Annotated in this window: 49 protein-coding genes (2 of these 49 only partly in view); 28 read left to right on the forward strand and 21 right to left on the reverse strand. The window is 57.5% G+C overall.

Going from position 1 to position 57671, the window contains the following annotated elements:
* A protein-coding gene (locus PVA19_RS04580) for a deoxyguanosinetriphosphate triphosphohydrolase (protein ID WP_274101358.1) crosses the window boundary here: on the reverse strand, positions 1 to 904 show its 5' portion. 314 nt of this gene lie to the left of the window's left edge; 904 of the gene's 1218 nt are visible here — the first part of the coding sequence; it begins with the start codon at positions 902 to 904; its stop codon lies beyond the left edge, outside the window.
* A gap of 175 nt (positions 905 to 1079) precedes the next feature.
* Here PVA19_RS04580 and erpA point away from each other — a divergent pair, with 175 nt between their 5' ends.
* Positions 1080 to 1409, forward strand: coding sequence for an iron-sulfur cluster insertion protein ErpA (erpA, locus tag PVA19_RS04585; RefSeq protein ID WP_062424255.1), 330 nt, complete (start codon positions 1080 to 1082; stop codon positions 1407 to 1409).
* An 84-nt stretch (positions 1410 to 1493) separates the two neighbouring features.
* Positions 1494 to 2288, forward strand: coding sequence for an exodeoxyribonuclease III (xth, locus tag PVA19_RS04590; protein ID WP_113180485.1), 795 nt, complete (start codon positions 1494 to 1496; stop codon positions 2286 to 2288).
* Between the two features lie 87 nt (positions 2289 to 2375).
* Here xth and PVA19_RS04595 read toward each other — a convergent pair whose 3' ends face one another.
* The 6 genes from PVA19_RS04595 to PVA19_RS04620 form a co-directional block, all read right to left on the reverse strand.
* Entirely contained in the window at positions 2376 to 4361 is a 1986-nt protein-coding gene (locus tag PVA19_RS04595) for a methyl-accepting chemotaxis protein (protein ID WP_274101360.1), read from the reverse strand.
* A 301-nt stretch (positions 4362 to 4662) separates the two neighbouring features.
* A complete protein-coding gene (gene exoR / locus PVA19_RS04600; protein ID WP_062424253.1) occupies positions 4663 to 5457 on the reverse strand; it encodes an exopolysaccharide production regulator ExoR in 795 nt (264 codons plus the stop codon).
* Positions 5451 to 5786 carry a hypothetical protein gene (locus tag PVA19_RS04605; protein WP_162739562.1) on the reverse strand — a complete coding sequence of 112 codons (336 nt, stop codon included), beginning with the start codon at positions 5784 to 5786 and terminating at the stop codon, positions 5451 to 5453. Before PVA19_RS04605 ends, exoR begins: the two co-directional genes overlap by 7 nt.
* Before the next feature lie 181 nt (positions 5787 to 5967).
* Positions 5968 to 7206, reverse strand: coding sequence for an OmpP1/FadL family transporter (locus PVA19_RS04610; RefSeq protein WP_274101361.1), 1239 nt, complete (start codon positions 7204 to 7206; stop codon positions 5968 to 5970).
* A gap of 403 nt (positions 7207 to 7609) precedes the next feature.
* Positions 7610 to 10537: a valine--tRNA ligase gene (locus PVA19_RS04615; RefSeq protein ID WP_274101362.1), complete on the reverse strand. Its 2928-nt coding sequence runs from the start codon at positions 10535 to 10537 to the stop codon at positions 7610 to 7612.
* A gap of 105 nt (positions 10538 to 10642) precedes the next feature.
* The gene (locus tag PVA19_RS04620; protein ID WP_274101363.1) at positions 10643 to 14044 is read right to left on the reverse strand and encodes a YhdP family protein; all 3402 of its coding nucleotides are present in this window, start codon (positions 14042 to 14044) and stop codon (positions 10643 to 10645) included.
* Positions 14045 to 14219: 175 nt separating this feature from the next.
* Here PVA19_RS04620 and bcp point away from each other — a divergent pair, with 175 nt between their 5' ends.
* The 3 genes from bcp (at position 14220) to PVA19_RS04635 (ending at position 16868) form a co-directional block, all read left to right on the forward strand.
* The gene (gene bcp / locus PVA19_RS04625; protein WP_144620427.1) at positions 14220 to 14687 is read left to right on the forward strand and encodes a thioredoxin-dependent thiol peroxidase; all 468 of its coding nucleotides are present in this window, start codon (positions 14220 to 14222) and stop codon (positions 14685 to 14687) included.
* 24 nt (positions 14688 to 14711) lie between these two features.
* Positions 14712 to 15533, forward strand: a complete 822-nt coding sequence (locus PVA19_RS04630) for a ferritin-like domain-containing protein (protein WP_153311026.1) — start codon at positions 14712 to 14714, stop codon at positions 15531 to 15533.
* Between the two features lie 72 nt (positions 15534 to 15605).
* On the forward strand, positions 15606 to 16868 hold the full coding sequence (locus PVA19_RS04635; RefSeq protein WP_274101365.1) for a peptidoglycan DD-metalloendopeptidase family protein: 1263 nt from the start codon (positions 15606 to 15608) through the stop codon (positions 16866 to 16868).
* Here PVA19_RS04635 and PVA19_RS04640 read toward each other — a convergent pair.
* Positions 16848 to 17066, reverse strand: a complete 219-nt coding sequence (locus PVA19_RS04640) for a hypothetical protein (protein WP_274101367.1) — start codon at positions 17064 to 17066, stop codon at positions 16848 to 16850. The two genes, PVA19_RS04635 and PVA19_RS04640, sit on opposite strands and share 21 nt — an antisense overlap.
* On the opposite strand from PVA19_RS04640, the gene PVA19_RS04645 reads away from it, so the two are divergent.
* The 6 genes from PVA19_RS04645 (at position 17057) to PVA19_RS04670 (ending at position 23170) form a co-directional block, all read left to right on the forward strand.
* On the forward strand, positions 17057 to 18559 hold the full coding sequence (locus PVA19_RS04645; protein WP_274101368.1) for a DEAD/DEAH box helicase: 1503 nt from the start codon (positions 17057 to 17059) through the stop codon (positions 18557 to 18559). The two genes, PVA19_RS04640 and PVA19_RS04645, sit on opposite strands and share 10 nt — an antisense overlap.
* A complete protein-coding gene (locus PVA19_RS04650; RefSeq protein ID WP_111847119.1) occupies positions 18559 to 18969 on the forward strand; it encodes an NUDIX domain-containing protein in 411 nt (136 codons plus the stop codon). Before PVA19_RS04645 ends, PVA19_RS04650 begins: the two co-directional genes overlap by 1 nt.
* Before the next feature lie 149 nt (positions 18970 to 19118).
* Entirely contained in the window at positions 19119 to 20192 is a 1074-nt protein-coding gene (locus tag PVA19_RS04655; RefSeq protein ID WP_274101369.1) for an ABC transporter substrate-binding protein, read from the forward strand.
* A 138-nt stretch (positions 20193 to 20330) separates the two neighbouring features.
* Entirely contained in the window at positions 20331 to 21008 is a 678-nt protein-coding gene (gene rpe, locus PVA19_RS04660; RefSeq protein WP_274101370.1) for a ribulose-phosphate 3-epimerase, read from the forward strand.
* Between the two features lie 114 nt (positions 21009 to 21122).
* The gene (gene purB / locus PVA19_RS04665) at positions 21123 to 22430 is read left to right on the forward strand and encodes an adenylosuccinate lyase (RefSeq protein WP_062424242.1); all 1308 of its coding nucleotides are present in this window, start codon (positions 21123 to 21125) and stop codon (positions 22428 to 22430) included.
* A gap of 152 nt (positions 22431 to 22582) precedes the next feature.
* Positions 22583 to 23170 (forward strand): RBBP9/YdeN family alpha/beta hydrolase, encoded by a 588-nt coding sequence (locus PVA19_RS04670; RefSeq protein WP_274101371.1) that lies wholly within the window; start codon positions 22583 to 22585, stop codon positions 23168 to 23170.
* A gap of 194 nt (positions 23171 to 23364) precedes the next feature.
* On the opposite strand, the gene PVA19_RS04675 is transcribed toward PVA19_RS04670, so the two are convergent.
* Positions 23365 to 23706: an ATPase inhibitor subunit zeta gene (locus PVA19_RS04675; protein ID WP_112357926.1), complete on the reverse strand. Its 342-nt coding sequence runs from the start codon at positions 23704 to 23706 to the stop codon at positions 23365 to 23367.
* A 247-nt stretch (positions 23707 to 23953) separates the two neighbouring features.
* On the opposite strand from PVA19_RS04675, the gene purC reads away from it, so the two are divergent.
* The 5 genes from purC (at position 23954) to gpt (ending at position 26923) form a co-directional block, all read left to right on the forward strand.
* Positions 23954 to 24718 (forward strand): phosphoribosylaminoimidazolesuccinocarboxamide synthase, encoded by a 765-nt coding sequence (gene purC / locus PVA19_RS04680; protein WP_027673419.1) that lies wholly within the window; start codon positions 23954 to 23956, stop codon positions 24716 to 24718.
* Positions 24719 to 24735: 17 nt separating this feature from the next.
* Positions 24736 to 24978, forward strand: coding sequence for a phosphoribosylformylglycinamidine synthase subunit PurS (gene purS / locus PVA19_RS04685; RefSeq protein WP_062441600.1), 243 nt, complete (start codon positions 24736 to 24738; stop codon positions 24976 to 24978).
* A 119-nt stretch (positions 24979 to 25097) separates the two neighbouring features.
* On the forward strand, positions 25098 to 25769 hold the full coding sequence (gene purQ / locus PVA19_RS04690; protein WP_062424238.1) for a phosphoribosylformylglycinamidine synthase subunit PurQ: 672 nt from the start codon (positions 25098 to 25100) through the stop codon (positions 25767 to 25769).
* A 66-nt stretch (positions 25770 to 25835) separates the two neighbouring features.
* Positions 25836 to 26240, forward strand: coding sequence for a hypothetical protein (locus tag PVA19_RS04695; RefSeq protein ID WP_062424237.1), 405 nt, complete (start codon positions 25836 to 25838; stop codon positions 26238 to 26240).
* Between the two features lie 185 nt (positions 26241 to 26425).
* Positions 26426 to 26923, forward strand: a complete 498-nt coding sequence (gene gpt, locus PVA19_RS04700; RefSeq protein ID WP_062424236.1) for a xanthine phosphoribosyltransferase — start codon at positions 26426 to 26428, stop codon at positions 26921 to 26923.
* Between the two features lie 105 nt (positions 26924 to 27028).
* Here gpt and soxR read toward each other — a convergent pair whose 3' ends face one another.
* Together soxR and PVA19_RS04710 are read right to left on the reverse strand one after the other, a co-directional pair.
* Positions 27029 to 27493, reverse strand: coding sequence for a redox-sensitive transcriptional activator SoxR (gene soxR / locus PVA19_RS04705; RefSeq protein WP_274101838.1), 465 nt, complete (start codon positions 27491 to 27493; stop codon positions 27029 to 27031).
* Positions 27494 to 27684: 191 nt separating this feature from the next.
* On the reverse strand, positions 27685 to 28263 hold the full coding sequence (locus PVA19_RS04710; protein ID WP_274101373.1) for a histidine phosphatase family protein: 579 nt from the start codon (positions 28261 to 28263) through the stop codon (positions 27685 to 27687).
* A gap of 756 nt (positions 28264 to 29019) precedes the next feature.
* Here PVA19_RS04710 and PVA19_RS04715 point away from each other — a divergent pair.
* The gene (locus tag PVA19_RS04715) at positions 29020 to 32823 is read left to right on the forward strand and encodes a vitamin B12-dependent ribonucleotide reductase (protein ID WP_274101374.1); all 3804 of its coding nucleotides are present in this window, start codon (positions 29020 to 29022) and stop codon (positions 32821 to 32823) included.
* A gap of 1540 nt (positions 32824 to 34363) precedes the next feature.
* Here PVA19_RS04715 and PVA19_RS04720 read toward each other — a convergent pair.
* The 5 genes from PVA19_RS04720 to PVA19_RS04740 all read right to left on the reverse strand — a co-directional run bounded on the left by PVA19_RS04720 (position 34364) and on the right by PVA19_RS04740 (position 40209).
* Positions 34364 to 34711 (reverse strand): hypothetical protein, encoded by a 348-nt coding sequence (locus tag PVA19_RS04720; RefSeq protein WP_062441615.1) that lies wholly within the window; start codon positions 34709 to 34711, stop codon positions 34364 to 34366.
* Between the two features lie 183 nt (positions 34712 to 34894).
* Complete coding sequence (locus PVA19_RS04725) at positions 34895 to 36502, reverse strand: ABC transporter ATP-binding protein (RefSeq protein WP_113180238.1); 1608 nt, start codon at positions 36500 to 36502, stop codon at positions 34895 to 34897.
* Between the two features lies 1 nt (position 36503).
* Positions 36504 to 37634: an ABC transporter permease gene (locus PVA19_RS04730; protein WP_274101376.1), complete on the reverse strand. Its 1131-nt coding sequence runs from the start codon at positions 37632 to 37634 to the stop codon at positions 36504 to 36506.
* The gene (gene oppB, locus PVA19_RS04735) at positions 37627 to 38550 is read right to left on the reverse strand and encodes an oligopeptide ABC transporter permease OppB (protein ID WP_274101377.1); all 924 of its coding nucleotides are present in this window, start codon (positions 38548 to 38550) and stop codon (positions 37627 to 37629) included. The genes PVA19_RS04730 and oppB overlap by 8 nt, the downstream gene beginning before the upstream one ends.
* 60 nt (positions 38551 to 38610) lie before the next feature.
* Positions 38611 to 40209 carry a peptide ABC transporter substrate-binding protein gene (locus PVA19_RS04740; RefSeq protein WP_274101378.1) on the reverse strand — a complete coding sequence of 533 codons (1599 nt, stop codon included), beginning with the start codon at positions 40207 to 40209 and terminating at the stop codon, positions 38611 to 38613.
* Positions 40210 to 40590: 381 nt separating this feature from the next.
* On the opposite strand from PVA19_RS04740, the gene PVA19_RS04745 reads away from it, so the two are divergent.
* From PVA19_RS04745 to PVA19_RS04780, 8 genes are all read left to right on the forward strand, one after another.
* Positions 40591 to 41388 carry a DeoR/GlpR family DNA-binding transcription regulator gene (locus PVA19_RS04745; protein WP_274101379.1) on the forward strand — a complete coding sequence of 266 codons (798 nt, stop codon included), beginning with the start codon at positions 40591 to 40593 and terminating at the stop codon, positions 41386 to 41388.
* A gap of 82 nt (positions 41389 to 41470) precedes the next feature.
* Positions 41471 to 42979 carry a glycerol-3-phosphate dehydrogenase gene (gene glpD / locus PVA19_RS04750; RefSeq protein ID WP_274101380.1) on the forward strand — a complete coding sequence of 503 codons (1509 nt, stop codon included), beginning with the start codon at positions 41471 to 41473 and terminating at the stop codon, positions 42977 to 42979.
* An 87-nt stretch (positions 42980 to 43066) separates the two neighbouring features.
* Positions 43067 to 44149: an ABC transporter ATP-binding protein gene (locus tag PVA19_RS04755; RefSeq protein ID WP_274101381.1), complete on the forward strand. Its 1083-nt coding sequence runs from the start codon at positions 43067 to 43069 to the stop codon at positions 44147 to 44149.
* Positions 44150 to 44161: 12 nt separating this feature from the next.
* Positions 44162 to 45232: an ABC transporter ATP-binding protein gene (locus tag PVA19_RS04760; RefSeq protein ID WP_274101382.1), complete on the forward strand. Its 1071-nt coding sequence runs from the start codon at positions 44162 to 44164 to the stop codon at positions 45230 to 45232.
* 3 nt (positions 45233 to 45235) lie between these two features.
* Positions 45236 to 46102: a carbohydrate ABC transporter permease gene (locus PVA19_RS04765; protein WP_062424173.1), complete on the forward strand. Its 867-nt coding sequence runs from the start codon at positions 45236 to 45238 to the stop codon at positions 46100 to 46102.
* 14 nt (positions 46103 to 46116) lie between these two features.
* The gene (locus PVA19_RS04770; protein ID WP_062424172.1) at positions 46117 to 46932 is read left to right on the forward strand and encodes a carbohydrate ABC transporter permease; all 816 of its coding nucleotides are present in this window, start codon (positions 46117 to 46119) and stop codon (positions 46930 to 46932) included.
* A gap of 14 nt (positions 46933 to 46946) precedes the next feature.
* Entirely contained in the window at positions 46947 to 47228 is a 282-nt protein-coding gene (locus PVA19_RS04775) for a DUF2160 domain-containing protein (protein WP_113265306.1), read from the forward strand.
* Positions 47229 to 47308: 80 nt separating this feature from the next.
* Entirely contained in the window at positions 47309 to 49030 is a 1722-nt protein-coding gene (locus PVA19_RS04780) for an ABC transporter substrate-binding protein (RefSeq protein WP_274101383.1), read from the forward strand.
* 133 nt (positions 49031 to 49163) lie between these two features.
* Here the strand turns inward: PVA19_RS04780 and PVA19_RS04785 are convergent, their stop codons facing one another.
* The 4 genes from PVA19_RS04785 to PVA19_RS04800 all read right to left on the reverse strand — a co-directional run bounded on the left by PVA19_RS04785 (position 49164) and on the right by PVA19_RS04800 (position 53400).
* Complete coding sequence (locus tag PVA19_RS04785; RefSeq protein ID WP_274101384.1) at positions 49164 to 50186, reverse strand: LLM class flavin-dependent oxidoreductase; 1023 nt, start codon at positions 50184 to 50186, stop codon at positions 49164 to 49166.
* 91 nt (positions 50187 to 50277) lie between these two features.
* Positions 50278 to 51366: a quaternary amine ABC transporter ATP-binding protein gene (locus PVA19_RS04790; RefSeq protein ID WP_274101385.1), complete on the reverse strand. Its 1089-nt coding sequence runs from the start codon at positions 51364 to 51366 to the stop codon at positions 50278 to 50280.
* Positions 51359 to 52246 (reverse strand): ABC transporter permease, encoded by an 888-nt coding sequence (locus PVA19_RS04795; RefSeq protein ID WP_062441642.1) that lies wholly within the window; start codon positions 52244 to 52246, stop codon positions 51359 to 51361. Before PVA19_RS04795 ends, PVA19_RS04790 begins: the two co-directional genes overlap by 8 nt.
* Positions 52247 to 52398: 152 nt before the next feature.
* Positions 52399 to 53400 carry an ABC transporter substrate-binding protein gene (locus tag PVA19_RS04800; RefSeq protein WP_111847098.1) on the reverse strand — a complete coding sequence of 334 codons (1002 nt, stop codon included), beginning with the start codon at positions 53398 to 53400 and terminating at the stop codon, positions 52399 to 52401.
* A 413-nt stretch (positions 53401 to 53813) separates the two neighbouring features.
* Here PVA19_RS04800 and fba point away from each other — a divergent pair, with 413 nt between their 5' ends.
* From fba to PVA19_RS04815, 3 genes are all read left to right on the forward strand, one after another.
* The gene (gene fba, locus PVA19_RS04805; protein WP_274101386.1) at positions 53814 to 54878 is read left to right on the forward strand and encodes a class II fructose-bisphosphate aldolase; all 1065 of its coding nucleotides are present in this window, start codon (positions 53814 to 53816) and stop codon (positions 54876 to 54878) included.
* A 185-nt stretch (positions 54879 to 55063) separates the two neighbouring features.
* Positions 55064 to 55723 carry a peroxiredoxin gene (locus PVA19_RS04810; RefSeq protein WP_274101387.1) on the forward strand — a complete coding sequence of 220 codons (660 nt, stop codon included), beginning with the start codon at positions 55064 to 55066 and terminating at the stop codon, positions 55721 to 55723.
* 166 nt (positions 55724 to 55889) lie between these two features.
* Complete coding sequence (locus PVA19_RS04815; RefSeq protein WP_274101388.1) at positions 55890 to 57518, forward strand: ABC-F family ATP-binding cassette domain-containing protein; 1629 nt, start codon at positions 55890 to 55892, stop codon at positions 57516 to 57518.
* Positions 57519 to 57593: 75 nt separating this feature from the next.
* Here the strand turns inward: PVA19_RS04815 and PVA19_RS04820 are convergent, their stop codons facing one another.
* Positions 57594 to 57671 carry the 3' portion of a DUF2171 domain-containing protein gene (locus tag PVA19_RS04820; protein ID WP_274101390.1) on the reverse strand. 156 nt of this gene lie beyond the right edge of the window, so 78 of the gene's 234 nt are visible here — the last part of the coding sequence; the start codon falls outside the window, past its right edge; the stop codon is at positions 57594 to 57596.

Consider the following 57671-nt stretch of genomic DNA (forward strand, 5'->3'; position numbering starts at 1 on the left):
GGTCGGCGGCGCGAATGTCGGCCGCACTTTTCGGCTTTAGACTGCCAAGATTCTGTTGCGCAACGCCTATCACATCTTCAACCATCCTTGTGATCTGACGGCGCATGATCTCATGTGCGAAACGATCGTCGTCGAGCGACGGGTATTTTGCCCGAACTTGGGCCATCAGGCTTGAGAGAAACGGCACTTCCTCCAGCATATCGAAGGTCAGATAACCTGCACGCAGACCATCGTCGATGTCATGCGTATTATAGGCAATGTCATCGGCAATGGCTGCGACTTGCGCCTCCAGGCTGGCAAATGTGCCGATCTCCAGATCCTGCAGCTGGCAATATTCGAGGATCGGCAGCGGCACAGGACCATGCGTCCCCTCACCCGCCGCATTCAACAACGGGCCATTATGCTTGACCAGACCTTCAAGTGTTTCCCAGGTCAGGTTGATGCCGTCATATTCGGCGTAGCGCCGCTCGAGCTTGGTGACGATGCGCAGTGACTGGGCGTTGTGATCGAAGCCGCCATAGGGTTTCAACACCGCATCCAGCGCATCTTCACCGGTGTGACCGAAGGGCGTGTGGCCGAAGTCATGCACCAGCGCCACGCCTTCCGCCAGATCTTCATCCAGCTTCAGGGCACGGGCAAGGGCGCGGGCAATCTGTGCGACCTCGATCGTGTGGGTCAAACGCGTGCGGTAATGATCACCATCCGGGCTGATAAACACCTGCGTCTTGTGCTTAAGGCGCCGAAAGGCCGTCGTGTGGACGATGCGGTCGCGATCGCGCTGGAACTCGGAGCGAGTCAGGCTGGAGACCTCAGGAAACAGGCGCCCGCGCGTCGTCCATGGATCGGCGGCATAGACCGCTCTCTCTCCGCTACCAAAACCCAACGCACGTTGATCGATAATCATCTTTGTCCTGCCATCGGCCCATTGACCTTTTACACTGCCCTTCATACCTATCGCGAAGGTTGCCGCAAAGCGCGTTTGCTGGTGGTAACGCTATAGACGGTGAATTTGACTGGTTTATAATCGGTCTTACACAGAACTTTGCTCTCCGGTTCTTGACCCCGGTTGGAGAAATGACATGACCACAGACGTTACACTCTCTGAATCCGCTGCGAAACGAATCGCCCAGATCGTCTCCGCCGAGGCAGGCAAGCAGGCGCTCCGCGTATCCGTCGAAGGCGGCGGCTGTTCCGGCTTTTCCTATAAGTTCGACCTCGACGGCGCACCGACCGACGACGATATCGTCATATCGCGCGGCGAGGCAAAGGTGCTGATTGACAGCATGTCGATCGTCTACATGGCCGGTTCCGAAATCGATTTTGTCGATAACCTGCTCGGCCAGTCTTTCCAGATCAAGAACCCCAACGCGGTTGCCAGCTGCGGTTGCGGGACCAGCTTTTCGATCTAGAGCGCTTCCTGTTGAAAGAGTGAAAACCGGTGGCTTTCGCTGCCTCATCGGGTAAAACAGGGTCCAAACGGAATGGAACCTGCGATGAAGATTGCCACCTGGAACATCAACGGCGTCAAGGCGCGCATCGAAAACCTTTGCGAATGGCTGAAGGATTCGAGCCCGGATATCGCCTGCCTTCAGGAAATCAAATCCGTCGATGAAAACTTCCCGCGCCTCGAGATCGAAGCGCTGGGCTACCATGTGGAAACCCACGGCCAGAAAGGCTTCAATGGGGTCGCGCTTCTCTCCAAGATGCGCCCCGATGAGGTCAATCGCGGCCTGCCGGGTGATGACGCTGATGAACAGGCGCGCTTCATCGAAGGTGTGTTTTCCGTGCAGGGCGGTGTCATCCGCGTCTGCTCGCTCTATCTGCCGAACGGCAACCCGCCGGATGATCCGGTGAAGTATCCTTACAAGCTGGCCTGGATGGAGAGGCTGCGCCGCTTTGCCGAAGAGCGGATGCGACTGGAAGAGCCGTTGATTCTGGCCGGCGACTACAACGTCATTCCTGAGCCTTTCGACTGCCATGACCCAAGGGTGTGGGCCGGCGACGCCCTGTTCCTGCCGCAGACACGCGCGGCTTTCAGAAGGTTCGAAAATCTCGGCCTCACCGATGCCACCCGCGCCACCTCCGACGAGGCCGGGCTTTACACCTTCTGGGACTATCAGGCAGGCGCCTGGCAGAAGAACAACGGCATCCGCATTGACCACCTGATGCTGTCATCGGAAGCAGCAGACAGGCTGCATTCCGTCTCCATCGAGAAACATGTCCGCGCCTGGGAAAAGCCATCCGACCACGTGCCGGTCTCCGGCTACTTTGACTTCGAAGCAGCCTGACATCGCGGCGGATAAGATGGGATGAGGCCGGACGCGATCATCTCACGCCCGGCCCCGTGCCTCGTTGGTATCGGAAGAGACTGCAGGTCAGAACTCTTCCCACTCGCTCTTCATGGCCACCGCTGCATTGCCGCGATATGGCGATACGGTCGACCTCCTCACTGGCGCATGATGCTGGGAATTCGCTGCTGTCTGCGCGGGTGCGGCTGGACTGCTGCCCGTCTTAAAGCGGGCCACGAGATTGCTGAGATTGACTGCCTCGTCAGCAAGCTTGCTGGTCGCCGCTGTGGATTGCTCCACCATCGCCGCGTTCTGCTGGGTCGTCTGGTCCATCTGGTTGACGGCGCCGTTCACTTCACTGAGGCCGGTGGACTGTTCTTTCGAGGCAGTGGCAATCGAATGAACATGTTCATCGATTTTCCCGACATGGTCCCGGATCGCTTCCAGCGCCCCCCCGGTCTCTGTCACGAGCGATACGCCGGCAGTCACCTCATTGCGGGATCTGACGATCAGCGTCTTGATGTCCTTCGCCGCTGTTGCTGACCGTTGGGCAAGCTCCCGCACTTCCTGCGCCACGACTGCAAAGCCCTTACCAGCCTCGCCGGCACGAGCAGCTTCTACACCCGCATTCAATGCCAGAAGATTTGTCTGGAAGGCGATCTCGTCAATGACATTGATGATGTTGCCGATCTCATTGGACGCCTGCTCGATGCGCCCCATGGCCGAAACGGCGTTTCTGACGACATCGCTCGATTGTTCGGTACTCTGGCGGGCCTGCGCAACCATTTCAGAGGCTTCGGTCGAGCGGGCGGTGGAGTTCTTCACGGCCGACGTGATTTCCTCGAGTGCCGCTGCCGTTTCCTCAAGCGAAGCGGCCTGCTGTTCGGTGCGTTTCGACAAGTCGTCAGAGGCGATGCGCAGCTCGCCCGCCCCGCTCCTGATCATATCGATTGCGGAACGAACCTCCATCATCACCGAACGGAGGCTGTCCATCGTTGCGTTGACGTTGCGCTGCAGTTCGAGAAACACACCGCGGAAATCACCCTGCATCGATTCCGTCAGGTCGCCATCCGCAAGCGCCGCGACGACGCGATTGGTTTCTGCCACGCCGCGGTCGACCGATGTGACCAGTTCGTTGACGCTGAGCGCGAAGCGATTGAGGTCTGGGTTCTCATAACGCTTGCTGATGCGAGCGGAGAAATCACCCGCAACCGCAGAGGAAACGACCTGGGCGATATTGCTCTGTAGATCCGCGTTCTGCTCCTGCAACGCGGCCTCCTGAGCAGCAAGATCACGAACCCTCACTGCATTTTCTTTGAACACCAGAACAGCTCTGGCCATATCACCGACCTCGTCCCTATTGTCGGTGTAGGGGATCGCGACGGACAGATCGCCGTCCGCCAGCGCCTTCATGCAATCGGTGGTTCTCGTAATCGGCGTCGCAATGGCCCGGCGGCCAAAGAAGGCGGAGACGATCATCAGCAGAACCATGAGGCCTGAGAGAATGATGGTAATCGTGGAGGCAAGCGCCTGAAGCTGCCGGCGTTCTTCATTGGCTGCCTCCGATCTCGCTTTCGCGTCATTGACGATCTCATCAGCCAGCGATGCCAGTTCAGCGCTCGCATTTTTCAAGGGAGGAAGCTGCTGAGAGATATCGGCGTTTGCGGCACGATCGGTCGCGAGCTTATCGACGTCAGCGCTGTACTTTGCGAGCACGTCGGAAATTTTCTGAGCACGGTCCTTATTGCTGGAGGACACCATCGCGGCTGCTCCAAGCTCGAGATATTTGACCGCCGACTCATGGCGCTTCGTTGTGTAGGTCTGCGCCTCTTTCAGTTCAGTCGGCGTAGACGCTAACCTTATGTCACCCACACCGATTTCCATGCCTCGCAGCGAGGCCTTCATGTCCACCATGTTGCGGGCGAGGTCAGCCTGAACGCGCCCCTTTGAGACAGCGGCATCCACGGATTGAGAGAGAAACCAGCCCGCCACCGAAGCAGTCAGAACAAGGACAACGCCAGTACCTGACATGAGGGCGAGTTTGGTACGAATGCGGGAAAAATCCAACGCCATAGCAGCATCCCATTGACGAAAATTCACGATGAACAGGACATGCTTTGTGGAGCAACGCGGGCGCGATTCATTCAGCCCGCAAGAGTAGAAGGAGACACGAAAGCAACCTATGGTCGCTCTCTATGTTTAATATAACGTTATTGTGAAGGACTGAGAGTTCGCTAAAGCATGTTGCGCAAAAGTGTGCAGCGGTTTTGCGATAAAGACATGCGATAAAACAAGGGCCTAAAGCGAAGGAGCGAATCTGAAAGATCGCGACATGCTTTAGAACAGAACCTCCGGAAATTCCGCAGACATCTGCTTAATCCGCATCACCGGAGGAAATGTTGCGTGCGAGTTGAATTGCGACGCGACGGTCATCTTCAGCGGCGACAGAGAAAGCCTGCTCCTGAAGGTTTTGTATCCACACACAGTTCGCGGCTGCGCATTTGTCCAGCGCGGCGGTCATGAAGGCCAGTCCGCGAACCGTCTGTCCTTCCTGGAACAGGAGATTGCCGAAGATCGACATGGCGCCTGCATGACCGTGCTTGCGAGCCTGGTTCAGCCACTTCTTGGCCTGCTGTGCGTCCGCACGACCGCCCTCGCCTGCGAGGATCATCTGGGCCAGCTGAAACTGCGCCTCGGCCACACCGAAGGTCGATGCGACCTGGAAGTAAAGCTGGCGTGCCTGGCCAAGATCCATCTTCACAGGGCTGCCGGGAATGCCGTGCCGGTAATAATCGGCGAGAGACAGCAACGCATTGACGAAAAAGCCCGTGTCTTCCGAACCGGGCTCTACGCCCTGGCTGGCAATCTCGCTGTAAATCTTGAAGGCTTCGAAGTCGTTCTTGGCAACGCCATCACCATAGGCGTACATATTGGCAAGAGCCCAGCGAGAACCGGTGTGACCCTTTTCAGCCGCGTAGCGATACGCCTCGACAGCATCTTCCTTCTTGCCATTCTTGTAGGACTTGAAGCCGAACTTGAAGAGATCGAAAGGGCCCGATTCCTTGGTAACGCCTGAATTGATATCGAATGCCAGAACCGGCACTGAAAGCGATGCGAGCATCAGCCCCAGACATAGCGGTTTCAAAACGTTGATGTCACATCTCAGCATTTCAACGAACTTCTCTCACTCTTCCCGCACATGGCGAAGGCGAACCTTACGTCCATAGCCGGCCGCGATCTCTCAACACACTGCGTCGTTCCGGCAACAGCTTTCAATGTGCTGCCGGTGGTCCTGAGCGGTAATAAATCAGCAATCTCATGAGCACAGGTATAAGCACCGTTTCCGGCAACATCACGGCGTCTGTTTGCCGTCTGAACTCCACCAAACAAGCTTTGACGGGAACAACCCATCTTTACTTGCTTAAAGCCTGAATCCGCACCTGTTTTCACTTCCACCACTTCCGCAGCACCACTTTTGATGTCTGCATATTCTTCCATTCCCGCGCCGTCGAAAGCACTCAAGCACATGCTTTGTGGCGGGAAATGGACAAATACGACCACATTCTTACGCTACGTGAAGGTTGCAGAAATTTGTTGCCAAATCGTCACAATATTGCCGATCGGCAACAAAAAAACCCGGCCGCGAACGGCCGGGTTTCAATTGAGTGTTTTTAGAGAGTTAGAACTTCACTTTTACCGATGTATTAATCGCAGCAACAACGTCATTGCCGTAGTCGTACGTCGCGTCGGTACCGTACGTGACACCGCCGCGCGTGACCTGACCAGAACTACCGCTAGTCAGCACACCGACAGCCGCGCCCAGACGCCATTCAATATTATCTGTAACGGCATACTGAACGCCTGCACCAAGTGTCCATGTGTCAGACGATGCGCCAATGCCGGTGCTTGTACCCCGGTCCCAGGTCACGCTAACAGCACCTGAAAGCTTATCGTTGAACTTATGGCCGATGCCGCCGCTTACAGTCCAGCCGTCCCGGTAGAGCAGATCAAGCGACGTGACACCCGTAGTAGGGCAGCCAAACGCACCATTCTCTTCACAGAATCGAATAGACTGGATCAAGCTCCAGTTAGTCCACTTTACCGAACCAAATGCCAGCCAGTCCGGAGCGATGCCACTCTGGACTTTCAGTTCTAGGGAATCAGGCGCTTCCGCAGAGCCTAGAACGTTGAAGCGCCTACCAAGATAGGGGTTTAAGGGATTAACTGCCGACGCAATCTGCGTAAGGTCGAGAGTGCCCGTCAGATCGTACTTGACCCTGCTGTTGTAGACCAAGCTAGCCCGGAGTGCGTACTCAGGAATTTCATAGGCCACACCTGCGCGCCAGCCCCACGACTCATCACCAAGATCAAGCCTGCCGACACCAGTTCCTAGGCCAGCAGGAATCTGCGCCACGTTCCTGGTTTTAAAGCCTTCGATCTCTTGGTAGAAACCACCGCCTATGACTCGAAACTGACCGGGACCCATGTCGAACTTGTAGGAACAAGTCAGCCCGTAATTATCCGTTCGTAGCTTCGTCTCGATGTTGCTTTGGGCGCCAGCCCAATTAGCGCCTGGGTTGAGGTGAGCCCCGAATGGCTGAGAATAGTCAATCAAGCAATCTACATCGTTATAGCTGCCTTTAAAGCCTACGTATGGAATGGCGTAATTCTCAGTATCATCCGCCGTCGTCGTGCCGCCAACAAAGGCGCCACCAGCTGGCCCATCCTGAACGTTTTTGAGCTTTCTTTGAGGCGCAACAAAAGTGACGCCGGACTGAAACGTGAAGGGCGATGCGTCGAACAACTGGTCAATGTTATAACCGCCGCGCTCAAGGCCACCCGCAAATGCAGGCGTGACAGAAGTGATGCCGACAGCAAGGCATACCGCACCATGTATAATTGAAACTCGTTTTGCCATCTCTCTCCCCAATCAAAGGCAATGCAATGACTAGAAATTGAAATGCTTTGGAGAAAATGACAATGCACCCCAGGTCTCAGCATCCGAGGTGACTTTGATCAAAGCTTTACGTGAATAATCGAAGTCAGACGAAAATCAGCACCCAATCGAAATATTCTTCCAATCCGAGACCACCAAATGCCCAATTTAAGAAAATATTTGCCCTGCGGGTAACATGTGTGACCGCGACACAACATTCATAGTTTTCGCTCAAAAAAGTCCGATTTCTGTCACGTTCTGAGGAACTTGGTTGGGAGCCTATGACGTGAGCCGTTTCTCGACGACTCAACTAAGCTGGCCTACCACGAGAATAAAAAAAGCGCCCCCGTTGAGAAGGCGCCTTTTAGCTTGTGTCGACGTTAGATCAACCGGCTTCGTTGACCCGCTGCAATGCGATCTTCAAGCTCTTGATCTGAAGCTCGAGTTCAGCCTTGCGGTCACGGTCGGCTGCGACCACTTCCGGATCGGCATTTGCCACGAACTTCTCATTCGAGAGCTTCTTGTCGATACGCTCCAGTTCGGCCTCCGACTTGCCGATTGCCTTCTCGAGACGGCTCCGTTCGGCAGAGACATCGATGAGATTGCCGAGCGGGATGCACACGGTCGCCTCGCCGACGACGATCTGCGCCGAGCCCTTCGGTGCTGTGTCGGCAGCCAGGATCTCGTCGGCGCGGGCCAAACGACGAATCGCGGCGGAGTGGCGGTCGAGACGCATTTCGGTCGTCGGGTTGGCCGCAACGACGACCAGAGGTGCGGTGGCACCTGGCGGCACGTTCATTTCCGCGCGCGTCGAGCGAATGCCGGAGACGAGATCGATCAACCAGTTGATTTCAGCCGCAGCCGCCTCATCCGTGAACTCTGGTGCCGGCCAGTCGGCGTGGCAAAGCAGCTGGTCACGGCTTGCACCCTCACCGGCTGTATGGGCCCACAGTTCTTCTGTCATGAACGGCATGAAGGGATGCAGCAGCTTGTAGATTTCCTCCAGAACATAGGCCGCACAGGCCTGCGCTTCTGCCTTGGCTGCCTCGTCCTCTCCGTTGAAGACAGGCTTCAGGAGTTCGAGATACCAATCGCAGAACTGGTTCCAGACAAAGCGATAGAGCGTGCTGGACGCATCATTGAAGCGGTAGTTCTCGATGGATGTCGTGACTTCCTTTGCCGTGTTGGCGAGCTCGGTCAGGATCCAGCGGTTGATCGTCTGCGTTGCAGCTTCCGGCAGGAAGTGCGGATCACGCTTTACGCCGTTCATTTCGGCAAAACGCGTGGCATTCCACAGCTTGGTGCCGAAGTTACGGTAGCCGGCAATACGTGCCGGATCGAGCTTCACGTCACGCCCCTGCGCCGCCATGATGGCAAGCGTAAAGCGCAGCGCGTCAGCACCATACTGGTCGATGAGTTCCAGCGGATCGATGACGTTGCCCTTGGACTTCGACATCTTCTGGCCGTTCTTGTCGCGAACCAGCGCGTGGACATAGACGGTGTTGAACGGCTCGACGGCGTGACCGGCGTCGTCCTTCATGAAGTGAAGACCCATCATCATCATCCGCGCGACCCAGAAGAAGATGATATCGAAGCCGGTGACGAGAACGTTGGTCGGGTAATAGCGCGCAAGCTCCGGCGTCTTGTCCGGCCAGCCGAGAGTGGAGAACGGCCAGAGCGCGGAGGAGAACCATGTGTCGAGAACGTCTTCGTCACGCGTCAGGATTTCGCCCGGCTTGAAGTTCTCAAGCTTCTCCTGCACCCAGGCCTTCCAAGGGCCTTCATGGGCAAGATAATGCTGAACGGCAGCGTCAAGCGCTTCTTCCTCTGTCTTTTCGACGAAGACCTGGCCATCGGGGCCGTACCATGCGGGAATCTGATGGCCCCACCAGAGCTGGCGCGAGATGCACCATGGCTGAATGTTTTCCATCCATTCGAAGTAGGTCTTGTCCCAGTTCTTCGGTACGAAGTTCGTGCGTCCTTCGCGAACCGACTCCATGGCCGGTTCGGCAAGCGTCTTTGCATCGACGAACCACTGGTCGGTCAGCATCGGCTCGATAACGACGTTGGAACGGTCGCCGAAGGGCTGCATGATCTTCTTGTTTTCGACGTACGGGACGTCGTTGCCTTCAGCATCCTTCACCGTGACGGCTAGACCATCGGCGTTGATAGCCGCGACAACGCGCTTGCGCGCCTCGTAACGGTCAAGACCACGATACTCGTCGGGAACAAGGTTGATGGCGTCGACATCGGCTTCGGACGGCAGCTTGCCGGAGCGGGTGATTTCGCCAGCAAGTTCCGCGCAGCGCGCATAAGGCTCGCCATCATCGCGCATCTGCGCCTGCGTATCCATCAGGCGATAGAGCGGGATATTGTTGCGACGGGCGACTTGATAGTCGTTAAAGTCATGCGCGCCGGTGATCTTGACGGCACCGGAACCGAAGGTCGGATCAGGATACTCGTCGGTGATGATGGGGATCAGGCGGCGGCTTTCCTTCGGGCCGACAGGAATTTCGCACAGCTTGCCAATGATGGGCGCATAGCGTTCATCGGACGGATGAACCGCAACGGCGCCGTCCCCTAGCATGGTTTCCGGACGGGTGGTCGCGATCGCGATATAGTCGCGCTCTTCCTGGAAGACGATGTTGCCATCGGCATCCTTCTCGACATAGGTGTAGGTTTCGCCGCCCGCCAGCGGATATTTGAAGTGCCACATATGGCCGTCGGCTTCGCGGTTCTCGACCTCGATGTCGGAAATAGCCGTCTCGAAATGCGGGTCCCAGTTGACCAGACGCTTGCCGCGATAAATCAGGTCCTGCTTGTAAAGCGTAACAAAGACTTCGAGAACGGCCTTCGACAGACCTTCATCCATGGTGAAGCGTTCGCGCGACCAGTCGCAGGATGCACCAAGGCGCTTCAGCTGGTTGAAGATCAAACCGCCGGATTCGGCCTTCCACTCCCAGACCTTATCGATGAAGGCTTCGCGGCCCATGGCGCGACGACCGGGAAGCTGGTTCTCCATCAGCTTGCGCTCGACGACCATCTGCGTGGCAATGCCCGCATGGTCCATGCCCGGCTGCCACAAAACATCCTTGCCGCGCATCCGCTCGAAACGGACCAGAATGTCCTGAAGCGTGTTGTTCAGCGCATGGCCCATATGCAGCGAGCCGGTGACATTCGGCGGCGGAATGACGATTGTGAAGGTCTCGGCACCCGGCTTGGCATTCGCGCCAGCGCGAAATGCGTCGGCCTCGTCCCAGGCCTTGGCAATTTTGGGTTCTACGGAAGCGGAATCGTAGGTCTTATCGAGCATTTCCTGGCCTGAAATCTGGAGTTCTATTTTTGGTTTTTAAATAAGGATGGCAGGTTGAGAGTCAACAGCTGCCGACGCCGCATCAGGCGTATGCGTGACCGCTTATCATTGGAATTCGAATATCTGCCGGAAAACGCCAGGCGCAATCAGCGACAAGGGGTTGATCTGCAATCGCGGCGTGGCCGTCGGGCCCGTCAGTTTGAAGGTGATGCCGAGAAGACCACGGTCACGACCATTGCCCAAAAAGATGCCGATGAACGGCAACTCGCCGAAGAGACGGTTGAGGCCATAGGCAGGCATGAAGGTCCCGGTCATATCGATATTGCCGTTCTGGTCCTTCAAAACGCCCTGAAAGGTGGCGCCAATCTGCTCGCCACGGACCACGCCGTTCTCCAATGCCACGACGCCGTTGACAACGACGACGCGAGCAAAGCCACGCTGGAACTTCTCCGAACTGACATCGATGTTCCGCCGTACCGCCGCATTCAGACTGCGTCCATCCTGACCGGAAGGGGTCGCAACAATATCCTGCAGCTTGGCTTCATTGAGAACGGCGAAGTTACGTAGATCGAGCGAACCGCTCCACGACGTGCCATTGGACGTGGTCATGACCAGATTCAACAGGCCACCGCGGATGCGGGTGTAGAGATTGGTGAAGCGCGCAAAGGCGCCGGCATCGCTGCTGGTCAGATTGATCGTGCCGCCATCGCCCTGGTTCGTGGTCTGCGCCACCACGGCCTGACCGCGACCGGACACGCCCTTGAAATCCACCGACCGCACCTTGCCGTCCCTCACCCCAACGCTGGCGGTGACGTTGGAAAGCGCCTCGTCATTGAAGCCATAAACCCGGTCGAGATCTGCCTTGATGTTCAGCGAGCCGAGATCGCTACTTTGGGCCGTACCGGCGGACGCGCCAGAGGGTCCGCTATCGGAATTGCGCAGCTTGGCGATGATGGGCCTGAGATCAGCCGACTTGCCGTTGATATTCACCGTATAGCTTCTTTTTGCCGCGGAAACGGAGATCGCATAATCATCTTGAGGCGACAACTGGAACCGGGAGAAATTGGCGGAGATCAGACCGCTCTTATCAAAAGCAAGATCGCCAGCGGCGCCGAAGCCATCGCCCTTCAACGCCAGATCATGAATGCTGGTACGACCGTTGACGGTCTCCATGCTGAAGGACGCATTCGCCTTGACGCCCACACCCTTCGTCCAGCCAAGCCCCGGCAGAACCATGGAAGCATTGGAAAGATCGAGTTTCACATCCTGCCGGTCGGGATCGGTGCTGTCGATTTCGAGCAACGTCGTTCCGCCCAGCACGCTGGAGAGTTCCGGTGCCAGCTTGGCAATCTGGCCCGGCTCCAGCACCGCATTCAGCACCAGCTTTCGGCCTGCTGTGCTGGTCTTGCGAATGGGCTGGGTGAAATCGATATTCATCGACACATCGTCGATCCGCCCCTTGCCGAGAAGATGCAGCGTCTCATTGTTGAGCTTCAGGCTGCCATTGACCGAGGAAACCTTGCGGTTGGAGATTGGCCGCGCCAGCGAAACGTCGTTGAGCGCCAGATCGGCCGTCCATACCGGATCGGGCGGAGACTGGCTTTTCAACAGGCCGACCCTCAGCTTGGCATGGGCAGTCACATTTCCGGAGAAATCGCCGGGCTGAAATTCGGTGTCCCTCAACGCATTGATCGGCTGGAAGGATGCCAGTTCGGCAATACTGTCGGCCGATCCTTTGACGTTGAGATCGAGGTCGGCCATCAGCGGCTTGTCGTAAACATCGGCAATAGAGAAGCGGCTGTTTTCAAGTTCGAGACTGCGGTTCGATGGGAAGAAGGAGGTTGCTTTCGACACGGTGACGTCAATCTTTTCGCCCACAAGCTCGAAATGAGCGTAAGCATCGCGAAGCGGTGGAATGTCACCGGCGACATTCAAGCGGGTGTTCTCAACATCGAATTTGATCTGCAATTCGCTGGCGGATAGCTCCAGCGGGCAGTTCGGTCCGCACATTCGACCAGCCGGGATGAATACGGCAATGGAGCCGTTGCGCACCGTACCGCCAAACAGGTTGGCGATGACCCATGGGCGCGCCTTGTGCGCCATCCAGAACGGCCAAAGCTGCTTGACGGCCGTGGCCTCCATTTTCGGAATTTGTCCGCCAAAGCTGATTTCCGGAGACCCTTGCCCGAAATGGACTTTCAGCGAGCCCGCCATGTTGCCGAGCTGGCTTGAAACATAAAGGGACGGCACATTGATTTCGCGTGTCGTGCGGTCAAATGTGCCGTCCGCCTTCAGATCGAATGTCACAGGCTCCTCTCCACCTGCATCGGCAACGGCCGTCGCATTCGGCAGATGAACGGAAAGATCGAACCCCTTGTCGTTGTCGAGGATTTTGGCCTGGATGGGCAGCGTCGTGCGGCCAAATTGAAGGTTCGAATTGTCGACCAGAACGGCCTTGCCGTCGAAATCGTAGTGCGCGTTGACCACGCCACCGCTGACAGGCTGTGCTTCCCCGCCGATATAGAGCTCACCGTTTCCAAGCGCGAAAGATAAATCGAGGGCAGGCTTCTCATTCTCGGCACCGCGGGCCGCAGCGATGTTGATGCCGGTCTTGACGTTGAGCCCCTGGTGCATCAGCCCTTCGTTATCGAACTGTTCGAGAAGGGGACCGATATCGAACCCATCGAGCCGAGCGGAGAAATTGTTGATGCGGCCATCGACAGCGGTGGCGGCCAGCGCCAATTCCGCAACCTGGCCGTTGAATGCCACATCGCCATCAAGCGTATAGCCTCCCTCGCCATCGGGAACGAGAGACAACTCGCTGAGATTGATCGTGCGCGGCTTGCCGTCGTCGCGCGGCGGCAAGCGGATCGCGATATCGGAAAGATCGATTTCCTCCGTGCCGCTGCGCTGGAAGGTCTGCGACAGGCGATCGAGGTCGCCAAAGGCGTTTTCCAAAAGCGCAGGAATCGCATCGATGCGAAGCTGCGCGAGATCGAAGGCCTGCCCCTTCGGCAACAGCGCCGTGTCGAGTTCCATTCCGTTGGCTTCCAGCGTGGCAATCGACACACGTCCGGTCAGCAACGCGACAGGATCGAGTGCCATACCGATGGACCGCGCCCGGCTTAGATGCTGCCCCGATTCGCTATCGGTAATATCGACATCCTGGGCGACCAGCGAAAGCCGTAGGCCAGAGGAAAAGCGAATTGCCGTGGAGCCTATGCGCGCTTGGTAGCGGGGACCAAGTGCGCGCTCCAAAGCCTGCTGCGCCTGGCTTGAGAGAACACTGTCTACTGAACCGGTTTCGACGGACAGAATGATGCCGCCGATGGACAGGAAGGCGAGGATAAAGAGGGCGACAAAGACCTTTGCGAAGGCGCGCAGCATGGAGCGCGGCGCCGGGCAGTGAACGATGATCGGATCTTCCGCCTGCGCAGACGGTAAATCGTGCAGCGGCACGATGTCTCGCTTGCTGAAACTGACCTTCTCCCCGCGAATTTCCGCCATCCGTCCCCTGCCCGCTCCCGGAAATATCCTGAACCCCAAGCCAGGGCCTTTTCAGTTTGGCGGTTTCACCCTGCCATCCCGCTTGACTCGCCACAAGACTGGACGAAGCTGTTATTCGGTATATATCGAATACCTGCCCCCATGCTCAACAATCCGGGCAAAAGAAAGGTGAACCATGGCAGAACTGACGATTGGCGACGAAGCACCCGATTTCCGTCTTCCCAGAAACGGCGGTGGCGACATTTCTCTTTCCGATTTGAAGGGCAAAGCGGTCGTCCTCTATTTTTACCCCAAGGATGACACATCCGGCTGCACGGCAGAGGCAATTGACTTCAGCGCACTGGGCGCACAGTTCGAAGCGGCAAATACCGTCGTCATTGGGATTTCGCCCGATTCGGTAAAAAGCCACGACAAGTTCGCCGCCAAGCATTCGCTCACGGTGATGCTGGCTGCCGACGAGGACAAGAGCGCGCTGGAAGCCTATGGCGTCTGGAAGGAAAAAAGCATGTACGGCAAGAAGTACATGGGCGTAGAGCGCACCACCTTCCTTATTTCCCCGGACGGCAAGGTCGCAAAAATCTGGAGCAAAGTGAAGGTCCCAGGCCATGCACAGGCAGTTCTCGATGAGGCAAAGGCGCTTTGACCGGTCGAGTCTGATCCGGTGACCATGCCATTCACGATGACATCACTCCGCGGCGCGGCAACCGAGGCCATCGCCACAGCCGATCTCGACCGAAAGACGGCATTGGCGCAGGAAGCCGCAACCCGCTGGTTCGAGCGGCGTATCTCCTTGCGGTCACCGCTCGATCCCAAGCTGCCGGATCGCCCGGGACGACCTGAGAAGCCGGAACTTGTTCCACCAACCGCCGTCAAGCGACGGTCGCTTCACAGTGTGAAGGGCCGGATCGCTCTGTTGCATGCCATTGCCCATATCGAACTCAACGCGGTGGATCTCGCACTCGACATCGTTGCCCGCTACGCCAGCGAGCCTGTTCCGCATTCCTTTTTCGATGGCTGGATGCAGGTGGCCTTCGAAGAGGCGAAACACTTCCGGCTGGTGCGAGATCGCCTGCGGGCGATGGGCGCCGATTACGGAGATCTTCCGGCGCATGACGGTCTCTGGCAGGCCGCACACCAGACGCGCAATGACCTTACCGCCAGACTTGCAGTCGTGCCGCTCATTCTCGAAGCGCGCGGTCTGGATGTCACCCCCTCCCTCCAGGCCAAGATGCGGGAGACGGGCGATCTTGAGAGCGCTGCTGTTCTCGACGTCATCTATAATGACGAAAAGGGTCACGTCGCGATCGGCGCGAAATGGTTCCGCTTCCTGTGCGCGCGGGAAAAGAAGGACCCTGCGGAAACATTCAAGCAACTGGTCAGGATCAACTTCCGTGGACCACTGAAGCCGCCCTTCAACGATCTCGCCCGCGCCGAGGCGGGTTTGACACCGTCCTTCTATCGTTCGCTCACCGCCGTCAGCCAAAGCTGAGCGCGTTTGTAAAAGCTTCGTTAACCTTAACAAATTATCTTCCTCAGTGGACGACGAACCGCTGGAGCAGAAATGACGGAAGCGAGGACAAACCTGGCCTTTGGCAAGAAGCGCAAGCAGCACGTCCTCATTCTGGCGAGCGGCGAAAAGGTTCGCCATGTCACGATCAGACCCTTGCTCGTCATCCCCACACTGCTCATTATCCTCGTCATGAGCCTCGGCTTTATCGGTTCGACGGCTTATCTCGTCTTCCGGGACGATATGCTGGGCGCAATGATCGCGCGGCAATCGCGCATGCAAAAGGATTATGAAGACCGCATCGCAGCACTACGCTCGCAGGTGGATCAGATTACTTCGCGTCAGCTCCTTGACCAGCAAGCTGTTGAAAAGAAGGTTGAAACGCTTCTTGCCCAGCAGAATGCCCTTTCCTCCCGCCACGGACGCGCCAACGAACTCCTCAATGAGGAAGACACTCGATCGACGCAGGATGAACAGAGTGTCACGCCGTCGGCCAACGCTTTCGCTCCCCAGAAAAAGGCGAGCCTTTCCGGCGGAGCATCCGCCATCGACCGTGCACTGCGTGGTCCGGAAAAAGGATCGACGCTCAAAGGCAGCTTGACCTATAGCGACAACAGGGACGCCGTATCCGGTCGCGCGCTGACACGCATGCTCGTCTCGCTGAACCGCATCGAATCGGACCAGCTCGGGCGAATCGCTTCGCTGACGATCGGGGCAAAGAGCCGGGCCGATGCCATGGCCGATATTATTCGTAGCACCGGCCTGAAGATCGATGACAAGGCTGACGATGCCGTTGGCGGTCCCTTTGTGGAAGCCTCGACCAATCCGTTTCAGGCCTCGCTCGCAGATCTCGACAACGCCTTGGACCGTCTGGAAACCGTTCGTGGCACTGCAGAGCGCCTGCCGCTCGGCAATCCGGCACCCGGTCGCGACATTACCAGCCGCTTCGGCAATCGCATGGACCCGTTCCTCGGTCGGCCCGCATTGCATACCGGCATAGACTTCCGCGCCGAAACCGGCGCCGATGTGCGAGCCACCGGTGCCGGAACCGTGTCTTTTGCAGGCTATTCAGGCGGTTACGGCAACATGGTAGAGGTCGATCACGGCAAGGGTGTCACGACGCGCTATGGCCATCTGTCGCAAATCCTCGTTCGTACCGGCGAAAAGATCGAGCTGTCCGATGTCATCGGCAAGGCTGGCAGCACCGGGCGCTCCACAGGACCCCACGTCCACTACGAAGTGCGCTTAAATGACGAGGCGGTTGACCCTATGCGCTTCCTCGTTGCGGGCACCGAATTAAAGACCTATCTGCAGTAAAGACCCGTCACGCATCAGAATTCGAGCCGGATTTTCTTCCATCGGCCAGTTTTCATGTGCCATTTCGAGACAAATCCCTGTTTCCTTGACTTTTCGGCGATTTAGGCCTATGTCGCGGACCACGATCTGCGGCACTAACGCCACGACAGTCGTTTGTTCTTCGAACCAGAACGGAAACAGTTTTTCCTTTGACAACATTCTCTGATCTTGGCCTGAGCCAAAAAGTCCTTTCCGCTATTGCCGATGCTGGCTACAGCACGCCAACACCTATCCAGGCGGGCGCTATTCCTCCGGCGCTGGAAAGACGCGACATTTGCGGCATTGCACAGACGGGAACCGGCAAAACGGCCTCCTTCGTGCTGCCGATGCTCACCCTGCTTGAAAAGGGCAGAGCGCGCGCAAGAATGCCGCGGACGCTCATTCTGGAGCCGACGCGCGAACTGGCGGCGCAGGTTGCCGAGAACTTCGAAAAGTACGGCAAGAATCACAAGCTGAACGTTGCGCTTCTCATCGGCGGCGTTTCGTTTGAAGAGCAGGATCGCAAGCTGGAGCGTGGCGCGGATGTCCTGATCTGCACCCCCGGCCGCCTGCTTGACCACTGCGAACGCGGCAAGCTTCTGATGACGGGCGTGGAAATTCTCGTGATCGACGAAGCCGATCGCATGCTCGACATGGGCTTCATCCCCGACATCGAGCGCATTGCAAAGATGATTCCCTTTACGCGCCAGACGCTGTTCTTCTCGGCTACCATGCCGCCGGAGATCCAGAAGCTGGCCGATCGCTTCCTGCAAAATCCAGTCCGCATCGAAGTGGCCAAGCCCTCTTCGACGGCAAAGACCGTGACGCAGCGCATCGTTGCGACCCACGACAAGGATTACGAGAAGCGCGCCGTGCTTCGCGAACTCATCAAGGTGCAGACCGAGCTCAAGAACGCGATCATCTTCTGCAACCGCAAGAAGGACGTAGCCGATCTTTACCGTTCGCTTGAACGGCACGGTTTCTCCGTCGGTGCCCTGCATGGCGATATGGACCAGAACTCGCGCACGAAGATGCTGGCGGGTTTCAAGGACAACCAGATCACGCTGCTGGTTGCGTCCGACGTTGCCGCCCGTGGCCTCGACATTCCAGATGTCAGCCACGTCTTCAACTTCGACGTCCCGATCCATGCGGAAGACTATGTCCACCGCATCGGCCGTACCGGCCGCGCGGGTCGCTCCGGTGCTGCCTTCACGCTCGTCAATCGCCGTGACACCAAGTATCTCGACGCCATCGAAAAGCTGATCGGCGAAAAGATTGAGTGGCTAAGCGGAGATCTTTCGGAACTTCCGGCACCCTTGGAAAGTTTCGCCACCGATCGTCCGCGCCGCGGCAAGGACAAAGACAAGGAACGTGGTCGTGGCCGCGATCGGAACCGCCGCGAAACGCCTCAAGAGGTCGAAGCAGAAATCCCGAATGTGAAACCGGCTGACACCATCCAGGTTGCGGCAAATGGAGGCGACAAAGTGAAGGCAGAGCGCAGGCACGAAAAGGCACCGCGTAATTTCGAGCGGAGCCACGGTGCTTCCCATGCGAATGACGACAATCGTGATCGCCGCCGCCACTACCGCGACCATGATGATGGCCCGACACCCGTCGGCTTCGGCGACGACATCCCGGCCTTCATGTTGATCGTCGCAAACGCCAAAGGCTGATGGCACAGCCAGGCATCGATTTTCCCGGTGTCGGATGCGGTCTCGTCATCAGGCGGGACGGCAAGGTGCTGCTCTATAAGCGCGTGAAATCACCCGAAGCCGGCCACTGGAGCATTGTGGGCGGCAAGGTCGATCACATGGAGCAGGCCCTTGAGGCTGCCCGTCGCGAAGCTGAGGAAGAAAGCGGGCTGACCATCGGGGACGTCCGCTTCCTCTGTATTAGCGAGCAGATCATAGCAGCTGACAGGCAACACTGGCTGTCACTGATTTACGTGACTGACGACGTGACGGGAACGGCCCAATTGACGGAGCCGGACAAGCTATCCGATATGGGCTGGTTCGATGTCGACGACCTGCCCTCCCCTCTCTCTGTTTTCGCCCGGGATGCGTTTCGCCATCTCGCATCGTGACGGGATAACGCTTTGCCGGCGTCGGCATTTCGCCAATCACGCGACGAACGAGCATTCTTTGTCATAAAGCGCATTTTTCTAGGTATTGAACCTTTTGCATCCTGCTCAGCCTCGATAACATCGGACAATCGCACAGGATAATGCCATCCATGAATTCACTCCGCCTGCTCAGTTTTGCCTTTAGTCTCAGCATCGCTGGCGCTGCAAATGCTGCGACGATTGCAGTCGTTGCTCCGCAGAACGGCGCATATGAGATGCTGGGCTTGCAAATTCGGCAGGGTGTGAAGGCGGCAGCCGCAAAGGTCGGCCTCGATGTCATGGAAATTCATGAAAGCTGCGAGGACGGCAGCGGTGGTGCCATCGCCGACGGTCTTGTGGCGTCGAAAGTCTCCGTGGTCGTCGGCTTCCTGTGTACGGAAACTCTCGCGGATGCTCTGCCGACATTGAAGAATGCCGCCATCCCGGCCATCACTCTCTCGAGCCGCTCGCCCATTCTGATGGAAGATGCATTGAAGCGCGGCTGGCCGCTTTTCCGTATGGCACCCTCGGAAAACGATGAAACCTCGGCGGTTGCGGAGATCATGCTGCGCGATTGGAAGGGCTTGCCCTTTGCGCTTCTTGATGACGGGACGATCTATAGCCGTGAACTCGTGGATCGTGTACGTGCGCGGTTGGAAGAGGCAGGTTTGAAACCGACCTTCACCGACACGCTACGCCCTTCGCAGGAACAGCAGATTGCGCTCGTGCGTCGCCTGAGCCGCACCGGCGTGACACATGTCTTCGCGGCGACAGAACGCAACGACCTCTCGATCATTGCACGCGACGCTGCCGCAGAGAAAATTCCCCTCGTGCTTATGGGCAGCGATGCGTTGCGGGCGGCAAACGCGCCTGTTCCGCTGCAGCCTGGCACGCTTGCTGTCGCCTTGCCGGATTACGCAGCACTGCCCTCCGCGGCGGAGGCGGTGCAGCAGTTGCGCGCTGCCAATATCGAACCCGAAGGCTACGTGCTTCCGGCCTATGCCGCCGCCCAACTCTCAGCGCAGGCGCTGGAGAAGGCATCGGAACAATCGAAACCAACACCTGTCGTGATGGTTGGTACAACCTTCAATACGGTCATCGGTCCCGTCATCTTCAACGAACGCCACGAGTTGCAGGACAATCCCTACCGGCTTCAGCGCTGGACTGGAACCGAGTTCGTCGTCGTCGACAAGGCGTTGAATTAGGGCCTCCAGAAAAGTGGTACCGGAAGATCGGTTTCTATCTAATCGATTTGTCCCTTTTGAAGTTCTGATCGAAGCTTGTTGACCCATGCGTGCGGTGCTAAGGGCCAGCAACGCCTTGCCAATCAGGAGCATTTGCAGATGACCCTCCCCGTCCGGATCGCCCCCTCCATTCTTGCCGCCAACTTCGCCAAGCTCGGACAGGAAGTCGCCGATGTCACGGCCGCTGGCGCCGACTGGATTCATCTGGACGTGATGGACGGTCACTTCGTGCCGAATATTTCCTTCGGACCGGATGTCATCAAGGCACTGCGCCCCCACAGCAAGGCCTTCTTCGACTGCCATTTGATGATCGCGCCCGCCGATCCTTATCTTGAGGCCTTCGCCAAGGCCGGTTGCGACAGCATCACGGTCCATGCCGAAGCCGGTGCGCATTTGCACCGCTCGCTGCAAACCATCCGCGCGCTCGGCAAGAAGGTCGGCGTCACGCTCAATCCGGCAACCCCGCTCTCCGTGCTCGAAAACGTTCTCGACGATGTGGACCTCATCCTCATCATGAGCGTCAATCCCGGCTTTGGCGGCCAGAAGTTCATTCCGGCCATGCTCGACAAGATCCGCGCGGCGAAGTCGCTCATCGGCAATCGCCAGATCGAACTGGAAGTGGATGGCGGCATCACCACCGAGACGGCAGGCAGCGCCATTGCGGCGGGCGCCAATGTGCTGGTTGCCGGTTCTGCCGTCTTCAAGGGCGATGGTGTGGATGACTATACGAAAACCGTCTCCGCTCTCAGAGCATCGGCCGAAAGCGGCAGAGCTTGATCTCCAGGCAGACGTCCGTGTTGCCGGGTTTACCCTGACGCGCCGAATGCGTTGAGATTGCCGAAACACTTTGCTAAACGGGCACCAGATTTCTCAGTTCAAGAAGGCTTTGCCATGATCCCTCGTTATTCCCGGCCGGAAATGGTCGCTATCTGGTCGCCGGAAACCAAGTTCCGGATCTGGTTCGAAATCGAGGCGCATGCCTGCGACGCGCTGGCGGACATCGGCGTGATCCCAAAGGAAGCGGCAAAGACCATTTGGGAAAAGGGCGGTGCGGCCGAGTTTGACGTTGCCCGCATCGACGAAATCGAAGCCGTCACCAAGCATGACGTCATCGCGTTCCTCACCCATCTTGCAGAATTCGTTGGTCCGGATTCCCGCTTCGTCCACCAGGGCATGACCTCGTCCGACGTGCTCGACACGACGCTGAACATCCAATTGGTCCGCGCTGCCGACCTGCTGATCGCCGGCATGGACCGGGTTTTGACCGCGCTGAAGACCCGCGCCTTCGAACACAAGAACACCGTTCGTATCGGTCGGAGCCACGGCATTCATGCCGAGCCGACGACGATGGGTCTGACATTTGCGCGCTTCTATGCCGAGATGGACCGCAACCGCGCCCGCCTCGTCAACGCCCGCGCCGAAATCGCCACCGGCGCCATCTCCGGCGCTGTCGGCACCTTCGCCAATATTGATCCATCCGTCGAAGAACATGTGTGCAAGGCCCTTGGTCTGTCGCCGGAGCCTGTCTCCACGCAGGTGATCCCGCGCGATCGCCACGCCATGTTCTTTGCCACGCTCGGCGTCATCGCCTCGTCGATCGAGAACGTCGCCATCGAAATTCGCCACATGCAGCGCACCGAAGTCCTGGAAGCGGAGGAGTTCTTCTCGCCCGGCCAGAAGGGTTCGTCCGCCATGCCGCACAAGCGCAACCCGGTTCTGACCGAAAACCTGACGGGTCTGGCCCGTCTGGTGCGGATGTCTGTGGTTCCTGCTTTGGAAAACGTTGCCCTCTGGCACGAGCGCGATATCAGCCACTCGTCCGTCGAGCGCGGTATCGGTCCAGACACCACCATCACGCTGGATTTTGCCCTCAACCGTCTGGCAGGCGTCATCGAGAAGCTGGTGATCTACCCGGAAAACATGTTGAAGAACATGAACAAGTTCCGTGGCCTCGTCCATTCGCAGCGTGTGCTCCTGGCGCTGACACAGGCTGGCGTTTCGCGCGAGGACTCCTATCGCCTCGTTCAGCGCAATGCGATGAAGGTCTGGGAAGAAGGCAAGGACTTCCTCGAAGAACTGCTGTCGGATGAGGAAGTGCGCGCAGCCCTTCCGGAAGAAACAATCCGCGAGAAATTCGATCTTGGCTACCACACCAAGCATGTCGACACGATCTTCAAGCGCGTCTTTGGCGAGGCTTGATCCTTAGTTGCCGGCAAAGGTAGGAATTGCTCACCTCGGCCAGTACCGAGGTGAGCGCTACTATATTCTGATACCAAAGAATCCTGGAGCTTTGTGAGCGATCCTTTGCTTTGCACCTTGATAACGCCAGCCAACACACCAAGATAAGCGGCATGAAAGCATCAGAAGCAGATATCCTCATCGTCCCCGGCTACACCAATTCCGGCCCCGACCATTGGCAGACCCGTTGGCAAGAGAAGCTGTCGACAGCACGCCGCGTCGAGCAGGCGGAATGGTCGAAGCCCGTGCGTGAAGACTGGGTCGCTCGCCTTGTCGAGGAGGTGAACGCCTCGACGAAGCCTGTGGTCCTCGTCGCGCATTCGCTAGGGGTGCCGACGGTCTTGCACGCCTTGCCGGAGATCGCGCCCAGAGTGGCTGGTGCAATGCTTGTCGCGCCGCCTGATGTCGCCAATCCCGACATCCGGCCGAAGCATCTGATGACGTTCGGGCCTTATCCTCGCGATCCGCTGCCATTCCCGGCCATCACCATCGCCAGCCGTAACGACCCATTCGGAACGTATGAGCATGCCGATGACATTGCCGCCGCCTGGGGCTCGCTCCTGATCGATGCTGGCATGTCAGGGCACATCAACGCGGAATCGGGCCATGGCCCGTGGCCGGAAGGCACCATGGTCTTTGCTCAGTTCCTTAGCAAGCTCAAGCCTCCGTCGGGCTTTGCGATTGCTGAGAATAAAAGCTGAACAAGATCAGCCCTGTTCGCGGCTGCTTTGGCGAATAGAAAGTAAAACGGAAATGCCGCGCAAGTATACCCTGCGCGGCTCCGGCCTTTCGGCCCTGATGCTCAAACATCCGGCATCTCAGCTCGCGTGGAGAATGGACAATCTCCACGCACGACGCCCAGACCTGTCAGATGGTTGAAATACGGTATGAAAATTCAGGCGGCGCGCTTGTTGTCGAATTGCGCGATCCCATTGCGGAGCTCGTCGGCGGCACAGCGCAGCAGGTTGGTCATCTGATCATGAATGACATCATCGGTAACGCCGACGCCGGCGGCGACGAAATCGTCATGCAGCTTGTTGAACATCGCGTCGTCGCCTTCGCGGCCGATGGACGCGGCAACGATCTCGCTGGCATAGGAATTGGCGTCGTCCTTGTGCATCAGGGATGCAGCCCAAAGACCCATCAGCCTGCTGCGCATGCCGTGAAGACGGAAGCTCAGTTCTTCTTCGTGAAAATACAAATTCTCGAGCGCTTTACCGCGTTGTCTCAGACCCATGATTATACCCCGTTTTACTGTGTCGTTATTTGCGTCCTCTTGATCGGGACACCACTGTTCTAGAATACAACTATTGAAAAAGCGTAACTTTGAGATGTTGCCTTGGAACAGCCAAAAACAGGGTTGAAGAATTGCAAACAACCGTGTGCCGTCGCATTGTGAAATGGCTTCTTTTCCGCTATGGGACCGCTTCAAGAAACGAAACGACCGCCATCAGCACCGGCGCTAAAACAAGAGATATGTCACTATGAACCGTCGCCGCCGAATCTACGAAGGCAAGGCCAAGATCCTGTATGAAGGTCCGGAACCCGGAACGCTCATCCAGTTCTTCAAGGATGATGCGACTGCTTTCAATAAAAAGAAGCATGAAGTCATCGACGGCAAGGGCGTTCTGAATAACCGCATCTCGGAATACGTCTTCACGCACCTGAACAAGATCGGCATTCCAACCCACTTCATCCGCCGCCTGAACATGCGCGAGCAGTTGATCAAGGAAGTGGAGATGATCCCGCTCGAGGTTGTCGTGCGCAACGTTGCGGCAGGCTCGCTCTCCAAGCGCCTCGGCATTGATGAAGGCGTCGTGCTGCCGCGCTCGATCATCGAGTTCTATTACAAGTCGGATGCGCTGGAAGACCCGATGGTCTCCGAGGAGCACATCACTGCGTTTGGCTGGGCCAATCCCGCCGAACTCGACGACATCATGGCGCTTGCCATTCGCGTCAACGATTTCCTCTCCGGTCTTTTCCTCGGCGTCGGCATTCAGCTCGTCGATTTCAAGATCGAATGCGGTCGTCTGTTCGAAGGCGATATGATGCGCATTATCCTGGCGGATGAGATTTCGCCGGATAGCTGCCGCCTGTGGGATATCGAGACGCAGGAAAAGATGGACAAGGACCGTTTTCGCCGCGATATGGGTGGGCTTGTGGAAGCCTATTCGGAAGTCGCGCGCCGTCTCGGCATCATCAATGAAAACGAACCGATCCGCGGCACAGGCCCGGTTCTCGTCAAGTGAAATCAGGAGACCATCAGGTGATCAAGGCACGGGTGACTGTTACGCTGAAGAACGGCGTTCTCGATCCGCAGGGTAAGGCAATCGAAGGCGCGCTGGGCAGCCTCGGTTTTGATGGCGTGGGCCAGGTCCGTCAGGGCAAGGTCTTCGATCTTGAACTGAACACCACCGACAAGGCGAAAGCCGAAGAAAACCTCAAGGCGATGTGCGAGAAGCTGCTCGCCAACACCGTCATCGAAAACTACGCGATCGCCATCCTCTAGGGCAAGTGTGGTGGACGATGGTCCACCCCCATTGCTCTCAACTCTTTGTTTGACGCATTTTCCATGCAGAACCGCAGGCACTCTTGCTGGAAATGCTCTGAATTTCGGAGCCAAGGCCCATGAAATCCGCAGTCGTCCAGCTTCCTGGCCTCAATCGCGACCGTGACATGATCGCGGCCTTGACGAAGATTTCAGGTCAGGCGCCCGTCACCATTTGGCAGACGGAAACCCAAATTCCGGATGTCGATCTGATCGTCATCCCCGGCGGCTTCTCCTATGGCGATTACCTTCGCTGTGGTGCCATCGCCGCCCGCATGCCTGTCATGCAGGCGATCCGCGAAAAGGCTGAACAGGGCGTCAAGGTTCTGGGTGTCTGCAACGGCTTTCAGATTTTGGTCGAGGCCGGTATGTTGCCCGGCGCCTTGATGCGCAATGCCTCGCTCAAATTCGTCTGCCGTGAAGTCAAGCTCGAGGTCGTCAACAACGACACGGAGTTTACCCGCACCTACGACAAGGGCCAAATCATCCGCTCGCCCGTCGCCCATCACGATGGCAACTACTTCGTCGAAGCCGACGAGTTGAAGGCGATGGAAGACAATGGCCAAGTGGTGTTTCGTTATGCCGAAGGTACCAATCCGAATGGTTCGCTGAACGATATTGCCGGCGTCATTAACGACAAGGGCAATGTTCTCGGTATGATGCCGCATCCGGAAAACCTGATCGAAGCGGCACATGGCGGCAAGGATGGCCGAGGCATATTTGCCTCAGCGCTTGGCGTGATCGCTGCCTGATATCGGACACATCCAGCCGGGCGCATCCGCCCGGCTTTATTTTTGCAGCTCATGCTGGATTGAAGAATGAACCATATCCTTTCTGGACGTTCCATTGGCATTGCCGCTCTGGCCCTCGCTGCACTCGCACTTGCCGCATGCCAGCCAAAGCCTGAGCCCCCGAGGGCCGCGTCGCAGGCGGCTCTTCCGGTCATGGAGCGTATCGCGCTCGGCGCCAATGCCTGCTGGTTCAAGTCTGGCGATCCGGCCTTCAAGGCCTACCGCCTGGCACCGGAACTCAACTCCTTCTCCGGTCGCCCCCGTATTCTGCTCGTTCCACGTAACAGCCCGGAATCACGCCCGATGCTGGTGGTCCAGGCCGAAGGCAATCCGGCAAACCTCCAGGCGTTCGGTCCCGTCATGAACGACGGTCATGCACCGCGCATTTCCGCCGACATCAAGCGCTGGGCCAATGGCGGTAAGGGCTGCTGACAGCCAACCCAAGGGGCCACGACCGATTGTGGTCCCTCTGAAAGCCCCTCGAAAGCCCAGTGCGGCTCTGCATCGAGCGTCGTCAACAAGATCATGATCGCCGAAAGCGCACAGACTTGCTTTTTGCCGTTTCTTGCCGCTATTAGCCAAAGCCATCAGCAATTGAATGAGATGGCAGACCCACCATGTCCCTTCCCGATAAAGCCTTCCCAGTGTCCTGGGATCAGTTTCACCGCGATGCCCGCGCGCTGGCGTGGCGTCTTGCCGGCCTGAACCAGGAGTTCAGGGCCATCGTCTGCATCACCCGCGGCGGTCTCGTTCCGGCAGCGATCATTTCCCGCGAACTCAACATCCGCTTGATCGACACGGTATGCATTGCCACCCGCCACGATTACCTGAATCAGGGCGATACCGTTCTGCTGAAGGGCATCTCGCCTGAACTGTTGGAAAAGTCCGGTGAAGGCATTCTCGTCGTCGACGATCTGACCGATACCGGCAAGACCGCATTGGAAGTGCGCGAGATGTTGCCCAAGGCGCATTTTGCCTGCGTCTATGCCAAGCCGACCGGTGTTCCCACCATCGACACCTTCGTCACCGAAGTGAGCCAGGACACCTGGATCTATTTCCCGTGGGACATGGGCTTCACCTATCAGGAGCCGATTGCCAAGGGCGCACCCGGCTGATCACTACGCAAAAATTCGCGTCGCGCGGAATCCTGATGGGTTTTGCGCGACGTGCTCCGATCCTGTTTGCCAGATAATCGCCTTACAAGCCTGAGATTTCTTGGCTTACTCCCCAGGCTCCAACAGCACCGGTCCAGGGCCCTTGTCCCCCAATATATCTGCCGGATTGCGCAGCGGACATTCATCCGTCGAAAGACAACCACAGCCAATGCAACCGGTGAGCTGATTGCGCAGCCGCATAAGCCGCGCGATGCGGTCATCCAGTTGCGCTTGCCAGTAGGTCGCAAGCCTCGGCCAGTCCTTGCCGGTTGGCGTGCGGCCATCCGGCAGGGTGTTCAGAGCCTGTTGAATCTCCTTCAGCGGGATGCCTGCCCTCTGCGCCACCTTGATGATGGCGATGCGCCTCAGCACGTCGCGCCCATAGCGGCGGTGGTTGGAGATGGTGCGCCAGCCCTTGATCAGCCCTTCAGCCTCGTAAAAGTGGAGCGTCGAGACCGCCACGCCAGCGCGCTCGGCAACATCGCCGACCGAGAGGTCGCGTATCAAAGGTATCTGCTGAAGTTTTTTCATCATGCTCGTTCACCTCAACTTTACTTGAGGAACTACCACGTGGAGGTCAACGCTGAAAGGGGATATCCATCCATGACAGACACAACGCTCTCGCTCCGCATTATTCTGGGAAGCGACCGTGCCAAGGGCCACATGCGAATTGATCTGCAAAATATGGAGATCAATTCGCATGCCGCAATTATCGGGACTGATCACGTATTCCATGCTCGGATGACTGGTTCTTCCATATTGTGTTCGTAGCCCAATATGCTGACAGCTGCCGTATCGAGGACGAAGCTTCTCCCGTGTTCTGCCGGAAGCCCGAGCCACCTTGCTGCCAGCACGCGCAGGAAATGCGAACTTGAAAAGATCAGGATGGTCGTGCCGCTGGCCCTGATATCATGGATGATGCGATCTGCTCGCACACCCACCTGCTCAATGCTTTCACCACCGGGAGCGCCGTCACGGAAAAGCTGCCATCCGGGCGCCGTCTGATGGATGTCCTTTGTGGTGACGCCTTCATATTGGCCATAGTCCCACTCGTTGAGGTCCGACTTGACAGACATTGCGGATGCAAATCCGGCAAGCTCGCATGTTCTGCGCGCTCGCAAAGACGGGCTCGACCAGACCACATCAGTGTTTATCCCTTTCAGTCGCTCGGCGAGCAATCTTGCAGCATTTTCGCCGTTGGGCGTCAGATCGATATCCGACCGTCCGGTATGACGACCGGACACCGACCAGGCAGTCTCGCCGTGTCGAACCAGAAAAATCTGTGGCAGCGATGTTTGCATCGCGTATCCCTTCCATGAGTGTTGATCCGAGGTTAGATAAGCTCGCTCATCGTTTCAAGATTGTGGTGTTCTGTTCCGTTTCTGGCGTGAGAGCAGGAGCTGAAACCTGTCCGGGTACCGCTATATCTTGTAGCACACCGCTTCCACATGCCCCACGCATCGCAAACCTTGTGGATAGGCCGGCACTTGTTGCTTGTACGCAACAACGACACGTTCCCAGAATGCCGCCATATCGCCCTCTCCGCAGCGGCAGGCAAGCTTCACGCAAGGTAAGCGGCCAGCCATAATGCGCCGCAAGTGCCTGATATTTATGGAAGGTTTTTCTTTCCCCGTTTTCCACACCCTATCCACACCACATCTTGTGGTAAATGAACCCTTACAAACTAGGCCTTGACGGAATCAGCACGTTTTCTAAAAGTAGATCCATGTTGCGGCGGCAACGGAATCGGCAGGTTCATCTGCGGTTCTCTCCTGTATCAGTTCACGCGATGTCTTGCGTTCCAACCACGAGGGGTGAGGAACGCTAGGGCGTGTCCATGTTCGGGAGCTGCCAAAAACATAAGGCGGGGTCTGGCGACAAGAAACTGTTAATACTATATATAGTATGCTTGCAGCCATCATAACCACGACATAAGGGAACGACATCCAAGGATGATCGTTTCCATTCATCGGCAGACAACTGGTGGCGCATGGACCATGCGACGCCGGAACGATATTTTGCGCCCAATTAGGCGCCAACGGACAAGGACACCAACGATGCGCATCGAACGCCGCTTTACGAAGCCCGGCCAGTCGCCCTACGCGGAAATCGAATTCCGCAAGGCAATCAGCGAAATCAAGAATCCGGATGGTTCCGTCGTGTTCCGCCTCGCGGATATTGATGTGCCGGCGCAGTTCAGCCAGGTGGCGACCGACGTTCTGGCGCAGAAGTATTTCCGCAAGGCCGGCGTTCCGAAGGTTCTGAAGAAGGTCGAAGAGAACGACGTTCCGTCCTTCCTGTGGCGCTCCGTTGCCGATACGGCTGCCATGAAGGATCTGCCTGAGGCTGAGCGTTATGGCTCGGAAATCGACGCGCGTCAGGTTTTCGATCGCCTCGCTGGCACCTGGGCCTATTGGGGCTGGAAGGGCAAGTATTTCTCATCCGAAGAAGATGCTCTCGCCTTCCGCGACGAGCTCGCCTACATGCTCGCCACCCAGCGCGTTGCGCCGAACTCGCCGCAGTGGTTCAACACTGGCCTGCACTGGGCCTATGGCATCGATGGTCCGGGCCAGGGCCACTTCTATGTCGACCCCTTCACCGGCAAGCTGACCAAGTCCAAGTCTGCTTACGAGCATCCCCAGCCGCATGCCTGCTTCATCCAGTCCGTTGAAGACGATCTCGTCAACGAAGGCGGCATCATGGACCTTTGGGTTCGCGAGGCCCGTCTGTTCAAATACGGCTCCGGCACGGGCTCCAACTTCTCCTATCTGCGTGGCGAAGGCGAAAAGCTTTCCGGCGGCGGCAAGTCCTCCGGCCTGATGAGCTTCCTCAAGATCGGCGACCGCGCAGCTGGCGCCATCAAGTCCGGCGGCACCACCCGTCGTGCGGCCAAGATGGTCGTCGTCGATGCCGACCACCCGGATATCGAAGCCTATATCGACTGGAAGGTGAACGAAGAGCAGAAGGTTGCTGCCCTCGTCACCGGCTCCAAGATCGTCGCCAAGCACCTCAAGGCCATCATGAAGGCCTGCATCAACTGCGAAGGCGATAACGGCGATTGCTTCGATCCTGCCAAGAACCCTGCCCTGAAGCGCGAAATCCGCGCTGCCAAGAAGGATCAGGTTCCGGAAAACTACATCAAGCGCGTCATCCAGTTCGCTCAGCAGGGCTACAAGGATATCGAGTTCAAGACCTATGATACGGACTGGGATTCGGAAGCCTACCTGACTGTGTCTGGCCAGAACTCCAACAACTCCGTTTCGTTGAAGGACGATTTCCTGCGCGCTGTCGAAAGCGACGGCGACTGGAACCTCACCGCCCGCCGCGACGGCAAGGTGATGAAGACGCTGAAGGCACGCGACCTGTGGGAAAAGATCTCGCATGCCGCCTGGGCCTCTGCCGATCCGGGCCTGCACTTCAACACCACCATGAACGACTGGCACACCTCGCCTGCCGCCGGTTCCATCCGTGCATCCAACCCATGCTCGGAATACATGTTCCTGGACGATACGGCCTGCAACCTTGCTTCGCTGAACCTCCTTCAGTTCAAGGACGCCGCTACCAAGAAGATCAACATTGCCGATTACGAGCACGCCGTTCGCCTGTGGACCGTCGTTCTCGAAGTCTCGGTAATGATGGCGCAGTTCCCATCGCGTCAAATTGCCGAACGCTCTTACGAATACCGCACACTGGGCCTCGGCTACGCCAACATCGGCGGTCTGCTCATGTCGTCGGGCATTCCTTATGACAGCGATGAAGGCCGTGCGATTGCAGGCGCCCTGACCGCCATCATGACCGGCGTATCCTACGCAACGTCGGCTGAAATGGCAGGCGAGCTTGGCCCATTTCCAGGCTTTGCACCGAACCGCGACAACATGCTGCGCGTCATCCGCAACCACCGCCGTGCGGCTCAGGGCCTTGCCTATGGTTACGAAGGCCTGTCGGTAAACCCGGTTCCGCTGATCCATGCCGATTGCACTGATCAGGACCTGATCAAGCACGCCGTTGCTGCCTGGGACAAGGCGCTGGAACTTGGCGAGCAGAACGGTTACCGCAACGCCCAGACCACCGTTATCGCGCCGACCGGCACGATCGGCCTCGTCATGGATTGCGACACGACCGGTATCGAGCCTGACTTTGCGCTCGTAAAGTTCAAGAAGCTTGCCGGCGGCGGCTACTTCAAGATCATCAACCGTGCGGTTCCGGAATCGCTGCGTTCGCTCGGCTACTCCGAAAGCCAGATCGCCGAGATCGAAGCTTACGCTGTCGGCCACGGCAACCTCAACCAGGCGCCTGGCATCAACCCCGGCTCGCTGAAGGCCAAGGGCTTCACCGATGAGAAGATCGAAGCCGTCAATGGCGCGCTGAAGAGCGCCTTCGACATCAAGTTCGTCTTCAACCAGTGGACGCTCGGCGCGGACTTCCTGAAGGAGACGCTGAAGGTTTCCGACGAGCAGCTCACAGACATGAGCTTCAACCTGCTGGAGCATCTCGGCTTTGCGAAGAAGGACATCGAGGCAGCAAACGTACACGTTTGCGGTGCGATGACGCTGGAAGGCGCGCCGTTCCTCAAGGACGAGCATCTCTCGGTTTTCGATTGCGCCAATCCCTGCGGCAAGATCGGCAAGCGTTATCTCTCGGTCGAATCCCACATCCGCATGATGGCGGCGGCACAGCCCTTCATCTCAGGCGCGATCTCCAAGACCATCAACATGCCGAACGATGCGACGGTGGAAGATTGCGGCGCAGCCTATATGCTGTCCTGGAAGCTGGCGCTCAAGGCCAACGCCCTTTACCGCGATGGCTCCAAGCTTTCCCAGCCGCTCAACGCTTCGCTGGTGGAAGATGAGGATGACGAGGACGCCATGGAAGAGCTGCTGGCTCAGCCACAGGCAGCCCAGGCCGTCACCATCACCGAAAAGATCGTCGAGCGCATCATCGAGCGCGTCGTTCGCAGCCAGGAAAAGCTGCCGACCCGCCGCAAGGGCTACACCCAGAAGGCCAAGATCGGTGGTCACACCATCTTCCTTCGCACCGGCGAATATGACGATGGCCGTCTTGGCGAAATCTTCCTTGATATGAACAAGGAAGGCTCGGCTCTGCGCGCCTTCATCAACAACTTCGCAATTTCCGTGTCGCTCGGCCTGCAATATGGCGTGCCGCTCGAAGAGTATGTTGACGCGTTCACCTTTACCAAGTTCGAGCCGGCGGGCATGGTGACGGGCAACGACGCGATCAAGAACGCCACGTCGATCCTCGACTACGTGTTCCGCGAACTCGCCATCTCCTATCTCGGCCGCCACGATCTGGCGCATGTCGACACCTCGGACTTCTCCAACACCGCACTTGGTCGCGGCGTGTCCGAAGGCAAGGCAGATGTCGTTTCCAAGGGCCTGACCCGCGGCTACAAGCCAACGCTCGTCTCCAACAATGGAAGCGAACGCGGCTCGGCGGAAATCAAGGGTTCGGCAACCGCAGCCCCTGCCCGCGCCTCGGCTAACGTGACGGCGATTTCCGGCAACGCAGCCCGCAAGCTGGAGGCAACCGTTTCAGTCGCCACATCGGAAGTCGTCGCCTTCAAGCGTGACTATGAGGAACGCGCCCGCGAACTGGCCGAAGAGATTGCAGAAGAAGTGGTCGAAACCGAACAGAGCGCCACCGGCCTCTTCTCGGACAAGGCAGCTGCGGACGCAGCCTCTGCTAAGGCCGACGCCAAGAAGGTGGAAAACGAACGCCGCATGCGCTCGATTGCCCAGGGCTATACCGGCAATATGTGCTCCGAGTGCCAGAACTTCACGATGGTCCGGAATGGGACGTGCGAGAAGTGCGATACTTGTGGTGCGACGAGCGGTTGCTCATAAGTAAAAATCGCATTACTGCAGTAAAAAAATATGATTCTCAGAAGCAATCTCTCCAAGAAGGAGGGATTGCTTTATTTTTTTAGATAAAAATTTCTCAGCACTTCTAAAATTTGAAGTTGACACTTCATCTAAACGTGGGTAAAAGACACATAAATTTCAATTATCGAAGCTATATTAGATATTTACTTCGGCGCGACGCCTCTGTATTTATATTCTGGTGATTCGCAATTGTGCGATCGGTAACCAGATGAGGCTTCAATGGCAACAAATCCCCCGAAAGGTGACGGACACCGCAACGGAGCAGTCCGCGACAGAACCCAGGTACGCAATCCTAAGACAGACACTTGGACCAAGCGTGGACCAGATGGACGGTTTATGGATGGGAAAAAAGACGGAACACCATTCAAAGGCGTTCGAAAGGAACACTAATGTTCCGCTGTGTCGTGACCAAGCGCCAACTCAATCACGACACGCCGCGAAAGCCTAAGCGACGCGGGGCAGAGAGACTTAGTCCCTATACCAGCATCTCAAATTATAGGACTCTGAGTATCGAAGTCGAGTAGCTGGGCACCATTGTTTGATGGAGTGTCTAATTGGCATCAATACCAACTTTCGGGTTCTCTGCTTTCTTGCGAGTGATCTGCTTGAACGAGAAACCCCAAAAAACTGCGATTTTTAATCGACATTCGCCAGCTGAAGATGGCGGCTACGATTATCATCGGAAATTGAAGTCTTCAATCCAGAGCCTAGCTTCTGGTTCACGAAGTTTGAGAGAGGTGCTAAAGGAGATCGCGCTTATAAAAAGCCCTTCTGAACGGCGCTCAACTAAACAGGGAGTGGTAAAATTCCTGAGGTGGCTTAGCCGTAATGGCAGCACCGTAACTTTCTGCGAGCCTATAGTCTTCGATAGCCCACTCGGGCTCTTTAAAGTGCGCTTCGAAGCTAATTGTGTAGTTGAGATAAACGGTCGGCGAACTGCACTTCATGTTTGGAACACTCAGCAACCGAAACTCCGAGAGCGAGAAGTTATTGCTGCTCTCACAATGGTGCAGCGAGTTACTAGCCGCGAAGCTGACTTGGTCGATGACTTTGCGGTACTTTCTTTGAGAGACGGCCATCTCTATAAATGGTCCGACAACCCCTCCGCCTATAAGAAATTCGCGGACTCGATTCTAATTCAGTTAGACCGTTTGTGTTCTCTTGCGCGTGCGGAATATGGGCTCCCTCAGATTAAACAGGGTCCTGACCCAGCTCATCCTTATGCTTAATCTCGACAACTGTCCGTGCTGCCAGCTTTGAGAACTTTAGCTGCATCACATACTTCAAAGCATGATTCTCGAGCATTGCTCGATAGTCATGCTTTTATCTAGTGTCTTTGCTTTAGCCCGGCTACGCGACGTGCACGCCCCCCGCGTCCTCAAGAAATTTTCATAGATATGCCCACCTAAAGTTCTCGCCTGTCAGCGGCGACAGGAAGATGATTGGTACAAAAAAAGGCCCGCCTAAGCGGACCTTTCTCAACTCTTCCGAAAACCTACAATCAAATCTCCGGGCAACCGCGCTGGTTGGCGAAGGTGATGGTGTCGGGACCGCGGCGGGTGTCGCCTTCGACGACCACGCGGCGTGGCGTGATACGGACCACTTCGGGATCGCGCAGGCCGGATGCTCGTGCAGCGGCGCGGGCTTCGCGTTCGCTGCAGCCAGCCATACGTGGCGGGCCACGGCGGTCCATGTCGCGGCGGTCGCGGTCGCGATCGCGGATAACCGGGCGGACGCCATCGGGGCCGATCCGCAGCTCCACGTCCTGCGCCTGTGCCACGCCGGACACGGCGACGCTTGAAACTGCCATAGTAACAGCAAGTCCCGCAACTTGAATAATCTTCCGCATGTTGCCTCCTCAGTGCCATTACTTCGGCACACATAAATGTTCACCGCGCTATAACGTCGAGACGTCTCACTGGTTCCTTCATGGTTGTTTCACGATGATCTTGGGATGGCAGGCAGATCACAATAAAATGCCCCGCCGAAGCGGGGCATGAAGATTGATTGCGCATGTCGAGGGATCAACATATCAGGCTGCGACATCCGCCGTGAAGGCGGATTTGATCAGCGTCTTGGTGTAGTCGGCAGACGGCGCGTTGAAGATAGCGTCGGTCTCCCCCTCCTCCACGATTTTCCCATCCTTCATCACGATCACATAATCTGAGATCGCCTTGATCACCGAGAGATCGTGGCTGATGAAGATATAGGAGAGGCCATGCGTCTTCTGCAATTCGCGCAGCAGATCGATCACCTGGCCCTGCACCGAGCGGTCCAGAGCCGAGGTCGGCTCGTCGAGGATGACCACATCCGGTTTCAGGATGATGGCTCTGGCAATCGCGATACGCTGACGCTGGCCGCCGGAGAATTCGTGCGGATAGCGGTTGCGGGCCGCAGGATCGAGCCCGACCTCCTTCAGCGCTTCGATGGCGCGCTTGTCACGCTCCGCGCGGCTCAATTGCGGCTCATGGACGAAGAGGCCTTCGGTGATGATCTCGCCCACCGTCTGGCGCGGCGAGAGCGAACCGTAGGGGTCCTGGAACACGAGTTGCAACCGCCGGCGCAGCGGCCGCATGGCTTTGCGATCCAGCCCGGTGATCTCCTTCTTCTCAAAGGTGATCCGCCCCTTGGCATTGGTGAGCCGGAGCAGCGCCCGGCCGAGCGTCGACTTGCCAGAACCGGATTCGCCCACGATGCCGATGGTCTGGCCCTGGCGTAGATTGATATTCACGCCATCGACTGCGCGAAACACGCTCGCCTTGGAGAGGAAGCCGCCGGGAATGTCGTAATCGACGGTGACATTCTGGCCTGAGAGCACAACGGGCGTGCCGTCTGCCACTGGCGGCTTGTGGCCGCTCGGTTCGGCATCCAGCAGCATCTTGGTGTAGTCCGCCTGCGGGCGTTCGAAGATATCCTCCGTCGTGCCCGCCTCGACCACCTCGCCACGCCGCATCACCGTGACGCGATCAGCGAAATGACGCACCACGCCGAGATCATGGGTGATCAGCACCACAGCCATGCCGAAGCGTTGCTGCAGCGACTTCAACAGATCGAGGATCTGCGCCTGGATCGTGACATCCAGTGCTGTCGTAGGCTCGTCCGCAATCAGGATGTCCGGCTCGTTTGCCAGCGCCATGGCAATCATGACGCGCTGGCGCTGCCCGCCGGAAAGCTCATGCGGATAGCTGTCGATGCGGCGTTCCGGATCGGGAATACCCACGAGCTTCAGAAGTTCGAGAACACGGGCGCGCGCCTCGCTCTTGCTGCCACCGCGGTGATGCAGGATCGGCTCGGCGATCTGCGCACCGATCCGGTAGAGCGGATCGAGCGAGGTCATCGGCTCCTGGAAGATCATGGTGATCTTCGCGCCGCGGATGGTGTTGAGTTCATCGACCGGAAGGCCGATCAACTCGCGCCCGCGATATTTCGCAGAGCCATTGATGACGCCATTGGAGGCGAGAAGCCCCATGATGCCCATCATCGTCTGGCTCTTGCCGGAGCCGGATTCACCGACCACGGCAAGCGTCTCACCCTGGCGAACATCAAGATCGATGCCCTTGACGGCATTGACCATGCCGTCCGGCGTGGTGAAGTCCACCTTGAGATTGCGAACCGTCAATATGGTTTCAGATGTCGTCATGTCAGCGATCCTTTGGATCAAGTGCGTCACGCAACCCGTCGCCCACGAAGTTGAGGGAGAACAGGGTCAGCACGAAGAACAGAGCCGGGAAGATCAACAGCCAGGGTGCCGACTGCATGTTGTTGGCGCCTTCCGAAATCAGCGCGCCCCAACTCGTCAACGGCGCCTGCACGCCAAGGCCGAGGAAGGACAGGAAGCTTTCCAGAAGAATGACCTTCGGCACGACTACGGTAACAAAAACAACCACCGGGCCAATGGTATTGGGGATGATGTGACGGCGGATGATCTGCCAGTCGCTCAAGCCCAAAGCCTGTGCCGCCCCGACGAATTCCCGTCGTTTGAGCGCAAGCGTCTGGCCTCGGACGATACGCGCCATATCCAGCCACTCCACAGCCCCGATCACCAGAAAGATCAGGATGAAGCTTCGGCCGAAGAACACCACGAGGACGACGACGAGAAAGACGAAGGGCAGCGAGTAGAGGATTTCGACAAAGCGCATCATCACATTGTCGACGCGTCCGCCGATATAGCCGGCCGTTGCGCCATAGACCACGCCGATGCCGAGCGACACGAGGCTCGCCAGAACCCCGACCGCGATCGAAATCTGCCCGCCCAGCATGACACGGGCCAGCATATCACGCCCGTTGGTATCGGTGCCGAAGAAGAAGTACTCCCGGTTCACCTCGCCTTCCAGCTTCAGTGTCCGTCCCTCGTCTTCCGTTGCGACGACCTTGGTGTTTTCGAACTCGTTGGCACGGTCGAAATAGCGTGTCGTGCGCGGATCGATGGCGCTGCTGGATGTCACCGTTGCCGTGAAGGTCTGGCCGCTGACGGCGAATTCCTTCAGATCGACACGGGCACGGCTTGCAACACCTTCCATCACCTCCTGCAAATTGTTCACATCCGGACGTGGCTCTAGGCTCGGTGGCACGGAGACGTAGGAGGAGAACACCTGGTCATAGGTGTGGGTGAGGAAATGCGGACCGATAAAGGAGAAGAGCGTGATCAGCACCAGCATGACGGAGCCCGCCATCGCCGCCCTATTGCGGCGGAAGCGCATCGCTGCCAGCTGGAACAGGCTTCGGCTCCGCACCTCGGCTTGGGGTGGAAGATTGGTCGAAATATCAGTCATGTCGAACCCTCGGATCGAGAAGGCCGTAGAGAATATCGACCACGAGATTGAAGAGGATGACGAAGATGGCGACGAGAACGACAGTTCCCATGACCAGCGTGTAATCGCGATTGATGGCGCCGAGAACAAAGTAACGGCCCACACCTGGAATGGTGAAGATCGTTTCGATGACGGCAGAACCGGTCAAAAGCGCTGCAGCGCAAGGTGCCAGATAGGAGACGACCGGCAGCATGGCAGCGCGCATGGCGTGGAAGACGACCACGCTTCTCGCCGGAAGGCCATAGGCCTTGGCGGTGCGAATATGGTCCATGCGCAGAGCCTCGATCATCGCGCCACGCGTCAGACGCGCAATAACCGCAAGCTGCGGCAAAGCAAGCGCAATCATTGGCAGGATGAGATAACGCAGCGATCCGTCGCCCCAGCTGCCGGCAGGCAGAAGGCCAAGGAAAACCGCAAAAACAAGCGTGAGCACAGGTGCGACGACGAAATTTGGCACCGTTACACCCACCGTCGAAATCGACATGATGGAGAAATCGAAGGCGCTGTTTTGCCGAAGGGCCGCGAAGGTACCGGCAATGACGCCACCGATCACAGCCAGAAACAGCGCATAGCAGCCGAGCTCCAGCGAGTAAGGCAGGCCTTTGCCGATCAGCTGCGCGACGGTGTTATCCTTGTAAATATAGCTCGGACCAAAATCGCCTGTGACGGCATTACGCAGATAAATCAGATACTGACGCCACAATGGTTCATCCAGATGATAGGTTCTCATCAGGTTTTCCATCGTTTGTGGCGGCAGGGGCCGTTCAAGGTTGAACGGACCGCCCGGTGCAAAACGCATCAGGAAAAAGGAAATGGTGACGACGATAAACAGCGTCGGCACCGCGCTCGCCAGACGGCGCAGAACAAATGAAATCATGGCTTTTCAGGCTCCGGGGCATGGCACGGCGGGCTTATTCAGCCGCCGTGCCAGCGCAGCTTATTCGGAAACGCTCAGAAAGCGGCTCAAGTGTTCGTTGGCAGCATTGTCGTGCCAACCCTTGACGCGATTCGATACGAGCCAGAGATCGGCCTGGGTCAGAAGCGGTGCCACCGGCTGCTCCTTCATAAGGATCGTTTCAGCCTCATGCAGCAGCTGGGAGCGGGCAGCCGGGTCCTTCTCCTCGTAAGACTTCTTCATCAACGCGTCGTATTCCGCGTTGTTGAACTTCGCATAGTTGAAGGTCTTGTTGGAGGAAATGGAGAGTGCCAGGAAGTTTTCCGCGTCTGCGTAGTCGGCGACCCAGCCGGCACGCGCGACATTGTACTTGCCGCCTTCCTGCAGGTAACCATAGTGCGACGCCACGTCGAGGTTCACCAGCGACACATTGGCGCCAAACGTATTCTTCCACATATCGGCGATGGCGGTTGCCACGCGCTCATGGTTCGGGTTCGTGTTGTAGCGGATTTCGATGGAGAGCGGCTTGGCCCCCTCACCGTAACCGGCTTCCTTCATCAGCTTGACGGCTTCGTCTTCACGATCGAGCTGGGAGAGCGTTGCGAAATCGGCCTTGGCCGGCTCGCCGTAGGAGTCCATGCCGGGCGGCACCATGGAATAGGCCGGAACCTGCGATCCGCTATAGATTTCCTTGGCCAGGAAGTCGCGATCGACAGCCATGGAGAGCGCACGGCGAACGCGAACGTCGCTATAGGGCGCTTCGCGCGTATCGAAAGTGTAGTAGTAGGTCGCAAGTGTAGGCGACACATGGACCTGCTCGCCATAGGCCTTGCGCAGGCGATCGAGCTGATCGGCCGAGAAGTTGTAGGCGAGATCCATTTCCTTCGCCTCGAAGCGACGAACCGAGGCTGCCTGGTCGTCGATCGGGTAAAAGATCACCTTATCGATCTTGGTATTGGCAGCGTCCCAGAAGTTCGGGTTCTTCACCACAGTCAGGCTGTCATTGGGAACATGCGACTGCAGCGTATAGGCGCCGTTCGAGACCATGACGCCCGGCTTGACGAAGTCCTTGCCGTTCTTGTCAAAGCTTGCCTTGGAGACAGGCAGTGCCGTCTGGTGCGCGAGAAGCTCTAGGAAGAAGGGTGTCGGGCGCTCAAGGGTGATTTCGAGCGTCTTTTCGTCCACCGCCTTCACGCCAAGCTGATCGAGCGGCAACTCGCCCTTGTTGATCTTTTCGGCATTTTTGATGGGATAGAGAATATTGGCGTATTTGGCAGCCGTCTTCGGGTCCTGAACGCGCTGGTAGGAGAACACGAAGTCCTCTGCGGTGACCGGAGAGCCATCCGACCACTTCGCGTTGTCGCGCAGCTTGAACGTATAGACGGTGCCGTCATCCGACAGCTTCCAGCTTTCGGCTGTGCCGGGCACAATCTTGCCGGCAGAGTCATAAATCGTCAGACCTTCATAGAGGTCCTTCAGGATGAAGGCTTCGATATTGATCGAGGTCTGTGCCTGATCGAGAGTTTGGGGTTCCCCCGGATTACCGCGATGCAGAACGGTTTCAGCAAGAGCGGAACTGGCGCCAATCAGAAGTGAGCCAAGAAGAAGTGCGGCCCGCGTTGTCGTTTTAAACGAAATCATTTTTTTAATGCTCCCAGACAGTTTGAGAGGCCTAAAACAAGGGCATATTGGCTTGACGCGCAACCCCCAATATTTTCAGCCACATCAAACCTGCCCCTTGAACAGGCACAACCGTGACTGCGCAACAATGCGGCAGATGCAAAATATGCTGAAAAAATATCAGGATACGTCAAGCCGCAATCCGTCTAGCTGACTGACAAATTTACGCTGAATTTCGTGTCCAGCTGTGGAAAAAGATGACCACAAACCTGAAGGTGGCCGATCCCCCAGGAGAATCCCTGCGCTGAAGGGCTGATTGAGATAGAAAGTGAAGGACGCTTGAGCGGCTTTCGTTTTTGGCTAAACTGAAACAAAACGAAAAGGCTTTAGGGGGGCCATCCGATGTTTTTCAGCGCGCGTCAAACCGAGATCATAGAGCTTGCAAAATCTGAAGGACGCGTGCTCGTCGAAGACCTCGCAGCACGCTTTTCCGTCACCCCGCAAACGATCCGTAAGGACTTGAACGAGCTTTGCGAAAACCGGACGCTGAACCGCATTCATGGTGGCGCGATTTTCCCCAACGGCACCGAAAATATGCGCTACGAGGCGCGACGTTCGATTGCAGCGAGCGAGAAGCAGGCCATAGGCAAGGCGGCAGCGAACATTATTCCCAACAAGTCCTCCCTCTTCATCAATATCGGCACCACGACAGAGGCGGTCGGCGACGCACTTCTCGATCACCACGAACTGATGATCATTACCAACAATATCAATGTCGCAAACCGGCTGCGGATCTTCCCCTCCATTGAAGTTATCATAGCCGGTGGTGTGGTGCGCGGCACCGATGGTGGCATTGTCGGCGAGGCGGCAGTCGACTTTATTCGTCAGTTCAAGGTGGATTATGCGGTGATCGGCGTCTCGGCCATCGATCCGGATGGCGCCTTGCTCGATTACGATTTTCGCGAGGTGAAAGTGGCCCAGGCAATCATCGCCAATGCGCGTCATGTGATTCTCGCCAGTGACTCCAGCAAATTCGAGCGCACAGCACCGGTGAGGATCGGCCATCTCTCGCAGGTTCAGACCTTCATTACAGACCATTGCCCATCGGAGTCGATACGAGACATCTGCAGAGAAGCAGGCGTCCAACTGATCGAAACAGCCCCAGCGAATACAGATACTATAGACGATAGTTTCGTTTGACATTCGCTTTGAGTTCCTTTTATTTTCCCTTCAACAAAAAAATCGTTCGGCTTGCACGCGCAACAACAGGGAGTAGGGACAGGTGGCTCAAGAGGCGGTTCGCGACATCTTCGTCGTCGGCGGCGGCATCAATGGCTGCGGCATTGCGCGTGATGCGGCCGGGCGAGGCTATTCGGTTACGCTTGCTGAGATGAAGGACTTTGCCTCCGGCACGTCCTCTGGTGCCACCAAATTGATCCATGGCGGGCTGCGCTATCTGGAGCATTACGAATTCCGTCTCGTGCGCGAAGCCTTGATGGAACGCGAAGTTCTGTGGGCCATGGCGCCCCACATCATCTGGCCAATGCGCTTCGTTCTGCCCTTCCACAAGGGTGGCATTCGTCCCGCCTGGCTGATCCGGCTTGGTCTTTTCCTCTACGACCACCTTGGCGGCCGCAAATTGCTGCCTGCCACCAAGTCGCTCGACATGCGGCGTGACCCGGCCGGCAAGCCGTTGAAGCCGCTCTTCACCAAGGCCTTCGAATATTCCGATGGATGGGTGGATGATGCCCGCCTCGTGGTGCTGAACGCACGTGACGCGGCAGACCGCGGCGCCGACATCATGAACCGCTCGAAAGTCATCTCCGTTCGCCGGGAGAATGGTCTTTGGACCATCGACGTGCAGGACATCGAGAGCGGCTATGTGAAAACCGTGCAGGCGCGGATGCTGGTCAATGCAGCCGGTCCCTGGGTGGATCAGGTATTGTCCAACGCGGCGGGCAAGAACCAGGTCCATAATGTACGCCTCGTTCAAGGCAGCCACATCGTCGTGAAGAAGAAGTTCAACGATCCGCGCGCCTATTTCTTCCAGAACCCCGACAACCGCATCATCTTTGCCATCCCTTACGAAACCGACTTCACCCTGATCGGCACCACCGACCGGGACTATGACGGCGATCCATCGCAGGTGAGGATCAGCGAAGAGGAAACGGATTATCTCTGCAAGGCAGCCAGCGAGTATTTCGCCGAGCCCGTGACGAAGGACGATATCGTCTGGACCTATTCCGCCGTTCGCCCGCTCTATGATGACGGTGCATCCAAGGCCCAGGAAGCAACACGCGATTACGTGTTGAAGCTTGAACAGAACACCGGCGAGCCACCACTGCTCAACGTTTTCGGTGGCAAGCTCACCACCTATCGTCGTCTTGCCGAACATGCTCTGGAAAAGATCAACGAAGCGATCGGCACCAAGGGCTCGCCCTGGACCGCGAAGAGTTCGTTGCCCGGCGGCGATTTTGCACCGACCGGCTACGAGGCTGAAGTGGCGAAACTGAAGGCCCGCTACGGCTTTCTTTCGGATCGTCATGCCCGTCGGCTGGTCCGCCTTTACGGAACGAAGGCTGCCGTCTTCCTGGGAGATGCCACCGGCGTGGAGGCACTGGGCAGGCATTTCGGCGGGGATCTTTACGAGCGCGAAGTTGCCTGGCTGATGGAACAGGAATGGGCCAGAACCAGCGAGGACGTGCTCTGGCGCAGAACGAAGCAGGGCCTGCATTTTTCCCGGGAGGAAGTTGCAGCGCTCAACGATTACATGACGACAAGGGCTGCCTGAGACGACTGATTTGGACGCGCCGCGACGGCGCTGCATAAGACGTATTGATTGCAGACATCTTGCCGGTGGAGGAGGCCGCGGGACAGAATGCTTGAATTGCGCAACATCGCGAAGATGGTGGGCGGGGATTATCACATCTACCCCACCAATCTGACACTCAAGCGGGGCACGCTGAATGTCCTGCTTGGACCGACTTTGTCCGGCAAGACGTCGCTGATGCGACTGATGGCAGGCCTCGACAAACCGACCGAAGGCTCGCTGGTCTTTGATGGCACCGACGTCACCGGCAAACGCGTGCAGGATCGCAGCGTTGCCATGGTTTACCAGCAGTTCATCAATTATCCCTCGCTCTCCGTTTACGAAAACATCGCCTCCCCGATGCGGATTGCAAAAAAGGATAATGCGACGATCGACCGCGAGGTTCGAAAAGCGGCCGACCTGTTGAAATTGACGCCCTATCTGGAGCGGACGCCGCTTAATCTCTCCGGCGGCCAGCAGCAGCGCACCGCACTTGCGCGCGCCATCGTCAAGAATGCTAGCCTCGTTCTCCTGGATGAGCCGCTTGCCAACCTCGATTACAAGCTGCGTGAAGAACTGCGTGAGGAGCTGCCAAAGATATTCGCCTCGTCCGGCGCGATTTTCGTCTATGCGACGACGGAGCCCTCGGAGGCACTTCTTCTAGGCGGCAACACTGCGACGATGAACCAGGGTCAGATTACCCAATACGGTCCGACCATCGACATGTATCGCAATCCGGTCGATCTCGTCTCTGCCAGAACCTTTGCCGATCCGCCATTAAACATCGTCGAACTGACCAAATCAGGCGGTTCGTTTCTACAAAACGACCAACCGGCTTTCGCCGTGCCGGCTCATCTAGCCGGCATTCCCGACGGTCCGATAACAGCGGCGTTTCATCCGCATCACCTTTACCCTGACCCAACCAATGCTGCTGCGGCCAAGCTTCAGGCAAAAACGCTGGTCTCGGAAATCGCCGGCTCTGAAAGTTTCATCCATCTCGACTTTGCCGGCCATCGCTGGGTCATGCTGACCCGTGGCATTCTCGACATCGAGCCGGATCGCCAGATCGACATCTATCTCGACACCCGCCATCTCATGGCCTTCGACATGAATGGCCGCTCCCTTGCAACCCCAAAGCTCGCTGCCGCGTGAGGAGATAGAGACATGGCACGTATCAGTCTCGACCATATCCGCCACGCCTATAACGCGAAAGCAAAAGCGGCCAACGATTACGCTTTGAAGGAGGTGCACCACGACTGGAGCGATGGCGGCGCCTATGCGCTGCTCGGCCCTTCCGGCTGTGGCAAGACCACCCTGCTCAACATCATTTCCGGCCTGATCCATCCGTCCGACGGCCGCATTCTGTTCAATGGCAAGGATGTGACGAATTTGCCGACCGAACAGCGCAACATCGCCCAGGTGTTCCAGTTTCCGGTTATATACGACACGATGACGGTTTACGACAATCTTGCCTTCCCGTTGCGAAACCGCGGCGTTTCCGAACCCGACGTCGATCGTCGCGTCAACGAAATCCTGGAGATGATCGATCTCGGCGCCATGGCGAAGCGCCGCGCGCGCCGCCTGACCGCAGACCAGAAACAGAAGATTTCGCTCGGTCGCGGTCTTGTGCGCAACGACGTCAACGCCATTCTCTTCGATGAACCGCTGACCGTCATCGATCCCCATATGAAATGGGTGCTTCGCTCGCAGTTGAAGCGCCTGCACCGCCAGTTCGGCTTCACCATGGTCTACGTCACGCACGATCAGACCGAAGCATTGACCTTCGCCGACAAGGTCGTCGTCATGTATGATGGCCAGATCGTCCAGATCGGCACGCCAGCGGAATTGTTTGAGCGCCCCAGCCACACCTTCGTCGGTTACTTCATTGGCTCGCCCGGCATGAATGTGCTGCCTGTTTCTCTAAACGGCGCGCAGGCTAAGATTGGTGACGAGACGATTGCATTGTCTTCCGCTCCAGACGTCAATGTGGGTGCCAAGACGGAACTCGGCATCAGGCCTGAATTCATCTCGCTTGGCCGCGACGGCATGCCCGTTTCGATCACCAAGGTCGAGGACCTCGGTCGCCAGAAGGTGGTGCGTTCCAGCTTTGCCGGTCAGCCACTGACGATTGTAGTCCCGGAGGACGGTGAAATCCCCGCAGACCCGCGCGTGACCTTCGATCCGAGGGCCATCGGCATCTATGCCGATAGCTGGCGCGTGGGAACAGGAGCCTGAGCCATGGACAAGACAGTCAACAACAAGGCCTGGTTCCTCGTCATTCCGGTTCTGGTGCTCGTCGCTTTTTCGGCGGTCATCCCGCTGATGACGGTCGTCAACTATTCTGTGCAGGATACGTTCGGCAACAATGAGTTCTTCTGGGCAGGCACCGACTGGTTCGTGCAAATGCTGCACTCGCCACGCTTTTGGGATGCGCTGATCCGCAACCTGATCTTCTCGCTCGTCATTCTGGCGATCGAAATTCCGCTTGGCATTCTGATCGCACTGAACATGCCGAAAAAGGGGCTAGGTGTTCCGGTCTGCCTCGTTCTGATGGCGCTACCGCTTCTCATCCCTTGGAACGTAGTCGGTACCATCTGGCAGGTTTTCGGTCGCGTCGATATCGGCTTTCTTGGCCACTACCTTTCGAAGCTCGGCATCGATTACAACTACACGCAGGACCCGGTGGACGCCTGGGCAACCGTCATCATCATGGATGTCTGGCACTGGACAAGCCTCGTCGTGCTGCTCTGCTATGCCGGCCTCGTCTCCATACCGGACGCCTATTATCAAGCGGCTCGCATCGATGGCGCCTCGCGGTGGTCCGTCTTCCGCTTCATTCAACTGCCTAAGATGAAACGCGTGCTGCTGATTGCCGTGTTGCTGCGCTTCATGGACAGTTTCATGATCTACACCGAGCCCTTCGTCGTCACCGGCGGCGGCCCCGGCAATTCCACGACCTTCCTCTCCATCGATCTCGTGAAGATGGCCATCGGTCAGTTCGACCTTGGTCCGGCAGCGGCCATGTCGATCATCTACTTCCTGATCATCCTGGCGCTGTCCTGGATCTTCTACACCGTCATGACCAACAGCGACGCGGATGCGTGAGAAAGGAGATCGATATGAGCAATTCCACCATGAGCCGCTTCTCCTTTTTGATCCCGACGATCTACATCATCTTCCTGCTGCTGCCGATCTACTGGCTGGTGAATATGAGCTTCAAGGAGAACGCCGAAATCCTCGGCGCCTTCTCGCTGTGGCCGCAAAACCCGACACTGCGCAACTACACGATCATCTTCACCGATCCGGCCTGGTATAATGGCTACATCAACTCGATCATCTATGTCGCGTTGAACACCGTCATCTCGGTGGCGGCGGCGCTTCCAGCGGCCTATGCCTTCTCTCGATATCGCTTCCTTGGCGATAAGCATCTGTTCTTCTGGCTCCTCACAAACCGAATGGCTCCACCCGCCGTCTTCGCCCTGCCCTTCTTCCAGCTCTATTCGGCATTCGGCCTGATCGATACGCATATTGCCGTGGCGATTGCCCACTGCCTGTTCAACGTGCCGCTGGCCGTGTGGATTCTGGAAGGCTTCATGTCCGGCGTCCCAAAGGAAATCGACGAGACCGCCTATATTGATGGATACTCCTTCCCGCGCTTTTTCGTGAAGATCTTCATGCCCCTGATCGCAAGCGGTATCGGCGTGGCGGCCTTCTTCTGCTTCATGTTCTCATGGGTCGAGCTATTGCTTGCCAGAACACTCACGACGACAGCAGCAAAGCCGATTGCCGCGACCATGACGCGCACGGTTTCCGCATCGGGGATGGACTGGGGCGTTCTGGCTGCAGCCGGTGTACTGACCATCATTCCCGGCGCGCTCGTCATCTATTTCGTCCGCAACTACATCGCCAAGGGCTTCGCCCTCGGTCGCGTCTGAGAAGGAGAACAGAAATGAATTTTTCCTGGATGGCGTGGACGTTACCGACGGCACTGTTTTTCCTGACGATCCTGACCCTGATGATCGGCATGGCGGTGTGGGAGTATCTTTCGCCCGGCGGCAATCCGCGCGTCGGCATTCTACGCTTCGAGACGACACGGGGGGATAGGCTCTTCGTCTCGCTGCTCGGCTCCGCCTTCATCAACCTCGCCTGGCTCGGCTTCGTCGGCACAGGCCTTTGGTGGGCGCTCGCTCTTTCGGTTGTCTATGCGATCGGCGTGTTCCGCTTCGTATAGCTGCCGACAACATACCGGGGCGGAGGACGGCCCGGCAGTTCTACGCATGACGCAATCGCAAAACCTTGGGAGGACCTCTTATGCGAATGCATCTTCTTACCACGACAGCAGCGGTGCTGCTGGCAATCACCGGCGTGGCTCACGCCGGCATGAATGAAGCCAAAGCCTTTCTCGACAAGGAGGTCGGTGACCTTTCTTCCCTTTCCCGTGCGGACCAGGAAAAGGAAATGCAATGGTTCATCGACGCTGCAAAGCCCTTTGCAGGCATGGACATCAAGGTCGTCTCCGAGACGCTGACGACGCACGAGTATGAATCCAAGGTCCTGGCCAAGGCGTTCTCGGAAATCACCGGCATCAAGATCACCCATGACCTCATCGGCGAAGGTGACGTCGTTGAAAAGCTGCAGACGCAGATGCAGTCGGGCGAAAACATCTATGATGCCTTCGTCAACGACAGCGACCTCATCGGCACGCACTGGCGCTACCAGCAGGTTCGCAACCTGACAGACTGGATGGCGGGCGAAGGCAAGGACGTGACCAATCCAGGTCTCGACCTCCCCGACTTCATCGGCACCAAGTTCACCACCGCTCCCGACGGCAAGCTTTACCAGTTGCCTGATCAGCAGTTCGCGAACCTCTACTGGTTCCGCTACGACTGGTTCAACGATGCCAAGAACAAGGCCGACTTCAAGGCGAAGTACGGATATGACCTCGGCGTTCCGGTCAACTGGTCTGCCTACGAGGATATCGCCGCCTTCTTCACCGGTCGCGAAATCGACGGCAAGAAGGTCTACGGCCATATGGACTATGGCAAAAAGGACCCGTCGCTCGGCTGGCGCTTCACCGATGCCTGGCTCTCCATGGCTGGCAACGGCGACAAGGGCCTGCCAAACGGTCTGCCGGTCGACGAATGGGGCATCAAGGTCAACGAAAAGTCCCAGCCGGTCGGCTCCTGCGTAGCGCGTGGCGGCGACACCAATGGTCCTGCGTCTGTTTACGCCATCCAGAAATACCTCGACTGGCTGAAGGCATACGCTCCTCCAGCAGCGCAGGGCATGAACTTCTCCGAATCCGGTCCCGTGCCGGCGCAGGGCGAAGTGGCGCAGCAGATCTTCTGGTACACCGCCTTCACCGCGGATGCCGTCAAGAAGGGTCTGCCGGTCGTCAACGAGGATGGCACGCCAAAGTGGCGTATGGCCCCCTCCCCTCATGGTGTGTACTGGAAAGACGGCATGAAGCTCGGCTATCAGGACGTGGGTTCCTGGACGCTGATGAAGTCCACTCCAACCGACCGCGCAAAGGCCGCCTGGCTTTATGCGCAGTTCGTCACCTCCAAGACGGTGGACGTGAAGAAGGCACATGTGGGTCTTACCCTCATCCGTGAATCGACCATCAACCACGAGAGCTTCACCAAGCGCGCCAAGGATCTTGGCGGTCTGATCGAATTCTACCGTTCGCCCGCTCGCGTTCAGTGGTCTCCGACCGGCACCAACGTTCCTGACTACCCGAAGCTGGCTCAGCTGTGGTGGCAGGCCGTCGGTGATGCTTCTTCCGGTGCGAAGACCGCGCAGGAAGCCATGGACTCGCTTTGCGCCGAACAGGAAAAGGTCATGCAGCGCCTGGAACGTGCAGGCGTTCAGGGCGACAAAGGTCCGAAGCTGGCGGAAGAGCACGATCTCGAATATTGGCACAAGGATGCCGTCGCCAAGGGCAACCTGGCACCGCAGCTGAAGGTCGAGAACGAGAAGGAAAAGCCGGTCACCGTGAACTACGACGAACTGGTAAAGAGCTGGCAGAAGTAAGCCTGCTTGTCCGATAAAAAGAAAGCCGGGGCGACATTCGCTCCGGCTTTTTTATGACAGCCACTTATCGAAAACGGAAATCTGTTCTCGGTAAGCGCTACGCAAAAACTCAAAGAGTTAGAGCCCCCTGAAGTCAACGCCAGCCGAGTTCCGGCGCGACATATTTCAAGATCGCCTCTAGCGCATGGACGTTGTAGTCGACGCCAAGTTGGTTCGGAATGGTCAGCAACAGCGTATCGGCTTCCGCAACCGCTTCATCCTTCGCCAGTTCCTTGACCAGCACATCGGGCTCGGCGGCATATGACCGTCCGAAGATGGCGCGCGTATTCGCGTCGAGATAACCGATGCTATCGCTTTCCTTCGAACCGCGACCGAAATAGGCGCGGTCGCGATCATCCACCAGCGCGAAGATGCTGCGGCTGACCGATACGCGGGGCGTTCGTTCGTGACCGGCCTCTTTCCACGCCTCGCGATAGGCTCGGATCTGCGCCGCCTGCTGGACGTGAAAGGGTTCACCCGTCTCGTCGTCCTTCAAGGTGGAGCTTTGCAGGTTCATGCCGAGCTTTGCCGCCCATCGGGCCGTGGCGTTGGAGCCGGCACCCCACCAAAGGCGGTCGCGCAAGCCTTCCGAATGGGGTTCCAGTCGCAAGAGACCGGGAGGGTTGGGGAACATTGGCTGCGGATTGGGCTCGGCAAAGCCCTCGCCTTTCAGGACCTCCAACAGGATCTCGGTGTTGCGTCGACCCATATCGGCGTCGCTTTCGCCCTCGGCGGGGCGATGACCGAAGTAGCGCCAGCCGTCGATCACCTGTTCCGGCGATCCGCGGCTCAAGCCCAGTTGCAGGCGTCCGTTCGAAATCAGATCGGCAGAGCCGGCATCTTCCGCCATGTAGAGCGGGTTCTCGTAGCGCATATCGATGACGGCCGTGCCGATCTCGATCGACCTGGTGCGCGCACCGACTGCGGCGAGCAGGGGAAAGGGGGAAGCAAGCTGGCGTGCAAAGTGATGCACGCGGAAATAGGCGCCATCAACGCCGATTTCCTCGGCGGCGACGGAGAGTTCTATGGATTGTTGCAGAACGTCCTTGGCGGAACGCGCTTGTGAATGGGATCCAGGGCTCCAATGGCCGAAGGACAGAAAACCGATCTTCTTCATGAGATAAAACCTGCTGGCTTAATTGATGTGGTTGTCCCACATATAGTGCGCCGCCAGCAGGATGTACCGAAGCGATTGGTGAACAGTGCGTTCAGGCCTGTGCACGCACGACATGATCTCCGTGAGAGGTTTCCGCTGGTCCGGAGCCCGGCGCATTGACCATGGCACCTGCCAGCTGACGGAAGGTGATTATGCCGAGCGGCTCTGCCTTCTTGCCCACCACCGTCGCAACCTCGTGCACGCTCATAGAAAGCAGTCGCATGGCCTCTTCGATGCTGGTACCGGCGGGGATCGGCGGAGCATCCGCAACAACGCCGCTGCGTACCGGCGTCATGATGGCTTCCACGTGGACAACCCGGCCTCGGTTCACTTCCTTGACGAAGCTTTCGATGTAAGCGTCCGCAGGGCGCAAGACGATATCCTGACTCGTTCCCTGTTGAATGACTTCGCCATCGCGAAGGATTGCAATCTGGTCGCCGAGACGAAGCGCCTCATCCAGATCATGGGTAATGAAGACGATGGTCTTCTTGATTTCGCTCTGAATATCGAGAAGCACCGTCTGCATGTCCGTGCGGATCAGCGGATCAAGGGCGGAATAGGCTTCGTCCATCAACAGAACCGGCGCGTCGTTGGAAAGCGCACGCGCAAGGCCTACACGCTGCTGCATGCCGCCCGATAACTGGTTCGGATAACGCTGTTCGAAACCCTTCAGGCCGACGCGCTCCAGCCACCGCATGGCAATGTCTATGCTCTTGTTACGGGCGACACCCTGAACCTCGAGACCGTAGATCGTGTTGTCCAGCACGTTGCGATGCGGCAGAAGTGCGAACTTCTGAAACACCATGGCCGTCTGATGACGACGGAACTCGCGAAGCTCCGTCGGTGACATCTTCACCACGTCCACGCCATCCACCAGCACCTCGCCGGCGGTTGGATCGATCAGCCGGTTGATGTGGCGGATCAGTGTGGATTTGCCGGACCCGGAAAGGCCCATGATGACCTGAATGCAGCCGGACGGAATGGTGATGTTGATATCGCGAAGCCCGAGCACATGGCCGTACTTCTCGTTCAACTCTTGCTTCGTCAGACCGTTGCGCACGGCCTCCACATGGGACGCAGGGTTGGAACCGAAAATCTTGTAGAGATTGCGGATTTCAATACCGCCGAAACCATCAGCCATGGGCGACCTCCTGGTGCTTCTGGAGCCGCTTGCCATAGGCCTGGCTGATCCGGTCGAAGATGATGGCGATGCCGACAATGGCAAGACCGTTGAAGATGCCGAGCGTAAAGTACTGGTTGGCGATGGCTTTGAGCACCGGCTGACCCAGCCCCTGCACGCCGATCATGGATGCGACCACCACCATGGCAAGTGCCATCATGATCGTCTGGTTGATACCGGCCATGATTGTCGGCAAGGCGAGCGGTAGCTGCACCTTGAAGAGCTTCTGCCAGCCGGAGGAACCGAATGCATCTGCCGCTTCCAGCACATCCTTGTCGACGAGGCGGATACCGAGATCGGTCAGGCGGATCATCGGCGGGATGGCATATATAACGACGGCGATCAGGCCTGGCACCTTGCCGATGCCGAGCAGCATGACAACCGGGATCAGATAGACGAAGCTCGGCATCGTCTGCATCACGTCCAGCACGGGATTGACGATCCGCTGAAAGCGATCGGACCGCGACATGGCAATGCCGAGTGGAAGGCCGATGGCAATGGATAGCACCGTACAGACGAAGATCATCGAGATCGTTCGCATCGTATCGGTCCACATGTCAAAGTAACCGATGAGGAGGAGTGTGATCAGACAGCCGAAAACGATCTTGATGCTGCGGCTGGCAAACCAGGCGATTGCCATGATGATCAGGATGATGATCGGCCACGGTGTCTGTGTCATGAAGCGTTCGGCCGAGATCAGGAAATGCTGAAGCGGCGAAAAGAACGTTTCGATCGTGCCGCCCCATTCCCGGGTAAAGCCGCGGAAGCCGTCGTCGATCACCTTCTTGAGGTTTCGAAGAGCCTCATCATTCATATGCGGAAATGTGTAAAACCAATCCATAGTCATCCCCTGTGAGCGCTGCCCCGACAGGGGGAACGGTCGAACAGTGACGTATCGTCACCCACGGCGTTGACATGCGGCAGATGGGCGCCGCATGTCGTTTCGCGTGCCAAGCGTTCCTGAAAAAAGAACGACGTGGCGCGGGGGAGTATTTAGAGAGACGCTTTGATCTTCTCGGCTGCTTCCGGCGATACCCACGTCGACCAGACGTCGGCATTTTCTTTGAGGAAGTGCTTGGCACCGTCTTCACCGGTTGCCTGGTTGTCGGTCATCCACGCCATCAGCTTGTTGACGGTGGCGTTGTCCCAGGAACGCTTGTTGAGATAAGCCATAACATCAGGGCCGGCCTTTTCGGAGAAGGGCTTGGCGACGAGCGTCACGACCTGGTCAACCGGCCAAGCGTTCGGCTTGGGATCCGGGCAATCGGCAACCGTGTTGCAACGTTTCCATTCTGCCGGATCGTTCGGCACGTCCTGAGCCAGCTTCACCATCTCGTACTTTCCGAGGATAGCGGTCGGCGCCCAGTAATAGCCGACCCATGGCTGCTTGCGCTCATAAGCCTTTGCAATCGAGCCATCGAGACCCGCGGCTGAACCGCTGTCGACCAAGGTGAAGCCAGCCTTTTCGCCGCCATAGGCCTTGAAGAGCTGCGCGGTTACGACCGTGCCACCCCAGCCCTGCGGACCGTTGACGACAGCACCCTTGCTCGGATCTTCGGGATCGGGGAACAGCTTCGGGTTCTTGAAGACATCTGCGAAGGTCTTGATTTCAGGATGCGCGTCCGCGAAATATTTCGGGATCCACCAGCTCTGGACGCCGCCATCCTTCAGCGCCTTGGCCGCAACGACCAGCTTGCCTTCATCGACGCCGCGCTTGACGACATCTGGAAGCAGATCCACCCAGGCTTCCGGCGCGATATCCGGCTGGCCCTTTTCAGCCATCGAAGTGATGGTCGGAACGGTGTCGCCAACCGTGATCTCGGCGGTGCAGCCATAGCCTTCGTTCAAGATGATCTTGTCGATGTTGGAGAGCACTTCAGCACTCTGCCAGTTCATGCTGGCAATGGTGGGGCTACCGCATTCGGCAGCGTTGGCGGCGACGGCGCCACCCAGCAGTCCAAATACAAGACAGGTCGATGCAAGAAGTTTCTTCATATCTGTTCCCTTTGTTGGCGGCATCTATGAAAGCGCAAGTGCGCCGCTGGCACCAGGCTCATTTCTTGTCTTTTGCAAGCTTGGGTGGATGATGGCGTGAAGACCGCCGACAGCCTGCGCAGAAAGCGACGGGTTTTCGCTCAACTACGACAGGTTAATTTCTTTTGAATTCGCATATTGAAAGAACCGATTCGATTCTCGCTTAGGTTGAAAATGACGGTCCCGGAACCGCTTTGACCGACCATCCCAAAAAAAGATTCGATCCAAATCGTTTGAAAAACTCATGCCGTTAAAAAGTGCTTGGCGAGTTATGTCCTTCAAGACAAGAGTGTTTTCCGTGATGAAAAATCGGTCACACACTCGGTTCAAATGGTCCCCGCAATCGACGGCGACCTCAATTAAGGGGAGAAACCTTGGCTCGAATTACGCTCCGCCAACTGCTCGATCACGCAGCTGAACACGATTATGGCGTGCCCGCCTTCAACATCAACAATATGGAACAGGCACTGGCCATCATGGATGCCGCCAGCGCAACCAACTCGCCCGTCATCATGCAGGCCTCGCGTGGCGCCCGTGCTTATGCGCATGACATCATGCTCAAGCACATGATGGACGCTGTGGTGGAAATCTACCCGGACATCCCCGTCTGCGTTCACCTCGACCATGGCAACGAGCCTGCAAACTGTATGACGGCCATCCAGGCTGGCTTCACTTCGGTAATGATGGACGGCTCGCTGAAAGCCGACGGCAAAACGCCGGGCGACTGGGATTACAATGTCGATGTGACGCGCCAGGTCACGAACATGGCCCATTATGGCGGCATTTCGGTCGAAGGCGAACTCGGCGTTCTCGGCTCTCTCGAAACCGGCATGGGCGAGGCCGAAGACGGCCATGGTGCGGAAGGCGTTCTCTCGCATGACCAGCTTTTGACAGACCCGGATGAAGCGGTGAAATTCGTTCGCGAGACAAAGGTCGACGCGCTGGCCGTTGCCATGGGCACCAGCCACGGCGCCTACAAATTCACACGCAAGCCGGACGGCAGCGTTCTGGCCATGAACGTCATTGAAGAAATCCACCGCAAGCTGCCAAACACGCACCTCGTGATGCACGGTTCTTCAACGGTTCCGCAGGATCTGCAGGACATCATCAATGCCTATGGCGGCGCGATCAAGCCAACCTTCGGCGTTCCGATCGAGGAAATCCAACGCGGCATCAAGAACGGCGTTCGCAAGATCAACATCGACACCGATTGCCGCATGGCGATTACCGGTCAGATCCGCAAGGTCCTTGTCGAAGAGCCTGCTGAATTCGATCTGCGCAAGTATCTGAAGCCTGCGCGCGAAGCCATGACCAAGCTCTGCAAGGAGCGTTTCGAGCTGTTCAACACCGCAGGCCGGGCATCCAAGATCACGCCGATCCCGCTGCGCGACATGGCAAAGCGTTACGCCTCCGGTTCGCTCGATCCGGTCATTTCCTAAGAGCGCACATCCTATCGATGGCCGAACATCTCGTTCGGCCATCGATCATTTGTAGGATAAACTTTGCGCCCTCATACAAAATTCAGACTCATTTTTCTTTGAACCTTTGCAGCAAGCACAAATCTGCGGCGACATGCAGTGGGTTTCACGGCACTATTCCGTCAACATGTGAATGGGAGCAGACAATGACATTGCGCATCAACCAGACCGCACCGGATTTTACGGCTGACACGACCCAGGGCCAGATCAGCTTTCATGACTGGATCGCCGACAGCTGGGCGGTACTCTTCTCTCACCCAAAGAACTTCACTCCTGTCTGCACAACCGAGCTCGGCGCGATGGCTGGCCTTGATGGGGAATTCAAAAAGCGCAACGTCAAGGTCATCGGCATTTCCGTCGATCCGGTCGAAAGCCATGCGCAGTGGAAGCAGGACATCAAGACCGCAACTGGCTTCAATGTCGAGTATCCGTTGATCGGCGACAAGGAACTGAAGGTTGCCAAGCTGTACGACATGCTGCCGGAAGACGCCGGCAGCAGCTCCGAAGGACGCACACCGGCGGATAACGCGACCGTGCGCTCGGTCTACGTCATCGGCCCGGACAAGAAGATCAAGTTGATCCTCACTTATCCGATGACGACCGGCCGAAACTTCGATGAAATCCTGCGCACGATCGACTCCATCCAGTTGACGGCAAAGCATCAGGTGGCAACGCCCGCCAACTGGAAGCAGGGCGACGATGTGATCATCACCGCTGCCGTTTCGAATGAAGATGCGGTGAAGCGTTTCGGGTCGTTCGATACCGTGCTGCCCTATCTGCGCAAGACCAAGCAGCCCCAGGCATAACCAGCCTCCCAAGGCGAGAAGAGGAAAAAGCGGCCATAAGCGGCCGCTTTTTCCATTTGAGAGCGGCTTTGGCACTGTTCTTGGCTACGCCGAACATTCAACGGATGACACCGCAGGCAGGCCGTGGCATAGGGGCGCAACGTTTTGACAGTTTGGTCCGCTCCCCATGATCCGCATTGAAAATATCAGCAAATCCGCCAGCCATCGCATTCTTTACATTGAGGCGTCAGCTGCGCTCAACCGCGGCGAAAAGGTCGGTCTGGTGGGACCGAACGGTGCTGGCAAGACCACGCTGTTTCGCATGATTACCGGCGAGGAACTGCCCGATGAAGGTCAGGTCGCCGCCGAGAAGAACATCACCATTGGCTATTTCAATCAGGATGTCGGTGAGATGGCCGGTCGCAGCGCGGTTACCGAAGCCATGGAAGGCGCCGGCCCCGTCAGCGTCATTGCCGCTGAACTTCGCGAGCTTGAGGCCCGCATGGTCGATCCCGATCAACTTGACCAGATGGACGAGATCATCGAACGTTACGGCGAGGTCCAGGCCCGATATGAGGAGCTTGATGGCTATTCGCTTGAAGGCCGTGCACGCGAAGTCTTGGCGGGCCTCAGCTTCAGCCAGGAAATGATGGACGGCGATGTGGGCAAGCTTTCGGGCGGCTGGAAGATGCGCGTGGCGCTCGCCCGCATTCTCTTGATGCGTCCGGACGTGATGCTTCTCGACGAACCGAGCAACCATCTTGATATCGAAAGCCTGATCTGGCTGGAAAACTTCCTGAAGACCTATGACGGTGCCCTGCTGATGACCTCTCACGACCGGGAGTTCATGAACCGCATCGTCAACAAGATCATCGAGATCGACGGCGGTTCGCTGACCACCTATTCCGGCGACTATGGCTTTTACGAACAGCAGCGGGCGCAGAACGAGAAGCAGCAGCAGGCGCAATTCGAGCGCCAGCAGGCGATGCTTGCGAAGGAACTGAAGTTCATCGAACGCTTCAAGGCGCGCGCATCGCACGCCGCCCAGGTCCAGAGTCGGGTGAAGAAGCTCGACAAGATCGAACGTGTCGAGCCGCCGCGTCGTCGCCAGTCGGTGGCCTTCGAATTCCTTCCTGCCCCTCGCTCGGGGGAAGACGTCGTGTCGCTGAAAAAGGTCAAGAAGGCCTATGGCAGCCGCACCATTTATGACGGCCTGGATTTCATGATCCGCCGCAAGGAACGCTGGTGCCTGATGGGCGTCAACGGCGCCGGCAAATCGACGCTGTTGAAACTGGTAACGGGCAGCGCCGAGCCGGATGCAGGCGTCGTCACGATCGGTGCGAGCGTGAAGCTCGGATATTTCGCTCAGCATTCCATGGATCTTCTGGATGGTGATGCCACCATCCTGCAGTGGCTGGAACAACGCTTCCCGAAGGCGGGACAGGCCCCCCTTCGTGCGCTCAGCGGCTGTTTCGGCTTTACCGGTGACGATGTGGAGAAAAAGTGCCGCGTTCTTTCCGGTGGGGAAAAAGCACGCCTGGTGATGGCCGCGATGCTGTTCGATCCGCCGAACTTCCTCGTCCTCGACGAACCGACCAACCACCTGGATCTCGACACGAAGGAAATGCTGATCAAGGCGCTTTCGGAATATGAAGGCACCATGCTATTCGTATCGCACGACCGCCATTTCTTGGGCGCCCTCTCCAACCGTGTCCTCGAGCTGACGCCGGATGGCATCCATCAATATGACGGTGGCTACACCGAATATGTCGAGCGGACAGGCATGGAAGCGCCAGGTCTGGAACGCGCCGCCTGATGGCGCTCGTAGCAAGACAAATGAGCAAAAAATGCGGCTGGAACGCCGCATTTTTCGTGAAGGAGTGTCACTCGATTAGTTGAGTGTTTCCCAGTTCTGGCGCACATCCGATGCCGACTTGCTGAGGTGAACATGGGAATCGACACGGTCGAC

The sequence above is a fragment of the Agrobacterium sp. CNPSo 3708 genome (genome assembly GCF_028674915.1).
Classification (GTDB): domain Bacteria; phylum Pseudomonadota; class Alphaproteobacteria; order Rhizobiales; family Rhizobiaceae; genus Agrobacterium; species Agrobacterium cavarae.

What these genes read in the sequence shown, in the direction of transcription:
- PVA19_RS04795 (WP_062441642.1), bottom strand. Translation starts at nt 52,246, where the DNA reads ATGGATTGGTTTTACACATTTCCGCATATGAATGATGAGGCTCTTCGA.
- PVA19_RS04615 (WP_274101362.1), bottom strand. Translation starts at nt 10,537, where the DNA reads ATGCTCGATAAGACCTACGATTCCGCTTCCGTAGAACCCAAAATTGCC.
- PVA19_RS04810 (WP_274101387.1), top strand. Translation starts at nt 55,064, where the DNA reads ATGACATTGCGCATCAACCAGACCGCACCGGATTTTACGGCTGACACG.
- PVA19_RS04775 (WP_113265306.1), top strand. Translation starts at nt 46,947, where the DNA reads ATGAATTTTTCCTGGATGGCGTGGACGTTACCGACGGCACTGTTTTTC.
- PVA19_RS04620 (WP_274101363.1), bottom strand. Translation starts at nt 14,044, where the DNA reads ATGGCGGAAATTCGCGGGGAGAAGGTCAGTTTCAGCAAGCGAGACATC.
- PVA19_RS04740 (WP_274101378.1), bottom strand. Translation starts at nt 40,209, where the DNA reads ATGATTTCGTTTAAAACGACAACGCGGGCCGCACTTCTTCTTGGCTCA.
- gpt (WP_062424236.1), top strand. Translation starts at nt 26,426, where the DNA reads ATGTCCCTTCCCGATAAAGCCTTCCCAGTGTCCTGGGATCAGTTTCAC.
- PVA19_RS04695 (WP_062424237.1), top strand. Translation starts at nt 25,836, where the DNA reads ATGAACCATATCCTTTCTGGACGTTCCATTGGCATTGCCGCTCTGGCC.
- PVA19_RS04780 (WP_274101383.1), top strand. Translation starts at nt 47,309, where the DNA reads ATGCGAATGCATCTTCTTACCACGACAGCAGCGGTGCTGCTGGCAATC.
- PVA19_RS04640 (WP_274101367.1), bottom strand. Translation starts at nt 17,066, where the DNA reads ATGTTGTCAAAGGAAAAACTGTTTCCGTTCTGGTTCGAAGAACAAACG.
- PVA19_RS04605 (WP_162739562.1), bottom strand. Translation starts at nt 5,786, where the DNA reads ATGGAAGAATATGCAGACATCAAAAGTGGTGCTGCGGAAGTGGTGGAA.
- PVA19_RS04730 (WP_274101376.1), bottom strand. Translation starts at nt 37,634, where the DNA reads ATGACTGATATTTCGACCAATCTTCCACCCCAAGCCGAGGTGCGGAGC.
- erpA (WP_062424255.1), top strand. Translation starts at nt 1,080, where the DNA reads ATGACCACAGACGTTACACTCTCTGAATCCGCTGCGAAACGAATCGCC.
- purB (WP_062424242.1), top strand. Translation starts at nt 21,123, where the DNA reads ATGATCCCTCGTTATTCCCGGCCGGAAATGGTCGCTATCTGGTCGCCG.
- PVA19_RS04785 (WP_274101384.1), bottom strand. Translation starts at nt 50,186, where the DNA reads ATGAAGAAGATCGGTTTTCTGTCCTTCGGCCATTGGAGCCCTGGATCC.
- PVA19_RS04595 (WP_274101360.1), bottom strand. Translation starts at nt 4,361, where the DNA reads ATGGCGTTGGATTTTTCCCGCATTCGTACCAAACTCGCCCTCATGTCA.
- PVA19_RS04650 (WP_111847119.1), top strand. Translation starts at nt 18,559, where the DNA reads ATGGCACAGCCAGGCATCGATTTTCCCGGTGTCGGATGCGGTCTCGTC.
- PVA19_RS04755 (WP_274101381.1), top strand. Translation starts at nt 43,067, where the DNA reads ATGCTTGAATTGCGCAACATCGCGAAGATGGTGGGCGGGGATTATCAC.
- PVA19_RS04715 (WP_274101374.1), top strand. Translation starts at nt 29,020, where the DNA reads ATGCGCATCGAACGCCGCTTTACGAAGCCCGGCCAGTCGCCCTACGCG.
- soxR (WP_274101838.1), bottom strand. Translation starts at nt 27,493, where the DNA reads ATGAAAAAACTTCAGCAGATACCTTTGATACGCGACCTCTCGGTCGGC.
- purC (WP_027673419.1), top strand. Translation starts at nt 23,954, where the DNA reads ATGAACCGTCGCCGCCGAATCTACGAAGGCAAGGCCAAGATCCTGTAT.
- PVA19_RS04790 (WP_274101385.1), bottom strand. Translation starts at nt 51,366, where the DNA reads ATGGCTGATGGTTTCGGCGGTATTGAAATCCGCAATCTCTACAAGATT.
- purQ (WP_062424238.1), top strand. Translation starts at nt 25,098, where the DNA reads ATGAAATCCGCAGTCGTCCAGCTTCCTGGCCTCAATCGCGACCGTGAC.
- PVA19_RS04770 (WP_062424172.1), top strand. Translation starts at nt 46,117, where the DNA reads ATGAGCAATTCCACCATGAGCCGCTTCTCCTTTTTGATCCCGACGATC.
- PVA19_RS04720 (WP_062441615.1), bottom strand. Translation starts at nt 34,711, where the DNA reads ATGCGGAAGATTATTCAAGTTGCGGGACTTGCTGTTACTATGGCAGTT.
- PVA19_RS04675 (WP_112357926.1), bottom strand. Translation starts at nt 23,706, where the DNA reads ATGGGTCTGAGACAACGCGGTAAAGCGCTCGAGAATTTGTATTTTCAC.
- PVA19_RS04725 (WP_113180238.1), bottom strand. Translation starts at nt 36,502, where the DNA reads ATGACGACATCTGAAACCATATTGACGGTTCGCAATCTCAAGGTGGAC.
- PVA19_RS04670 (WP_274101371.1), top strand. Translation starts at nt 22,583, where the DNA reads ATGAAAGCATCAGAAGCAGATATCCTCATCGTCCCCGGCTACACCAAT.
- PVA19_RS04760 (WP_274101382.1), top strand. Translation starts at nt 44,162, where the DNA reads ATGGCACGTATCAGTCTCGACCATATCCGCCACGCCTATAACGCGAAA.
- PVA19_RS04710 (WP_274101373.1), bottom strand. Translation starts at nt 28,263, where the DNA reads ATGCAAACATCGCTGCCACAGATTTTTCTGGTTCGACACGGCGAGACT.
- PVA19_RS04630 (WP_153311026.1), top strand. Translation starts at nt 14,712, where the DNA reads ATGCCATTCACGATGACATCACTCCGCGGCGCGGCAACCGAGGCCATC.
- bcp (WP_144620427.1), top strand. Translation starts at nt 14,220, where the DNA reads ATGGCAGAACTGACGATTGGCGACGAAGCACCCGATTTCCGTCTTCCC.
- PVA19_RS04655 (WP_274101369.1), top strand. Translation starts at nt 19,119, where the DNA reads ATGAATTCACTCCGCCTGCTCAGTTTTGCCTTTAGTCTCAGCATCGCT.
- PVA19_RS04745 (WP_274101379.1), top strand. Translation starts at nt 40,591, where the DNA reads ATGTTTTTCAGCGCGCGTCAAACCGAGATCATAGAGCTTGCAAAATCT.
- exoR (WP_062424253.1), bottom strand. Translation starts at nt 5,457, where the DNA reads ATGCTGAGATGTGACATCAACGTTTTGAAACCGCTATGTCTGGGGCTG.
- oppB (WP_274101377.1), bottom strand. Translation starts at nt 38,550, where the DNA reads ATGATTTCATTTGTTCTGCGCCGTCTGGCGAGCGCGGTGCCGACGCTG.
- PVA19_RS04815 (WP_274101388.1), top strand. Translation starts at nt 55,890, where the DNA reads ATGATCCGCATTGAAAATATCAGCAAATCCGCCAGCCATCGCATTCTT.
- PVA19_RS04800 (WP_111847098.1), bottom strand. Translation starts at nt 53,400, where the DNA reads ATGAAGAAACTTCTTGCATCGACCTGTCTTGTATTTGGACTGCTGGGT.
- xth (WP_113180485.1), top strand. Translation starts at nt 1,494, where the DNA reads ATGAAGATTGCCACCTGGAACATCAACGGCGTCAAGGCGCGCATCGAA.
- PVA19_RS04765 (WP_062424173.1), top strand. Translation starts at nt 45,236, where the DNA reads ATGGACAAGACAGTCAACAACAAGGCCTGGTTCCTCGTCATTCCGGTT.
- rpe (WP_274101370.1), top strand. Translation starts at nt 20,331, where the DNA reads ATGACCCTCCCCGTCCGGATCGCCCCCTCCATTCTTGCCGCCAACTTC.
- PVA19_RS04610 (WP_274101361.1), bottom strand. Translation starts at nt 7,206, where the DNA reads ATGGCAAAACGAGTTTCAATTATACATGGTGCGGTATGCCTTGCTGTC.
- PVA19_RS04635 (WP_274101365.1), top strand. Translation starts at nt 15,606, where the DNA reads ATGACGGAAGCGAGGACAAACCTGGCCTTTGGCAAGAAGCGCAAGCAG.